The sequence below is a fragment of the Micromonospora sp. NPDC000089 genome (genome assembly GCF_042899365.1).
Classification (GTDB): Bacteria; Actinomycetota; Actinomycetes; order Mycobacteriales; family Micromonosporaceae; genus Micromonospora.
This window is the reverse complement of the sequence record NZ_JBIAZT010000019.1, coordinates 56,836-100,822: the sequence shown is the minus strand read 5'-3', so window position 1 is coordinate 100,822 and position 43,987 is coordinate 56,836. Positions and strand designations below refer to the sequence as shown.

45 protein-coding genes and 1 riboswitch (1 of these 46 cut by a window edge) are annotated in these 43,987 nt (G+C 73.6%); of the genes, 28 read left to right on the top strand and 17 right to left on the bottom strand.

Annotated features, from left to right (window positions below; all coding sequences use genetic code 11):
• Positions 1–118 precede the first annotated feature (118 nt).
• Positions 119–322 (bottom strand): PspC domain-containing protein, encoded by a 204-nt coding sequence (locus tag ACFY3U_RS25595; RefSeq protein WP_387206162.1) that lies wholly within the window; start codon positions 320–322, stop codon positions 119–121.
• Positions 323–619: 297 nt separating this feature from the next.
• On the opposite strand from ACFY3U_RS25595, the gene ACFY3U_RS25590 reads away from it, so the two are divergent.
• From ACFY3U_RS25590 to ACFY3U_RS25560, 7 genes are all read left to right on the top strand, one after another.
• On the top strand, positions 620–1,990 hold the full coding sequence (locus ACFY3U_RS25590) for an L-serine ammonia-lyase (RefSeq protein ID WP_387206160.1): 1,371 nt from the start codon (positions 620–622) through the stop codon (positions 1,988–1,990).
• A 74-nt stretch (positions 1,991–2,064) separates the two neighbouring features.
• On the top strand, positions 2,065–2,892 hold the full coding sequence (locus ACFY3U_RS25585) for an ABC transporter permease (RefSeq protein WP_387206158.1): 828 nt from the start codon (positions 2,065–2,067) through the stop codon (positions 2,890–2,892).
• A gap of 3 nt (positions 2,893–2,895) precedes the next feature.
• Positions 2,896–3,639, top strand: coding sequence for an ABC transporter ATP-binding protein (locus tag ACFY3U_RS25580; RefSeq protein ID WP_387206156.1), 744 nt, complete (start codon positions 2,896–2,898; stop codon positions 3,637–3,639).
• Positions 3,636–5,597: a DUF5941 domain-containing protein gene (locus ACFY3U_RS25575; protein WP_387206155.1), complete on the top strand. Its 1,962-nt coding sequence runs from the start codon at positions 3,636–3,638 to the stop codon at positions 5,595–5,597. The genes ACFY3U_RS25580 and ACFY3U_RS25575 overlap by 4 nt, the downstream gene beginning before the upstream one ends.
• 16 nt (positions 5,598–5,613) lie before the next feature.
• A complete protein-coding gene (locus ACFY3U_RS25570) occupies positions 5,614–7,800 on the top strand; it encodes a CDP-glycerol glycerophosphotransferase family protein (protein ID WP_387206172.1) in 2,187 nt (728 codons plus the stop codon).
• A 101-nt stretch (positions 7,801–7,901) separates the two neighbouring features.
• On the top strand, positions 7,902–9,200 hold the full coding sequence (locus tag ACFY3U_RS25565) for an ABC transporter ATP-binding protein (RefSeq protein WP_387206153.1): 1,299 nt from the start codon (positions 7,902–7,904) through the stop codon (positions 9,198–9,200).
• Positions 9,201–9,440: 240 nt separating this feature from the next.
• Positions 9,441–10,403 carry a peptidoglycan-binding protein gene (locus ACFY3U_RS25560; RefSeq protein ID WP_387206151.1) on the top strand — a complete coding sequence of 321 codons (963 nt, stop codon included), beginning with the start codon at positions 9,441–9,443 and terminating at the stop codon, positions 10,401–10,403.
• Between the two features lie 347 nt (positions 10,404–10,750).
• Here the strand turns inward: ACFY3U_RS25560 and ACFY3U_RS25555 are convergent, their stop codons facing one another.
• From ACFY3U_RS25555 to ACFY3U_RS25545, 3 genes are all read right to left on the bottom strand, one after another.
• Positions 10,751–11,164 (bottom strand): hypothetical protein, encoded by a 414-nt coding sequence (locus ACFY3U_RS25555; protein ID WP_387206149.1) that lies wholly within the window; start codon positions 11,162–11,164, stop codon positions 10,751–10,753.
• A complete protein-coding gene (locus ACFY3U_RS25550) occupies positions 11,127–11,777 on the bottom strand; it encodes a DUF433 domain-containing protein (RefSeq protein WP_387206147.1) in 651 nt (216 codons plus the stop codon). The genes ACFY3U_RS25555 and ACFY3U_RS25550 overlap by 38 nt, the downstream gene beginning before the upstream one ends.
• A gap of 120 nt (positions 11,778–11,897) precedes the next feature.
• The gene (locus ACFY3U_RS25545) at positions 11,898–12,227 is read right to left on the bottom strand and encodes a hypothetical protein (protein WP_387206145.1); all 330 of its coding nucleotides are present in this window, start codon (positions 12,225–12,227) and stop codon (positions 11,898–11,900) included.
• A 434-nt stretch (positions 12,228–12,661) separates the two neighbouring features.
• On the opposite strand from ACFY3U_RS25545, the gene ACFY3U_RS25540 reads away from it, so the two are divergent.
• Both ACFY3U_RS25540 and ACFY3U_RS25535 read left to right on the top strand, forming a co-directional pair.
• Positions 12,662–13,462: a Scr1 family TA system antitoxin-like transcriptional regulator gene (locus tag ACFY3U_RS25540; protein ID WP_387206143.1), complete on the top strand. Its 801-nt coding sequence runs from the start codon at positions 12,662–12,664 to the stop codon at positions 13,460–13,462.
• The gene (locus ACFY3U_RS25535; protein ID WP_387206141.1) at positions 13,453–13,641 is read left to right on the top strand and encodes a DUF397 domain-containing protein; all 189 of its coding nucleotides are present in this window, start codon (positions 13,453–13,455) and stop codon (positions 13,639–13,641) included. Before ACFY3U_RS25540 ends, ACFY3U_RS25535 begins: the two co-directional genes overlap by 10 nt.
• An 85-nt stretch (positions 13,642–13,726) precedes the next feature.
• Here the strand turns inward: ACFY3U_RS25535 and ACFY3U_RS25530 are convergent, their stop codons facing one another.
• Both ACFY3U_RS25530 and ACFY3U_RS25525 read right to left on the bottom strand, forming a co-directional pair.
• Positions 13,727–14,044: a helix-turn-helix domain-containing protein gene (locus tag ACFY3U_RS25530; RefSeq protein ID WP_387206139.1), complete on the bottom strand. Its 318-nt coding sequence runs from the start codon at positions 14,042–14,044 to the stop codon at positions 13,727–13,729.
• Positions 14,041–14,403, bottom strand: coding sequence for a type II toxin-antitoxin system RelE/ParE family toxin (locus ACFY3U_RS25525; protein WP_387206137.1), 363 nt, complete (start codon positions 14,401–14,403; stop codon positions 14,041–14,043). The genes ACFY3U_RS25530 and ACFY3U_RS25525 overlap by 4 nt, the downstream gene beginning before the upstream one ends.
• Positions 14,404–14,537: 134 nt before the next feature.
• Here ACFY3U_RS25525 and ACFY3U_RS25520 point away from each other — a divergent pair, with 134 nt between their 5' ends.
• The 3 genes from ACFY3U_RS25520 to ACFY3U_RS25510 are packed head-to-tail and all read left to right on the top strand — an operon-like array spanning position 14,538 to position 18,180.
• Positions 14,538–15,005, top strand: coding sequence for a DUF4442 domain-containing protein (locus ACFY3U_RS25520; protein ID WP_387206135.1), 468 nt, complete (start codon positions 14,538–14,540; stop codon positions 15,003–15,005).
• Positions 15,006–15,061: 56 nt separating this feature from the next.
• Entirely contained in the window at positions 15,062–15,811 is a 750-nt protein-coding gene (locus tag ACFY3U_RS25515) for an HAD family hydrolase (protein ID WP_387206133.1), read from the top strand.
• The gene (locus ACFY3U_RS25510) at positions 15,808–18,180 is read left to right on the top strand and encodes a glycoside hydrolase family 65 protein (protein ID WP_387206131.1); all 2,373 of its coding nucleotides are present in this window, start codon (positions 15,808–15,810) and stop codon (positions 18,178–18,180) included. Before ACFY3U_RS25515 ends, ACFY3U_RS25510 begins: the two co-directional genes overlap by 4 nt.
• Before the next feature lie 42 nt (positions 18,181–18,222).
• On the opposite strand, the gene ACFY3U_RS25505 is transcribed toward ACFY3U_RS25510, so the two are convergent.
• A complete protein-coding gene (locus tag ACFY3U_RS25505; RefSeq protein WP_387206129.1) occupies positions 18,223–18,402 on the bottom strand; it encodes a hypothetical protein in 180 nt (59 codons plus the stop codon).
• Between the two features lie 212 nt (positions 18,403–18,614).
• Here ACFY3U_RS25505 and ACFY3U_RS25500 point away from each other — a divergent pair, with 212 nt between their 5' ends.
• The gene (locus tag ACFY3U_RS25500) at positions 18,615–19,268 is read left to right on the top strand and encodes a dienelactone hydrolase family protein (RefSeq protein WP_387206127.1); all 654 of its coding nucleotides are present in this window, start codon (positions 18,615–18,617) and stop codon (positions 19,266–19,268) included.
• Between the two features lie 225 nt (positions 19,269–19,493).
• Here the strand turns inward: ACFY3U_RS25500 and ACFY3U_RS25495 are convergent, their stop codons facing one another.
• Positions 19,494–20,630, bottom strand: coding sequence for an AI-2E family transporter (locus ACFY3U_RS25495; RefSeq protein WP_387206125.1), 1,137 nt, complete (start codon positions 20,628–20,630; stop codon positions 19,494–19,496).
• Between the two features lie 93 nt (positions 20,631–20,723).
• Positions 20,724–22,181 (bottom strand): hypothetical protein, encoded by a 1,458-nt coding sequence (locus ACFY3U_RS25490; RefSeq protein ID WP_387206123.1) that lies wholly within the window; start codon positions 22,179–22,181, stop codon positions 20,724–20,726.
• A gap of 98 nt (positions 22,182–22,279) precedes the next feature.
• Between ACFY3U_RS25490 and ACFY3U_RS25485 the strand changes: the two genes are divergently transcribed.
• A complete protein-coding gene (locus ACFY3U_RS25485; RefSeq protein ID WP_387206121.1) occupies positions 22,280–22,462 on the top strand; it encodes an antitoxin in 183 nt (60 codons plus the stop codon).
• Positions 22,463–22,558: 96 nt separating this feature from the next.
• On the opposite strand, the gene ACFY3U_RS25480 is transcribed toward ACFY3U_RS25485, so the two are convergent.
• Positions 22,559–24,328: a SpoIIE family protein phosphatase gene (locus tag ACFY3U_RS25480; protein ID WP_387206119.1), complete on the bottom strand. Its 1,770-nt coding sequence runs from the start codon at positions 24,326–24,328 to the stop codon at positions 22,559–22,561.
• 226 nt (positions 24,329–24,554) lie between these two features.
• Between ACFY3U_RS25480 and ACFY3U_RS25475 the strand changes: the two genes are divergently transcribed.
• The 8 genes from ACFY3U_RS25475 (at position 24,555) to ACFY3U_RS25440 (ending at position 33,938) form a co-directional block, all read left to right on the top strand.
• On the top strand, positions 24,555–25,823 hold the full coding sequence (locus ACFY3U_RS25475) for an alkaline phosphatase (RefSeq protein ID WP_387206117.1): 1,269 nt from the start codon (positions 24,555–24,557) through the stop codon (positions 25,821–25,823).
• A gap of 119 nt (positions 25,824–25,942) precedes the next feature.
• Positions 25,943–27,205 carry a cyanophycinase gene (locus tag ACFY3U_RS25470; protein ID WP_387206115.1) on the top strand — a complete coding sequence of 421 codons (1,263 nt, stop codon included), beginning with the start codon at positions 25,943–25,945 and terminating at the stop codon, positions 27,203–27,205.
• Positions 27,206–27,603: 398 nt separating this feature from the next.
• On the top strand, positions 27,604–29,034 hold the full coding sequence (locus ACFY3U_RS25465; RefSeq protein WP_387206113.1) for a hypothetical protein: 1,431 nt from the start codon (positions 27,604–27,606) through the stop codon (positions 29,032–29,034).
• 64 nt (positions 29,035–29,098) lie between these two features.
• Complete coding sequence (locus ACFY3U_RS25460) at positions 29,099–29,980, top strand: MurR/RpiR family transcriptional regulator (protein WP_387206111.1); 882 nt, start codon at positions 29,099–29,101, stop codon at positions 29,978–29,980.
• A 93-nt stretch (positions 29,981–30,073) separates the two neighbouring features.
• Positions 30,074–31,015: a transporter substrate-binding domain-containing protein gene (locus tag ACFY3U_RS25455; protein WP_387206109.1), complete on the top strand. Its 942-nt coding sequence runs from the start codon at positions 30,074–30,076 to the stop codon at positions 31,013–31,015.
• A gap of 102 nt (positions 31,016–31,117) precedes the next feature.
• Entirely contained in the window at positions 31,118–31,972 is an 855-nt protein-coding gene (locus ACFY3U_RS25450) for an amino acid ABC transporter permease (RefSeq protein ID WP_387206107.1), read from the top strand.
• The gene (locus ACFY3U_RS25445; protein ID WP_387206105.1) at positions 31,969–32,778 is read left to right on the top strand and encodes an amino acid ABC transporter ATP-binding protein; all 810 of its coding nucleotides are present in this window, start codon (positions 31,969–31,971) and stop codon (positions 32,776–32,778) included. The genes ACFY3U_RS25450 and ACFY3U_RS25445 overlap by 4 nt, the downstream gene beginning before the upstream one ends.
• Positions 32,778–33,938, top strand: coding sequence for a M20 family metallopeptidase (locus ACFY3U_RS25440; protein ID WP_387206103.1), 1,161 nt, complete (start codon positions 32,778–32,780; stop codon positions 33,936–33,938). Before ACFY3U_RS25445 ends, ACFY3U_RS25440 begins: the two co-directional genes overlap by 1 nt.
• Before the next feature lie 146 nt (positions 33,939–34,084).
• On the opposite strand, the gene ACFY3U_RS25435 is transcribed toward ACFY3U_RS25440, so the two are convergent.
• The 5 genes from ACFY3U_RS25435 to ACFY3U_RS25415 all read right to left on the bottom strand — a co-directional run bounded on the left by ACFY3U_RS25435 (position 34,085) and on the right by ACFY3U_RS25415 (position 36,897).
• Entirely contained in the window at positions 34,085–34,504 is a 420-nt protein-coding gene (locus ACFY3U_RS25435) for a pyridoxamine 5'-phosphate oxidase family protein (protein ID WP_387206101.1), read from the bottom strand.
• A gap of 46 nt (positions 34,505–34,550) precedes the next feature.
• Positions 34,551–34,886: a DUF1232 domain-containing protein gene (locus tag ACFY3U_RS25430; protein WP_387206099.1), complete on the bottom strand. Its 336-nt coding sequence runs from the start codon at positions 34,884–34,886 to the stop codon at positions 34,551–34,553.
• A gap of 80 nt (positions 34,887–34,966) precedes the next feature.
• The gene (locus ACFY3U_RS25425; RefSeq protein ID WP_387206097.1) at positions 34,967–35,758 is read right to left on the bottom strand and encodes a hypothetical protein; all 792 of its coding nucleotides are present in this window, start codon (positions 35,756–35,758) and stop codon (positions 34,967–34,969) included.
• A gap of 122 nt (positions 35,759–35,880) precedes the next feature.
• Complete coding sequence (locus tag ACFY3U_RS25420; RefSeq protein WP_387206095.1) at positions 35,881–36,417, bottom strand: hypothetical protein; 537 nt, start codon at positions 36,415–36,417, stop codon at positions 35,881–35,883.
• A gap of 147 nt (positions 36,418–36,564) precedes the next feature.
• On the bottom strand, positions 36,565–36,897 hold the full coding sequence (locus ACFY3U_RS25415; RefSeq protein ID WP_387206093.1) for a helix-turn-helix transcriptional regulator: 333 nt from the start codon (positions 36,895–36,897) through the stop codon (positions 36,565–36,567).
• 201 nt (positions 36,898–37,098) lie between these two features.
• Here ACFY3U_RS25415 and ACFY3U_RS25410 point away from each other — a divergent pair, with 201 nt between their 5' ends.
• Positions 37,099–37,746 carry a carbonic anhydrase gene (locus ACFY3U_RS25410; RefSeq protein ID WP_387206091.1) on the top strand — a complete coding sequence of 216 codons (648 nt, stop codon included), beginning with the start codon at positions 37,099–37,101 and terminating at the stop codon, positions 37,744–37,746.
• 63 nt (positions 37,747–37,809) lie between these two features.
• Here ACFY3U_RS25410 and ACFY3U_RS25405 read toward each other — a convergent pair whose 3' ends face one another.
• Complete coding sequence (locus ACFY3U_RS25405; RefSeq protein ID WP_387206089.1) at positions 37,810–38,829, bottom strand: coiled-coil domain-containing protein; 1,020 nt, start codon at positions 38,827–38,829, stop codon at positions 37,810–37,812.
• A gap of 4 nt (positions 38,830–38,833) precedes the next feature.
• Positions 38,834–38,964: riboswitch (cyclic di-AMP (ydaO/yuaA leader) on the bottom strand.
• Positions 38,965–39,288: 324 nt separating this feature from the next.
• On the bottom strand, positions 39,289–39,588 hold the full coding sequence (locus tag ACFY3U_RS25400; protein ID WP_387206087.1) for a metal-sensitive transcriptional regulator: 300 nt from the start codon (positions 39,586–39,588) through the stop codon (positions 39,289–39,291).
• A 91-nt stretch (positions 39,589–39,679) separates the two neighbouring features.
• Here ACFY3U_RS25400 and ACFY3U_RS25395 point away from each other — a divergent pair, with 91 nt between their 5' ends.
• From ACFY3U_RS25395 to ACFY3U_RS25375, 5 genes are all read left to right on the top strand, one after another.
• Positions 39,680–39,889 carry a heavy-metal-associated domain-containing protein gene (locus ACFY3U_RS25395; RefSeq protein ID WP_387206085.1) on the top strand — a complete coding sequence of 70 codons (210 nt, stop codon included), beginning with the start codon at positions 39,680–39,682 and terminating at the stop codon, positions 39,887–39,889.
• A gap of 31 nt (positions 39,890–39,920) precedes the next feature.
• Positions 39,921–40,913, top strand: a complete 993-nt coding sequence (locus ACFY3U_RS25390; protein WP_387206083.1) for a hypothetical protein — start codon at positions 39,921–39,923, stop codon at positions 40,911–40,913.
• 14 nt (positions 40,914–40,927) lie between these two features.
• Entirely contained in the window at positions 40,928–43,195 is a 2,268-nt protein-coding gene (locus ACFY3U_RS25385; protein WP_387206081.1) for a heavy metal translocating P-type ATPase, read from the top strand.
• Positions 43,196–43,279: 84 nt separating this feature from the next.
• The gene (locus ACFY3U_RS25380) at positions 43,280–43,453 is read left to right on the top strand and encodes a CsbD family protein (protein ID WP_387206079.1); all 174 of its coding nucleotides are present in this window, start codon (positions 43,280–43,282) and stop codon (positions 43,451–43,453) included.
• Between the two features lie 212 nt (positions 43,454–43,665).
• A protein-coding gene (locus ACFY3U_RS25375; RefSeq protein ID WP_387206077.1) for a hypothetical protein crosses the window boundary here: on the top strand, positions 43,666–43,987 show its 5' portion. The gene runs 233 nt beyond the window's last position; only the first 322 of its 555 coding nucleotides appear in the window; the start codon lies at positions 43,666–43,668; the stop codon falls past the right edge of the window.

The following is a 43,987-nucleotide window of genomic DNA, read 5'->3' as shown; positions in this document are numbered from 1 at the left end:
TTTGGGGGGGGGGGGGGGGCGCCCCCGCCCGCCCCCCCCCCCCCCCCCCACCCCCCCCCCCCCCCCGCCCCCGGGGGGGGGGGGGGCGCCCCCCCCCCCCCCCCCCCGGCGCCGCGGATCAGTGGCTGGTGGCGTACCGGTCCTCGTTCGGCATCAGGACCCACAGCACCAGGTAGACGATCACCTGGGTGCCGGGCAGCAGCAGCGACAGCAGGAACAGCAGCCGGATCAACCCGGCCGAGGTGTTGAACCGGCGGGCCAGGCCGGCGCAGACACCGGCGAGCATGCGCCCCTCGCGGGGCCGGACCAGTTTGCGACTCATCGTCGTACTCCCACTCTGCGGCGATCCCGCCGCGCTGTACTCCACGGTAGGAAGGGGTGGCCACCTCGCCCTCCGTCCGGAGGATGACCCGGTGGCCCGGTACCCGTAGGTGGTTACCCCCGCGGCCCGTCGCTGACGCCCGACGTTCAACGGCACGACGCGGAGGCGGTCGAGCCGGCCGGGTAGGCTCGCCGGTCGGGCGCCCCCACCCCGGGTGTCCGCCAGCCGCCCCGACCGGGGGCGGCGAGACCGGGCCGGACCCCGCACCACCGGGGACGACGGCGAGGAAGTGCAGCCATGATCAGTGTTTTCGACCTCTTCAGCGTCGGCATCGGCCCGTCCAGCTCGCACACCGTGGGCCCGATGCGGGCGGCCCGTACGTTCGTCACCGGGCTCAAGGCCGACGGGCTGCTCAGCGGCGTCACCCGGGTGCAGGCGGAGCTGTTCGGCTCGCTCGGCGCCACCGGGCACGGCCACGGCAGCGACCGGGCGGTGCTGCTCGGGCTGGAGGGCGAGGCCCCGGAGACGGTCGACACCGACACGGTGGCGCCCCGGGTGGCCGCGATCCGCGCCGGCCGGCGACTGACCCTGCTCGGCGCCCACGAGATCGACTTCGACCCGGACCGGGACCTGACGCTGCACCGCCGCCGCTCCCTGCCGTACCACCCGAACGGGATGACGTTCGTGGCGTACGACGCGGCGGGCGGCCAGGTCCGGGCGCGCAGCTACTACTCCGTCGGCGGCGGGTTCGTGGTGGACGAGGAGGCCGCCGGGGCGGACCGGATCAAGCCGGACACCACCCGGGTGCGCCACCCGTTCTACACCGGCGCGCAGCTGCTCGACGTCACCGCGGCCACCGGGCTGTCGATCAGCGAGGTGATGCTCGCCAACGAGCTGTCCTGGCGCGGCGAGGCGGACGTCCGGGCCGGCCTGCTGGAGATCTGGCGGGTGATGCGGGAGTGCGTCGAGTCGGGCTGTGAGCGCGACGGGGTGCTGCCCGGCGGGCTGAAGGTGCGCCGCCGGGCGGCGGAGCTGCGTCGCAGCCTGGCCGCGGACACCGACTCCGCCGACCCGCTGCGCGCGATGGACTGGGTGACCCTGTTCGCGCTGGCGGTCAACGAGGAGAACGCGGCCGGCGGCCGGGTGGTCACCGCCCCGACCAACGGTGCGGCCGGGATCATCCCCGCGGTGCTGCACTACTACACCCGGTTCTCACCGGGCGCCTCGGACGACGGGGTGGTCCGGTTCCTGCTGGCCGCGGGCGCGATCGGGGTGCTGTTCAAGGAGAACGCGTCGATCTCCGGCGCGGAGGTGGGCTGCCAGGGCGAGGTCGGCTCGGCCTGCTCGATGGCGGCGGCCGGGCTGGCCGAGGCGCTGGGCGGCACCCCGGAGCAGGTGGAGAACGCCGCCGAGATCGGCATGGAGCACAACCTGGGGTTGACCTGCGACCCGGTCGGGGGGCTGGTGCAGATCCCGTGCATCGAGCGCAACGCGGTGGCTAGCATCAAGGCGATCACCGCGGCCCGGCTGGCGCTGCGCGGCGACGGTGTGCACCACGTCTCGTTGGACAAGGTCATCAAGACCATGCGGGAGACCGGCGCCGACATGAAGGTCAAGTACAAGGAGACGGCGCGGGGCGGCCTGGCCGTCAACGTGATCGAATGCTGAGTCCCGCCGCGGCGGGGCGCTCGTTCACCGACCGGTAACCTGTCGTCCGTTTCCTCTCCAGGCGGGAGGCGGCGGTGACCTCTGCGGTCGGGGCGTTGTGGTCGCACCGCAACTCGCTGCGGATCCTCGTCAAGCGGGACCTGGCGGTCAAGTACCAGCAGTCCGTGCTGGGTTACCTCTGGTCGCTGATCGAGCCGCTCGGCATGGGCGCGATCTACTTCTTCGTCTTCGGGGTGCTCTACTCCGGGGACACCTCCCGGCACCTCGGCGAGGCCGCCGGGTCGTACCCGCTGTTCCTGATCACCGGGATCTTCGCCTGGATGTGGACCAGCTCGGCGCTGAGCGAGGCGACCAACGCGCTGACCGGCCAGTCCCGGCTGATCACCACGATGAACGTGCCCCGGCAGGTGTTCCCGATCGGGCGGGTCACCGGCCGGTTCGCCGAGTACGTCGCCGGCCTGCCGATCCTGTTCGCCATCGCCGCCGGCTACGCCGCGCACGGGCGGATCCGCCTGGGCTGGTCGCTGCTGGCCCTGCCGCTGGCGGTGCTGGTGCAGGGCGTGCTGCTGGTCGGCCTGGCGCTGCTGCTGTCGGCGATCAACGTGCTGATGCGCGACGTCGAGCGGTTCATGCGGCTGATCATCCGGGTGCTCTTCTACGCCACCCCGATCATCTACCCGTTGAGCCTGGTCCGCGGCTCCCACCTGCCGGGCTGGGTGAAGACGCTCTACGAGCTGAACCCGCTGGTCGGCATCTTCCAGCTGCAGCACGCCATCTGGTATCCGGACGAGTTCCCGGACGCCCGGCTGCTGCTCACCACCGTCGCCGGCAGCCTGCTGGTGCTGGCCGCCGGCTGGTGGGCGTTCCGCCGGCTGGAGCCGGCCGTGCTGAAGGAGCTCTGACGGGTGGCCCCGATCATCGAGGCCGACCGGCTCGGCATCCGCTTCGTCCGTAACCGCCGCCGGCAGCTGCGGCTGCGGGAGCTGTTCATCCACCGTGGCGGGCGGGGGGCGCCGCCCGGCCAGTTCTGGCCGCTGCGGGACGTCTCGTTCACCGTGACGGCCGGTGACACGCTCGGCGTGATCGGGCGCAACGGCACCGGCAAGAGCACCCTGCTGCGGCTGATCGCCCGGGTGCTGATCCCGGACGAGGGGCGGATCACGGTGCGCGGCGACGTGGCGCCGCTGCTGGAGCTGTCCGCCGGGTTCTCCAACGAGCTGACCGGCCGGGAGAACCTGCACCTGGTCGGCGGCCTGCACGGGCTCTCCCCGGCGTACCTGAAGCGGCACTTCGACGACATCGTCTCGTTCGCCGGCGAGCAGGTGGAGCGGGCCATCGACACCTCCGTCCGGCACTACTCGTCCGGGATGAAGGTGCGGCTGGGCTTCGCGATCATCTCCCACCTGCCGCACCCGATCCTGCTGATGGACGAGGTGACGGCGGTGGGCGACGCGGAGTTCCGCGAGAAGTGCTACTCGACCATCGACCGACTGCTCGCGGAGGGGCGCACCCTGGTGCTGGTGTCACACAACGAGAAGGACCTGACCCGGTTCTGCCGGCGGGGGCTCTACCTCTCCGACGGGCGGCTGGTCGTCGACGGGACGGTCGCCGAGGCGTTGGAGGCGTACCACGCCGCGGTTCCGCGGTGACGCTGGCGATCGTGCTCGCCGCCGGCGCGCCGGCCGCGGGGCTGCCCACCGGCACCGGTGAGCCGCTGGTCGAGCGGCTGGCGCGGCAGTGCCGCGAGGCCGGGGCGGAGGAGGTCCGGCACGCCGCCGACCTGGGCGAGCTGGCCGACCTGGTGGCCGCCGCCACCGGGCCGGTGCTGGTGACCGGCGCCGACCTGGTCGCGCACGGCACCGTGCTGCGGCACCTGCTCACCAGCCCGGTCGGGCCGACCGTGGCGCTGGTGCTCACCGACCCGCCGGCCGCCGGCCGGGTGGCCGTCCGGGAGGAGCGCGGCCAGGTGGTCGAGGTCGGCGCGCGGCTGACGGACCCGACCGGGGTCTTCGGCGGGGCGCTGCGGGTGGGCGGGGCCGACCTGCCGCCCCTGGCCGCCGCCGCCCGGGCCGCCGCCGCGCCGCCGGACCGCGCCGCCGCACCGGCCGGGCCCGCCGTGGACCGGCTGTTCGCCGCGCTCGCCGCGCGCGGCACGCTGACCTTCGCCCACCGGGTACGCCTGCTCGTGGCGCACCGGGTCGCCGACCCGTACGAGCTGTCGGTGGCCGAGGCGGCGGTGGCCGGGGTGGACGAGGATCGGGCGAGCCTGCGGCTGGCGGTCAAGGAGCGGGACGACTTCTTCACGACGTTCTTCGTCAGCACCTGGTCGCCGTACCTGGTGAAGCTGGCCGCCCGGGTGCGGCTCGGGCCGACCGCGGTGACCTGGCTGTCGGTGCTGCTCGCCGCGGCAGCGGCGGTGCTGTTCGGGGCGGGTGGCCGGCTGGCACTGGTGACCGGGGCGGTGCTGCTCTACCTCGGCTTCGTGCTCGACTGCGTGGACGGGCAGCTGGCCCGCTACACCCGGCACTTCAGCGCCTGGGGCGGCTGGCTGGACACGATGGCCGACCGGCTGAAGGAGTACCTGGTCTACGCCGGCCTCGGCTACGGCGCGACCGCGGCCGGGTTCCGCCACGGCTGGGCGCTGGCGATCGCCGCGATGACCCTGCAGACCGTGCGGCACATGACCGACACCTGGTACGGCGTGCTGCACGACGAGGCGGCCCGCCGCCCCCGCCCGGCGGCCACCGTCGGCGGTGGCATCGGCGACCGGTTGAACGCCGCGTCCACCCGGGTGCAGGCGGACACCGGCTCGGTGTCGTACTGGCTGAAGCGGACGGTGGTCTTCCCGATCGGGGAGCGGTGGGCGCTGATCGCGGTCACCGCCGCGCTGTTCGGCCCGCTGGTCAGCCTGCTCGCCGTGCTGACCTGGGGCACGCTGGCGTTCGGGTACACCGGGGCGCTGCGTACCCTGCGGGCGCGCTGGATGCGGGTGCCGGTGCTGGACACGGTGGACGCGACGCTGCACCGGGACGACGGCCCGGCGGCCGCCCGACTGCCCGCGGTACGCCGGCCGGGGCCGCTGCCGTCGGCGGTGCTCGGCGCGCTCGGCCCGGCCGCGTTGCTGGTCGCCGAGGCGGTGCGGGTCGACCGGCCGTGGCCGTGGGTGCCGGTGGCGCTGCTGGTGCTGCTGGTCGGCGGGCTGGGCGCGGGCGCGCCGCACGACGGGCCGCTGGACTGGCTGGTGCCGGCGGCGCTGCGGGCCGGTGAGTACCTCTTCGCGATCGCCGTCGGGGTGGCCGGCGGCGCGCCGGCCTGGCTGATCTTCGGGTACGTCCTGGTGCTCACCCTGCACCACTACGACCTGACCGCCCGGCTGGAGAAGCGGCAGGCCGCCCCGCCGCTGCACGGCTGGACGCTCGGCTGGGAGGGCCGCTCGGTGCTGCTGGCACTCGCCGCGATCACCGGTACGACGGGTGCCGGGATGGCTACACTCGGCGCGTACCTTGTCGTGGTTTTCCTGGTGAGCGTGGCCCTGGCCTGGGTCGTCCCGCCCACCCGCGGCACCGGGGCGGCGACCGCGCCGGCCCGGAGCGGGACGCCGGGCTGACGGACGGGCGGTGCGGATGACCCTGATCAGCTTCGTCGTCCCCGCCTACCGGGTGCAGGGCTACCTGCGGGAGTGCCTGGACTCGCTGCTCGACCAGCCGTTCCGCGACATCGAGGTGATCGGCGTCGACGACGCCTCGCCGGACGCGGTCGGCGAGATCCTGACCGAGTACGCGGCCCGCGACCCCCGGGTCCGACCGCTGCTGCTGCCGGAGAACGTCGGCTTGGGCGCGGCCCGCAACGCCGGGCTGGACCGGGCCGTCGGCGAGTACGTCTGGTTCGTCGACGGCGACGACTGGCTGGAGCCGGACTGCCTGGCCGAGGTGGCCGAGCGGCTGGTCGCCACCCGCCCGGACGTGCTGGTGGTCGACCACGTCCGGCGGTACTGGGACGACACCGTGACGCCCAGCGCGCTGGTGGAGGTGTTCCCGGAGTCGCCCGGCGCGGCGACCTTCCGGCTGCGGGACCGGCCGGAGGCGGTCCGGCTGCTGCACACCGCCTGGAACCGGCTGGTCCGCCGGGAGTTCCTGGTCGAGCTGGGGCTGCGCTTCGCCGACGGCTGGTACGAGGACGTGTCGTTCAGCTACCCGGTGCTGCTGGCCGCCGAGCGGATCGGCGTGCTGGACCAGGTCTGCGTGAACTACCGACAGCGCCGTGCCGGCGCGATCACCCGCACCCGGGGTGAGCGGCACTTCGAGGTGTTCGGGCAGTGGCACCGGGTGTTCCGGCTGATGGACCGCTGGGGCGAGCCGGTGGCGCCGCTGCGGCCGGTGGTCTTCGAGCGGATGATCTGGCACTACCTGACCGTGCTGGGCAACGGCGAGCGGATCGCGCCGCAGCTGCGGCGGCCGTTCTTCGACCGGATCACCGCCGGTCACCGGCGCTTCCGGCCGCCGGGCGGCTACCCGGCGCCACCCGGGGTGGAGGGGCTCAAGCACCGGCTGGTGGCGGCGGGCCGCTGGCGTACCTTCAGCGCGCTGCGGGAGGCCAACCAGGCCCGGGTCGCGGTCCGCGCGGCCGGCCGGCGGGCCCGGCCGGTGGCCCGGCACACCGGCCGGCTGACCCGCGACGCGCTGCTGCGCGAGTACTACCGGGCCGAGCTGCGCCGGCCGATCGACCCGACCCTCGCCGTCTTCGCCGCGTACTGGTATCGGGGGTACGCCTGCAACCCGGCCGCGATCCACGCCGCCGCCCGCCGACTGGCCCCCCAGGTACGCGGGGTCTGGGTGGTCCGCCGGGACCGGGTCGACGCGCTGCCGCCCGGGATCGAGTACGTGGTGGCCGGCACCCCGGGCTACTACCGGGCGCTGGCCCGGGCCCGCTGGCTGGTCAACAACGTGAACTTCCCCGACTTCGTCCGCAAGCGACCCGGGTCGGTGCACGTGCAGACCCACCACGGCACCCCGGTCAAGGTGATGGGGCTCGACCAGCAGCGCTACCCGCTGGGCGCGGACGGGCTGGACTTCGCCGACCTGCTGCGCCGGGTGGACCGCTGGGACTACAGCGTCACCGCGAACAGCTTCTCCACCCAGATGTGGGAGCGGGCGTACCCGGCGCGGTACGTCACCCTGGAGGTCGGCTACCCGCGCAACGACCGGCTCGCGCTGGCCACCGCCGACGACGTACGCCAGGCCCGGGACCAGCTCGGCATCGGCGCGGACGAGCGGGTGGTGCTGTACGCCCCGACGCACCGCGAGCACCTGCCCCGGTACCGGCCGCCGTTCCCGGAGCAGCGGCTGCTGGAGGTGCTCGGGCCGGCCGGCCGGTTGCTGATCCGCAGCCACTACTTCCTCGACCGGGGCGACCGGACCGAGCGGCGCACCGGCGGCCGGATCCTCGACGTGACCGACCACGGCTGCGTGGAGGACCTCTACCTGGCCGCCGACGTGCTGGTCACCGACTACTCGTCGGCGATGTTCGACTACGCCGTGCTGGACCGCCCGATCGTGCTGTACGCCCCGGACTGGGACGCCTACCGCCTCGCCCGCGGGGTCTACCTGGACGTGCTGGCCGAGCCGCCCGGCGCGGTGACGCGCACCTTCGACGAGCTGTGCGCGGCGTTCCGGGACGGCACGGTGGACGGTGCCGAGGCGGGGCGGGCCCGGCGGCGGTTCCGGGAGCGGTTCTGCGCGCTGGAGGACGGGCACGCGGCGGAGCGGGTGGTCCGCCGGGTCTTCCTGGAAGAGCCCGACCGAACCGCGTAATGGCGGCGTAATTAATCGAACATGGCACGTTTACCCGATGTGCTAAGCCGGAGATGCTCGTCACAGTCAAGCGGGGTTTCACCGAGCTTGGGGAGGACACGGTGACGACCGTCGCGCTGAAGGATGTCACCAAGGTGTTCCAGGACGGGACGCTCGCGGTCGACGCGGTCAACCTCGACGTCAACGACGGCGAGTTCATGGTGCTGCTCGGGCCGTCCGGCTGCGGGAAGTCCACCGTGCTGCGGATGGTCGCCGGGCTGGAGGACCCGACCTCCGGCGCGGTGATGCTGGACGGCGAGCTGGCCAACGACCTGCCGCCCCGGGAGCGCCGGATCGCGATGGTCTTCCAGGACTTCGCGCTCTACCCGCACATGACGGTGGGCGACAACATCGGCTTCCCGCTGAAGCTCTCCGGCGTCGAGCCGACCCCGCGCGGCGAGCGGGTGCAGGACGTCGCCAGCGCGCTGGGCATCGGCGACGTGCTGGCCCGCCGGCCGAGCCAGCTCTCCGGCGGGCAGCGGCAGCGGGTGGCGATGGGTCGGGCCATAGTGCGCCGGCCCGGCCTGTTCCTGATGGACGAGCCGCTGTCCAACCTGGACAGCGGCCTGCGCGCCGAGCTGCGCGCGGAGATCTCCGGCCTGACCCGCGAGCTGGGCGTCACCACCCTGTACGTCACCCACGACCAGGCCGAGGCGCTGACCATGGCCGACCGCGTGGCGATCATGCGCAAGGGCGTCCTGCAGGACGTCGGCAGCCCCACCCAGGTGTACGGCCGGCCGGCCACCCTCTACGTCGCCGCGTTCCTGGGCAGCCCACGGATGAACCTGCTGGAGGCGTCCGTCTACGTGCACCTCGACCGGTACGTCACCCTGACCCTCGGCGAGCAGGCGCTCTACCTGCCGTGGGACGACATCCGGTCCCGCGCGGTGGCGCACTACCACGGCGAACGGATCGTGGTCGGCATGCGCGCCGAGGCGCTCACCCCGGTCGCCCCGGACACCCCCGGCGACGTTCTCCAGGGCCGGATCCGCTACCTGGAGCACCACGGCCACGAATCGCTGGCCTTCCTCGACATCGGCGCCACCGCGATCGTGGTGGACGAGATGGGCGCCCCGCTGGAGGGCGCCGGCACCGGGCAGCGCGGGCTGCGCCGCTTCGGCCAGGTGATGCAGCGGCTCACCGGCCGCGTCGGCGAGGAGGCCGAGCCGGTCTCCGGCGCCGGCCGCACCAGCGTGCTCAACGACCCGGGCCGGCACCACCGCCGGCCGGCCGAGTTGGCGGTACGCCTCGCGCCGTACCCGGCGATCTCCGCCGGGCACCCGATGTCGGTGGCGGTACGGATGGACGCGCTGCACTTCTTCGACGAGCGCGGCGACCGGATCGACGTCGGCTGGCGCTGAGGGGTGCGCCGGGCCGGCTGCACAACCGGGCGTTACGGCTGGTCGTCCGGCTCGGGGCCGACCGGCCGGCTTCGGTGGCGAGCACGACCGGCAGGTTCGGATGGGAATCCCTGATCGGCGACGCGGTGCCCATCGAAGCTCTTGCATCGAAACTGGCCGATCGATATTCTCCGTGCGCTGACTGGCGGCCCAACAAAAGCGGCTGCCGGGCGCGCCCTCTCCCCGATCGTTTGGAGCACTGTGAAGAAGTTCCTCGTAGGCTTTGCCGGCAGCGTGGCCGCAGCCGTCCTCCTGCTCGCGGCGCCGCAACCGGCCCAAGCCGCACCGGCCTGGCCCACACTGGGCGACGGCGCGAACGGCGCGAACGTGGTCACCGCACAATTCCTCCTCCGGCACCACGGACTGTCACTCACCGTGGACGGTGCGTACGGTAGTGGCACCCGCGCCGCAGTTGTCTCCTTCCAGGCCGGCCGCGGCCTTACCGCAGACGGAAACATCGGCAGCAGCACGTGGACCGCGCTGGCCGCCCAAGTCGCCCCCGGAGACAACAACAACGCGGTCCGTGCGTTGCAGACGGCACTCAACAAGTACGGATACGGGCTCGGCGTCGACGGTGCCTTCGGAACCAGCACGACCAACGCCGTCAACGACTTCAAAGCCCGCAATGCCCTTACCGGCGGCGGTGTCGTCGGCACCACCACATGGCAGTTCCTGGTCGCCGGCGGGGCCGGCGGCGGCGGCGCCTACCGGCTACCCATCGACCATTCCCTGCTGCCGCGAAGCGAATTCGACGATCCACACCACGACTACCCCGCCATCGACCTGCCGCTCAGCACCGGGGTCACCACCTACGCGATGGCCGCCGGCACGGTGGTCTATGCCGGTGGCGGCTGCGGCCTCGGCGTCGGGATCAACGCCGACGACGGGGCCTACTACCAGTTCTGTCACTTCTCGTCTCGGTCGGTGTCGCCGGGCCAGCGAGTCGTCCCCGGCCAGGTGATCGGCGCGGTCGGCAGCACTGGTAACAGCAGCGGCCCCCACCTGCACATCGAAATCCGGGTCGACGGCGGCAATCGCTGCCCGCAGCCCATGCTGCTGGCCCTCTACGACGGTGCCTCGGTGCCGTCGCCGCAATCCCTGCCGTCGAGCGGCTGTTACTCCGCTTCACTGGCCCGCGCCACCGCATCGGACTGGATCCGCTGAGACCGCGACCCCGTGCGGACCCGGCGACCGCCAGGTCCGCACGCGGTCCGTCAGATGCGGTACGGCTGTTCGGCAACGGCTACGTCTGGTCCTCCGGGTCGCTGCGCGCGGCGGATTCGGCGGCAAGAGCGTCTCCAGGGTGCTGTCGAAGCTGAACCTGCGCTCCCGGGTCCAGGCCGCAATTCTCGTGCAGGAGATGTAATCGGCCGGCCTCGTCGACCGGTAGACAGCAAGGATCGGCGCCATGGGCGCTCAGTGGAACCGATAGGTGGTGGCGGGGACCGCGCCCTGCTGCCGCAAGTGCGTAGCCACGCCGCGCAGCAGCACGCCGACGTGGGGCCATGGCCTCATCGCTTGCGTCGGGGTGGCCCCTTCTCGTGGATGACGAAGAAGCCGTTACGGCGGTCCAGCACCGACTGGTGGATGGGGCCGCGTTGATTGTCGAAGCGATCCGCCCGTACCTGCACCGCCAGCTCGGAGCTGTCCAGGCAGTGGTTGCACGCCTTGAACCGGCGGAGCAGAGCACGCACCTCGACCTGGGGCGAGATGCGCAGATCCTGGGTGAGCAGTGCCCAGCCTCGGCTCAGCCCGTACTCGATCCAGTTCGGGTCGCTGACGTGCTGCGCATCGTCCGGGAAGTGATCACCGATGACGTGGATGAGCCAGCCTCTGCTGATCAGGAGACGTGGTGCGCCCTTGCCCAGACAACGATCGGCGAAGAACTCAGGCGGCGACCCGGACGAGCGCTTCGACCTGGTCAACGGTCAGGCCGTATTCGTCGGCGACGACATCGAGGGGTTCTCCAGCTCTCCACATACCCAGCACGGCGGAAACGGGGACCTTCGCGGTTTCGATGATCGGTGCGCCCCAGGCGAAGCGCGGATCGATCACCACCTCTGCGATGGCGGGATCGTACCGACGGAGGGTGAGCCTGGTGGGGAACTCGTCGTCGTCGGTCCAGGCGATGTAGCGGAGGTAGTCGTTGATGACCTGGCGCAGGGGCATCTGCCGATCACCGGCGCGGGCCAGCTCGTCGGTGTCCAGGTAGTGGATGAAGACGTCGACGCCGTCCGTCGCGATCCGCCGGCTCGCCAGCCCGTACTCGGTGTCGAACTGCCGTCGGATGTCGGTCGCGGCGGCGCGGATCTTGTCCGTGGGGAGGCCGAGCTTGCGCAGTGAGCGCAGCACGTAGGCCTCGACCAGCGCCACGAACGGCACCGAGGGTTGGCCTCGACGTTGCGGCTTGATGCTGTGCACCAGGGGGTGCCCGGCCGCGTTCTCGCTCAGCCAGCGGTGCATGGTGCGCTCCGGCACCTGGAGGTGCTCGGACGCCTCCAGGGGAGTCAGCAGCGGTACGGTGAAACGGTCGATCATGCCCCTCACCTCCTCCCGTTCGAGGATCCCACACAGCGCACCGGACCCGCGGCCCCGTCAGGCTAAACCTCGCCACCGCGCGGCGTCGTGCTCGACGCCGGAGTGGCGAACACGGGTGCGTCAGGGTGGGGGTCGGCGGCGGTACGGGCCCCAGGCGACGAAGCGGTCGAACAGCTCGGTCGGGGACGGGCCGTCGTCGGGGTGGAGCCGGTATAGATCGCGTGCCGCCTCGTAGAGCAGCCCGCACAGGTAGAGCGACAGCCCGATCGGGTTGTCCGCGTACTCGGTCTTGAGCAGCAGGCGGGCCCGGCCGCAGGGCCAGGGTTGGCCGCAGGCCCGGCAGCACCACATCGGGCGCAGCGGGGTGTGCGGGGTGGCCTGCGGCGGGTACGGGCGGGGGCGGTCGCCGGCCGGTCCCTTGCCCGGCTCGGGAAGCAGGTGGCTGATCACGACGGGTTCAGTGGGCGGCGTGGCGCGGGGCAGCGACCGCCGTTCGCCCGGAACTGTTGCGCGGGGGTGAGGCTGCCGGCCTGGCCCGGGCCGTTCATGGGCAGCGGTCGGGTCGGTTGCCGCATCCACTCGGGCAGGTTGTCCCCGCGTATCCGCTGGGGGAGCGTCGGGGTGGTCGTGCCTCGGCAGCGGAACCAGCGCAGCCTCATCGGCGGTCTCCGTTCGTCGGTGTGGTCGTGGCGGGCCGCCCCGGCCGGGGGGGGACCGGGCGGGGCGGGCCGGGCAGAAGCCACCCCGTCCTCAGTGGATGGGAGCGGCTCCGCTGCGTGACAGTCTGGTCACCGTGCCGCTAGGGTCGGAAGGCTTCGCGCCTCCACCCCGCCGGCCGTGCGTGCGGCCGTTTCCCGTGTACAGAGACGTGCAGAGGTGTGCAGATGAGTCGGTTGCCGATGCTGGAGCTGTTCGCCGGTGAGCTGCGCCGGCTGCGCTCCGATGCCGGGCTGTCCCAGGAGACGCTGGGCGAGCGGGTCAGCTACTCGGCGTCGCTGGTGGCCGCGGTGGAGCAGTGCCGGCGGCCACCCCGGGAGGAGTTCGCGCACCGCTGCGACGACGTGCTGGGGGCGGGTGGCCTGCTGGTGCGCATCCGGGAGGCGATCCTGCGGGAGAGCCTGATGCCCTGGTTCCGCGAGTGGGTCACCATCGAGCAGGAAGCCACCACACTGCGGAGCTTCCAGCCCCTGGTGGTGCCGGGCCTGCTGCAGACCGAGGGGTACGCCAGAGCGCTGTACGAGGGTGCGGCCCAGCTCGCCGGTGAAGAGATCGAGCAGCCGCTCGCCGCCCGGCTGGCCCGGCAGGCGGTGTTGACCCGGCCGGGCCCGCCGCAATTCGTGGCGGTCCTGGATTACACGGTGCTGGAACGCCCTGTCGGTGGCCCGGAGGTGATGCGGGAGCAGTTGCGGCACCTGCACGAGGTGGGCTCCCGCCCCCGGGTGCACCTGCATCTGGTGCCTTGTGGCACGGGCGCCTACCCAGGTCTCAACGGTGCCTTCGTGTTGGCCACCCCTCCCGACGGCGACGATCTCGGCTATCTGGACAACCAGCTGCAGGGCACGATCGTCGAGCGAACCGGGGACGTAAACTCGCTGCGGCAGATCTGGGAGTCCGTGCGGGCGGAGGCGTTGCCACACGGCGCGACCATGGCGGCGATCTCGAAGGCGGCGGAGCGATGGACCTGACTGGCGCGATCTGGCGCAAGAGCACCCGCAGCAGCGGCAATCAGGGCGACTGCGTCGAGGTGGCGGACAATCTGGCCGGCGTGGTCGGCGTACGGGACAGCAAGGACCGGGGCGGGCCGGTGCTGACCTTCACCCCGGGTGACTGGGCGGCGTTCGTGGAGTTCGCCAAGCGGAGCTGACCAGCTCTGCCGGGGGCATTACGAGGCGCGCCTGAGCTCATCGACCACCTGCCTTCCGTGGTCGGCGGCCTCGCGGCAGGGCGGGCTATGCGATGGCGGCGATGTCGCCGTCGTCGAAGTAGATGGCTTGGTGGAGGCGTCCGCCGAGGGCGGTGGCGTACCGGGCGACGATGTCTTGGCCGGAGATCTTGCCTTGTTCGATCTGAGAGATTCGGCCTTTGGTGACGCCCATGCGGTCGGCGACCTGTTGTTGGGTCAGGCCGCGGGCGCGGCGTACCTCGGCGAGACGGTGCCCGACGACGGCGGCGAGTAGTTCCTGCTTGCCGGCTTCGACGGCCTCTTCGCCGCCGGCGCGCTCGACGTGGGCGGCGCGGATGTCGCGCCAGCGTGCGTAGCTGCTCATGGCTGTCGGCCCTCCTCCGCGCGTTCCTTCAGGTAGATCTCGTAGCGTTGCTCGGCCAGGGGGATCGCTTCTGTGTACCACTGCTGCCAGCGTCCGGCCTTGTCTCCGGCGACGAGCAGGATGCTGGAGCGCCACGGGTCGAAGGCGAACAGAATGCGCACGGTGCCGGGGCGCAGCTCTTTCAAGTTGGCGATCGACGATCCGTGGATCGTGTCGACCAGCGGCCGGCCGAGCCCTGGACCGGCTTCGGCGAGTAGGTCGATGGCTTGCACGACGCGGGCGTGGGTGAGTGGATCGAGGCTGTCGATCCACTCCTGTACCTCGTTGACGAGGTAGATCTCCCACTCGTCGGTAGCCACCCGCGGAGTATAGCGGATGCTATACCTAGGGCGTCGACGCTTTCACGCCGCGCGACTGGGCGGTGTTCGTGGCGTTCGCCAAGCGGAGCTGACCACCTCTTGCCCGGAAAGTTACCGGGAAGTAACGTCGGGGCATGACCATCGACTCTCGCCAGGTGGCGGCCGGAATGCTCCAGGCCGTCCCGTTCGCCCGTACCCTCGGTTTCGAGTTCGTGGAGGTCGCGCCCGAGGCCGACGGCGGCGTCCGGGCGGTCGTCCGGCTGCCCGACACCCCGGCCACCCACAACCACGTGGGCGGCCCGCACGCCGGGGCGATGTTCACCCTCGGCGAGACGGCCTCCGGCACGGTGGTGATGGCGGCCTTCGGTCACGTGCTCGACCGCGCGGTGCCGCTCGCGGTGCGCGCCGACATCGCGTACCGGAAGCTGGCCATGGGGTCGGTGCGGGCCACCGCCCGGCTCGGCCGCACCCCGGCGGACGTGCTCGCCGAGCTGGACGCCGGCCAGCGGCCGGAGTTCCCGGTCGAGGTGGAGATCGGCACCGAGGACGGCACCGTCACCGCGACCATGACGGTGGTCTGGACGCTGCGCCCGAATCGCTGACACGCGCCACACCCGAATGCGGTTTGCCCCGGCGGCCGGGTGGAAAGATTCCACCCGTGCTGGGTCTCCCCGATCATGTGACCGCGTGTCTCTTCGATCTGGACGGTGTGCTGACGCAGACCGCCAAGGTGCACAACGCCGCCTGGAAACAGACCTTCGACGACTTCCTGCGCCGCCACGCGGCGGAGACCGGTGAGCCGTTCCGGCCGTTCGACCCCGGGCTGGACTACAACCGGTACGTCGACGGCCGACCCCGGGCGGACGGGGTGCGCACCTTCCTCGCCTCGCGCGGCATCACCCTGCCCGAGGGTCAACCCGACGACCCGCCGGAGGCGGACACCGTCAACGGGGTCGGCAACCGTAAGAACGTCGTCCTGCTCGACACCATCCACCGGCAGGGCGTCGACGTCTATCCCGGCTCGGTGACCTACCTGCGCGCGGCGGTCGCCGCCGGGCTGCGCCGGGCGGTCGTCTCCGCCAGCGCCAACTGCCAGGACGTGGTGGCCGCCGCCGGGCTGGAGCCGCTGCTCGAGGCGCGGGTCGACGGGGTGGTCGCCCGGGCCGAGGGGCTGCGCGGCAAGCCGCACCCGGACACCTTCCTGGCCGGGGCGAAGCTGCTCGGCGTCGAGCCGGCCAACGCCGTCGTCTTCGAGGACGCCCTCGCCGGGGTCGAGGCCGGGAAGGCCGGCGGCTTCGGCTACGTGGTCGGCGTCGACCGGGTCGGTCAGGCCGACGAGCTGCGCGCGCACGGCGCCGACATCGTGGTCACCGACCTCGCCGACCTGCTGAAGGGGGCGGCGGCATGATCCGCGAACGCGCCTATCCGGTCGAGCCGTGGCACGTCCGGGAGACCCGGCTGGACATGGACGTGCTGGCCCAGTCCGAGTCGGTCTTCGCCCTCTCCAACGGGCACATCGGGCTGCGCGGCAACCTCGACGAGGGGGAGCCGCACGGCCTGCCCGGGACGTACCTCAACTCGTTCTACGAGCTGCGGCCGCTGCCGTACGCGGAGGCGGGTTTCGGGTTTCCCGAGTCCGGCCAGACGATCGTCAACGTCACCAACGGCAAGCTGATCCGGCTGCTGGTCGACGACGAGCCGCTGGACCTCCGGTACGGCGAGCTGATCTCTCATGAACGCACTCTCGACCTGCGCGCCGGCACCCTGCAGCGGGAGATGCACTGGCGCTCGCCGGCCGGTCGGGAGATCAAGGTACGCAGCACCCGGCTGGTCTCCTTCACCCAGCGCTCGGTCGCCGCGATCCACTACGAGGTGGAGGCGGTCGACGGCCCGCTCCGGCTGATCCTGCAGTCCGAGCTGGTGGCCAACGAGACCCTGCCCCCGCAGAGCCGGGACCCGCGGGTGGCCGCGGTGCTGGAGTCGCCACTGCAGGCGGAGGAGGAGCTGACCACCGACGACGGCGGGCTGCTCATCCACCGCACCAAGGTCAGCGGGCTGCGGGTGGCGGCCATCATGGGCCACGACGTGCACGCGCCCGGCAAGGTCGACGTCGAGTCCGAGGGGTACGAGGACTGGGTCCGTACCACCGTGGGGTGCGTGCTCAAGCCGGGCGAGACGCTGCGGGTGGTCAAGTACCTCACGTACGGCTGGTCCAGCCGCCGGTCGCTGCCGGCGCTGCGCGACCAGGTCGGCGCGGCGCTCGCCGCGGCCCGGCTGGCCGGCTGGGAGGGGCTGCACCGCGAGCAGCGGGAGTATCTGGACACCTTCTGGGACGCCGCCGACGTGCGGGTCGAGGGCGACCCGGAGGTGCAGCAGGCCGTCCGGTTCGGGCTGTTCCACGTGCTGCAGGCCGGCGCCCGCGCGGAGCGCCGGCCGATCTCGGCGAAGGGCCTGACCGGTCCCGGGTACGACGGGCACGCGTTCTGGGACACCGAGATGTTCGTGCTGCCGGTGCTGACCTACACCCAGCCGACGGCGGTGCGGGACGCGCTGCACTGGCGGTACTCCACATTGGAGCAGGCGCAGGAGCGGGCCCGGACGTTGAACCTCCAGGGTGCCGCGTTCCCGTGGCGCACCATCGAGGGCCCCGAGTCGTCCGCGTACTGGCCGGCCGGCACGGCGGCGTTCCACATCGCCGCCGACATCGCCGACGCGCTGCGCCGGTACGTGCTGGTCACCGGGGACGAGCAGCTGGAACGGGAGATCGGCCTGGAGCTGCTGGTGGAGACCGCCCGGCTGTGGCGCTCTCTGGGGCACCACGACCGGTGGGGCCGGTTCCACATCGACGGCGTGACCGGCCCGGACGAGTACACCGCGGTGAAGAACGACAACGTCTACACCAACCTGATGGCCCAGCGGAACCTGCTCACCGCCGCGGACTGCGCGATGCGCTACCGCGACGAGGCGATCAACCTCGGGGTGACCGAGGAGGAGGCCGCGGCCTGGCGGGACGCGGCGAACGACATGCACGTCCCGTACGACGCGGGGCTGGACGTCCACGAGCAGGTGGAGGGCTTCACCCGGTTGCAGGAGTGGGACTTCGAGCACACCCCGGCCGAGAAGTACCCGCTGCTGCTGCACTACCCGTACTTCGACCTGTACCGCAAGCAGGTGGTCAAGCAGGCCGACCTGGTGCTCGCCATGCACTGGCGGGGCGACGCGTTCAGCCCCGGCGAGAAGGTGCGCAACTTCCTCTACTACGAGCGGCGCACCGTCCGGGACTCCTCGCTGTCGGCCTGCACCCAGGCGGTGATGGCGGCCGAGGTGGGCCACCCGGAGCTGGCGCACAGCTACCTGCGCGAGGCCGCGCTGATGGACCTGCACGACCTCAACGACAACACCCGCGACGGCGTGCACATGGCCTCGCTGGCCGGGTCCTGGATCGCGCTGGTGGCCGGCTTCGGCGGGCTGCGCGACCACGACGGGACGCTGTCGTTCGCGCCGCGGCTCTCCAGCCGGTTGAGCCGGTTGGAGTTCTCCCTGCAGTGGCGCGGGATGCGGCTGCGGGTGGACGTCCGGCCGCACCAGACGACGTACTCGCTGCGCAACGGCGGGCCGGACACGGAGATCGAGGTGCAGCACCACGACGAGCGGATCAAGGTGACCAGCGCCGCGCCGGTCACCGTCCCGGTGCCGCCCGCGCAGCCGTCCGGCCCCGCCCCGCAGCAGGCCCCGGGCCGCGCTCCGCTGCTGCGGCTGCCCGAGTCGCGCACCTGATCCGCCGCCGCGCGGGACCACGGTCCCGCGCGGCGGACCGGCTCAGAACTGCGGGCCGTTGGAGGGTCGGCCGCCCGCGTCGCGCGGGCTGACCGCGCGCGGGTCCTCGGGCGTACGCGCCCGCGCCGCCGCGTCCGCCCAGTCCCGATCGCGTTCCGCGTCCTGATCGCGACGTTCCTGGTCGGCGGGCTGCAGCTGTTCGGACGTCTTCCGCTTGGCCATGACGATCCTCGCGATCTGCCGGGGCGCGGCTGCGCCGACTGCTGAGGTCACGGGTCGCCTTCCCGGTCACCCCGGAGGCAAACGACGTCATTCCTCAAGGTGCCGCGGGACGCTCGGCGGCGGCCGCGGGCCGACGACCGAGCGCCCCCTCGCCGGGTGAGGGCCGCCGCCCGGCGGGTACCCGAGAGCGGACGACGAGGTGAGGAGACCGCATGGGTACGCGCGAGGTGATCGTCCCGGTCGGGGCCGTCCGGCTGCCGGCCGACGTGGACGGGCCGGACGACCCGACCGGGGTGGTGCTCTTCGCGCACGGCAGCGGCAGCTCCCGGCACAGCCCGCGCAACGTGGCGGTGGCCGAGGTGCTCCAGCGCGCCGGGCACGCCACCGTGCTGGTCGACCTGCTCACCGCCGAGGAGGACGCCGTCGACGCGGTCACCGCCGAGCTGCGCTTCGACATCGGGCTGCTCGCCGAGCGGCTGGCCGGGATCGTCGACTGGTTGGGCACCGACCCCGCCCTGGGCCGGCTGCCCGTCGGCCTGTTCGGGGCGAGCACCGGCGCGGCGGCGGCGCTGGTCGCGGCCGCCGACCGGCCGGAGCGGGTGGCGGCCGTGGTGTCCCGGGGCGGCCGGCCCGACCTGGCCGGGGCCGCGCTCGGCGGGGTGCGCGCGCCGACCCTGCTGCTGGTGGGCGGGAACGACGAAGAGGTGATCACGCTGAACGAGCGGGCCGCCGCCCGGCTGCACGCCCCGTACGAGCTGCGGATCGTGCCCGGCGCGACACACCTGTTCGAGGAGCCGGGCGCGCTCGACCAGGTGGCCGACGCCGCGGCCGGCTGGTTCGCCACCCACCTGCGCGTCCCCGCCTGACCTCGTCCGCGCGGACCGCCCGGGGGTGGTGGGAGTTCGCTACGAACTTGATGACGTGCGCGAATCAGCGGTGGCTACGGTGATCCGCCGACGCCATCAAGTTCGTAGCGAGTACGGAGGGTACGGGCGTCGGCGCGCGGGCGATCAGCCCGCGCGCCGCAGCGAACCGTCAGGCTGGCCGCGCACGCGGCGAACCGTCGGGCTGGTCGGGCGTGGGCGGCGCGGTCAGGCCGGCTCGGTCGGCGGCGGCGAGGCCCGAGGTGGAGCCGCCGTCCGTTCCCGGTGCTGCTGGACGGTGTCCACCACCCGGTAGACGACCGCGGCGATCGGCACCGAGACGAACGCGCCGGCCACCCCGGCGATCAGCGTGCCGGCGGTGACCACCACCAGGATCACCGCCGGGTGCAGCTGCACCTGCCGCTTCATGATCAGCGGCTCCAGCAGGTTGCCCTCGATCTGCTGCACGGCGATCACCGCGGCCAGTACCAGCAGGGCCGTGGTCGGGCCCTTGGCCGCCAAGCCGACCAGCACGGCGACCGCGCCGGCCACGGTGGCCCCGATGATCGGCACGAAGCCGCCGAGGAAGGTGATCAGCGCCAGCGGCAGGGCCAGCGGCACCCCGAGCAGCACCAGGGCCAGCCCGATGCCGATCGCGTCGATCGCCGCGATGATCATCGTGCCCCGGCTGTACGCGCCCAGCGTCCGCCAGCCGACCCGGCCGGCCTCGGCGGTGACCTCGCGGTTCGGGCCGGTCAGCCGGCGTACCGTCCAGTGCCACATCGAGCGGCCGTCCTTGAGCAGGAAGAACAGCAGCACCAGGGCGAGCAGGGCGGAGCCGGCCACCTCGGCGGCCGTCCGGGCCCCGCCGACCGGGTCGAAGCCGCCCGCACCCGAGCGGATCTGCTCGACCAGCTTGTCCAGCTGGGCGTCGCTGACCGGCAGGGTGTCGGTGACGAAGTCCCGGCTGCGCTGCAGGCCCTGGTCGAGCTGCTGGCTCAGCTCACCGAACTGCGCCGCCGTCAGGTTCCACACCAGCGCGCCCACGCCGCACAGGATGCCGAGCAGCAGCAGGATGGTCAGCAGCGCGGCCGGCGCCGCCGGCACCTTCAGCCGGCGCAGCCGGACCAGCACCGGGTCGAGCAGCGCGGTGAGGAAGAGGGTGACCGCCAGCGCGATCGCCAGCGGGGCGAGCAGCACCGCCAGCTTGCCCAGCTGGTAGAGCCCGAACACCACCACGATCAGGCAGGCGCTCCACACCACCGCCGTGCGGACCAGCCAGGGCAGTGCCGCCCAGGCCTGCCGCGGCCCCGGGCGGGCGCCCGCCGCCGACACCTCGGGCGTACGCCCGCTCCCATCGACCACGTCGACCCTCCTCGTCTCGGCGGGCTCGATACCCGACCGGCCGCGCCGCGACACCCGCTGAGATCAACGCGTGCCCCACGGCAAGGGTTCCGATCAGGGGAGCGCCGGCCACGCCGCCAGGTAACCGCCGCCCTCGCCCGCCTGCGCCGGCTCGTGCCGGTGGAAGGGCCGCCGGTCCACCCGGGCCGCCGCCACCGCCACCCCCGCCCCGGCGGCCAACCCGCGGACCTCGCCGGCGCCGCCGTCGGTGAGGACCGTCCAGGTGGTACGCCGCCGCAGGTCGGCGGAGAGCACCAGCACCCAGGCGTCACCCCCGGCGTACGGGGCGAGCCGCCGGCCGTTGAGCGTGAGCCGGTCCCGGTCGGCGATCTGGTACGCCGACACCCCGCCGGCGTAGATCCGGCCCCGCTCGTCGGCGGTCACCGCGTACGGCGTGATGGTGTTGCCCTTGCCGCCGCCCAGCCGGGCGAGCAGCAGCTGACCGGCCAACTGCCGCCCGGACGCCGGGTCGAACCGGGCCAGGTAGGTCTGCTTGGCGCCGCCGGTGTTCGACGACTCGGTGAACTCGTCGATCACCACGTTCGGCGCCGGCCGGTCCAGGTCGGCGGCCGAACGGGCGAAGACGCTGTTCCCGCCGTCGGTCACCCCGGCCAGGTAGAGCCTGCCGTCGCGGCCCACCGCCACCCGCTCCACCCGGCTGTCCGCGCACCGGTCGCCGAGCCGGTCGGCCGGGTGGTCGTACGCCCGCCAGCGCAGCACGCCCCGCCGGTCGTAGGCGTGCAGCCAGGGGATCTGTACCGGGACGCAGCGGCCGGCCGAGGCCTGCCGGTAGCCGCCGACGATGACCAGGCCGCTGCGGTCGTCGACGGCCACGTCGGCGATGGACCGCCCGGTCGGCCGGATCGCGGTCAGCGGGGCGCCGTCCCGGCCGTACACCCGGACGGTGCCGTCCACGACGGCGGCGACCGTCCCGGCGGACCCGACCGCGACCCGGTCGGCGGCGGCCGGGCGCCGCCACCGGACGGCGGTGCCGGTCGGGTCGAGCAGCAGCAGGTCACGGTCGGTGGCGACGGCGATGTCCCCGCCGTCCCGGCGCACCTCCAGGTCCCGCACGACGCCGGAGAGTCGGGTGACGCCGCGCAACCGGCGGCCGTCGCCGTCCAGCCGCAGCACCGCGCCGGCCCCCGACCCGAGGGTGGTGGTCGGCGCGCCCCGCACCCCGGTGAACCGGCCGCCGACCACGATCTCGCAGGTCGGCGCGATGTCCACCGCGTTCGCCTGGTCCCGGTCGTCGCGGCCCAGGTAGCCGGCGGAGAGCGGGTCGAGGGCGCGGGACGAGCGCGGGGTGGCGGTCGGGCGCGGGCAGCCGGCCGGGACGGCGGCGGCGGTGGGGGAGGCGGCGGTGGCGCGCGGTGTGGCCGGTGCGGCCTCGCCGGTGGCCGCGGTCCGGTCCGGCGCGTTCCAGCGGGCCGGCTCGGGGCCGCGGTCGGCGCCGCAGCCGGCGACCAGGGTCAGGGCGAGGACGGTGGCGATGAGGCGCGGGCGTCGCACGGGGAAGGTGCCTTTCGCGGGGGTCGCGGCGATCCTACGGGTGTTTGCCGCCGACAACCGGGGGAACCCAGATCTCGACGGATCAGGAGGGAGCCCGGATGAGTGACTTCATGGACAAGGCGAAGGATTTCGCCGACAAGCACGACAAGCAGGTCGACCAGGGCCTCGAGAAGGCCGGCGACTACGCCGACCAGCGCACCGGCGGCAAGTACGACGAGCAGATCGACAAGGGCGTCGACATGGCGCAGCAGCGCACCGGCGAGGGCGACCAGGTTCGCTGACCGTCCGGATGTTGCCGGGTCACCCGATGCGGGTGACCCGGCATCATCGTGTCCACCCGCCGGCGTGGCCCGGCAGCTCGGGGCCCTGGGCGCCCGTCAGCCGCCGACCCGGTCCATCGCCGAGGGACTGTCCGCTGTGGACGCGGGTGGCGCGGGCGCCGCCGCGGCGCCCAGCAGCGGGAAGCACAGCAACGCGATGTCGTCCGCGGCCGGTCGCCGCCCGCGCGCTGTGGTGATCAACCGTTCCGTCCAGTCGTCGTCCTTGGCGCCGTCCGCGGCCACCGCCTCGGCCAGCCGGTCGATGCCCGCGTCGATCACCTCGTCGCGCACCTCGACCAGACCGTCGGTGTAGAGCACCACCATCGCGCCGGCCGGTGCGGGTCGCTCCTGGTCCGGCCGGGCGCCCCGGCCCACGCCGAGCGGCCGGCCGGTGGCGGCGAGCCGCTGCACGGTGCCGTCGGGCAGGCGCAGCAGCGGCGGCGGGTGCCCGGCCGAGGCGTACCGGAGGGTGCCGGCGGCCGGGTCGGTGAGCACGCAGGCGGCCGTCGCGAAGACCACGTCGGGCAGCGCCTCGACGAAACTGTCCAGCTCGGTCAGTAGCGCGCCCGGGCCGGCGACCCGGCCGGCCAGCGCCCGCGCCGCCGTCCGCAACTGCCCCATCGCCAGCGCCGCCCGTACCCCGTGGCCCACCACGTCGCCGACCAGCAGCGCGTGCCGCCCCTCGCCGAGCGGGATCACGTCGTACCAGTCGCCGCCCGCGTTGAGCACCGACGGCGCCGGAAGGTACCGCCCGACCGCGCCCGCCGGCAGGTCCTCGGTGAGCAGCCAGCGTTGCAGGTCGACCACGGCGTCGTGCTCGTCCTGGTGCACCTGGTCGCGCTCGGCGGTCAGCCGGTCGATCCGACGGCCGGCCAGCCAACCGCTGACCAGCGCCAGGGTGACCAGCAGCAGGACGCCGCCCAGCCAGGCGGCCAGCTGCCGGTCCGGCCCGCGCATCGCGTCCGCGGTCGGGCGTTCCAGCGCCACGTACTCCCCGAACCGGCCGATCCTGGTCCAGCCGACGATCTGGTCGGGCCGGCCGCTGAGCCCGACCCGTTCGGCCTGGGCGCCGCTGGCGAAGGTCTCGCCGCTGCCCCGCAACCGGCGGTACGCGGTGGTGCCGGAGATGTCCCGGGTGCGCTCGGCGGCGCCCGGGCCGACGACGAGCTGCCCGGCGCGGTCCACCACCAGCAGGTCGGTGTCGGGCCCGTAGAACTCGGCGCCGATCTGGGTCGCCTGCTGGCCGGCCACGGCCCGGATCCAGGGGATGCCCCAGCCGCCGGCCAGCACGCCGTTCAACCGGCCGCCGGCGTCGGTGGTCGGCACCGCGAAGACCATCACCTCGCCGCTGAACACCGGCGAGGTGAGCGCCGGGCTGGTGGTCCACTCCGCCCGGTCGACCGCGATGTCGCGCCACCAGTCCGCGGCCACCCGGGTGCCGACGGTGGCCCGGGTGGCCGCGCGCACCGTCCCGGTGAGGTCGAGCCAGGTCAGGCCGCCGACGAAGCCCACCTCGTCGCCCCGGACCGTGCGGAGCCGCTCCTGGGCCAGCGCCGGGTCGCCCCCGGTGAACGCCCGGCCGGACGCCACCGTCTGGAGCAGTCGGACCAGGGAGATCCGGCCGCCGTACACGTTGGCGGCGACGGTCTGGCTGCGCAGTCCCACCTCGCTGACCGCGGCGGCCCGCTCCGTGCGCCAGGTTGCCACCGCGATCAGCGCGCCGGCAGAGCCGAGCGCGAGGGTCACCACGAGGACCGCGGCGAAGAGTCGACGGCCCGCCCCGAGGCTGGTCGCCGGGCGCCGGCCGGGGGCCGCTGGTCCGGTCACGATCCCCACGATGGCAGCCCGTGGCCTGGACCGGTAGTGGCCGGACCGGTACGACCCGCGCCCCACCCGGCGGCCGGGCCAGCGGCTGGGCGGGCGATTCTCAAGATCGTTGCCCGAGGCGACAAAAGTTGGTCGATGGTCGGCGCCTGTTCAACTCCCGGCCAGCTCCCGGGCCGGTACTGGTTGTTGCGTAGAAGGTGCCAATGCCCATTCGCTAGGAGGACTAGTGACTCTCCGCTCCAGCCGCTGGCTGCTCGCTCCCGTCGTCGCGGGGGCAGTCGCCGCCGCCGGACTGAGCTTCGCCAACCCGATCACGGCCGCCGACGCCGGCTCGGGTCACGGCAAGGCTCGCAACGTCATCTTCATCAACGGCGACGGCATGTCCGCCGCGCAGCGCGAGGCGGCCCGCCTCTACCTGGCCGGCCTCGAGGGCCAGCTGACCATGGACAAGCTGCCCTACTCCGGGCAGCTCACCACCAGCCCGCGCGACCCGAAGTCGCCGATCACCGACTCCGCCGCCGCGGCCACCGCGTGGTCCACGGGCGAGAAGACCTACAACGGCGCGATCAGCGTCGACACCGACGGCAACCCGCTGCCGACCCTGGGCGCCCAGGCCAAGGCCGCCGGCAAGGCCACCGGCCTGGTCACCACCGCCCAGGTCACCGACGCCAGCCCGGCCGCGTTCTTCGCCAACACCGCCAACCGCTCGGCGCAGGACGAGATTGCCCGGCAGTACATCGAGGTCACCAAGCCGGACGTCATCCTCGGCGGCGGCGAGGACTGGTGGCTGCCCGCCGACAAGGCCGGCGCGTACCCGGACCACCCGGCCGAGGACCCGAGCGAGGCCAGCAAGGGCACCAAGGGCGACCTGATCGCCAAGGCCCGCAAGGCCGGCTACCAGTACGTCTCCACCGCCGACCAGCTGGCCAAGGCCAAGGTGCGCAACGGCAAGCTGCTCGGCCTGTTCGGCAACGAGGAGCTGTTCCAGCAGCGGCCGGAGGGCGAGGGCGACCTCTACAACCCGCCGGCCAGCCTGGCCACGATGACCACCAAGGCGCTGGACACCCTCTCGAAGAACAAGAAGGGCTTCTTCCTCTTCGTCGAGGAGGAGGGCATCGACGAGTTCGCCCACGAGAACAACGGCGGCAAGATGCTCCAGGCCCTCGGCGAGCTGGAGAAGGCCGTGGCGGTCGCCCGCAACTACGCGGCGACCCACCGGGACACCCTGGTCGTGGTGACCGGTGACCACGAGTGCGGCGGCCTGACCGTCGAGGACACCGGCACCGCCGACGAGTCCGGCGACGGCATCTCCCGCGAGGACGGGCCGTTCCCGATCAAGGGCAGCAGCCTGAGCTTCAACCTGGACTGGACCACCAGCGGCCACACCGGCGTCGACGTGCCGGTCACCGCGTACGGCCCGCTGGCGGAGCAGTTCACCGGCAAGCACCCGAACACCCACGTGCACGACGTGCTCGAGCAGATCCTCACCCGCTGAGCCCGCGCGGTCGTGCCCTCCCGTCCCCGTGACGGGAGGGCACGACCCGTTGTGGGCCGGCTCACCCTGCCGTACGCTTCCACTCGGCCCGCCCTCACGGTCTCCAGTGAGGAGCAGTCATGCCCTTGAACCGCCTGCTGACCCTGGGGGTCAGCGCGGGAGCCGCGGTCGTGCTGAGCGTGCCGGCCTTCGCCGCGCCCGCCTCGGCCGGCCCGTCCCACCACCAGCACTCCGGCGGCAGCCTGGTGCTGGTCGGCGGCGCCCTGGCCGACGACAACGCGGCCGTCTACGACGACATCGTCCGGCTGGCCGGTGGTCGCGGAAAGGCCCGGATCGGCATCGTCACCGCGGGCGCCCCGGTGCCGTCCGAGGACCCGGACGCGAACACCCCGGACTGCAACAACAGCGTCTGCAACGGCGACTACTACACCAAGCTGTTCAAGACCTACGGCGTCGCGGACGCGCAGTGGATCCCGATCGACCTGGACCACCCGGGGGCCGCCGAGGACCCGGCCGTGGTCAAGCAGATCAACTCGATGACCGGCTTCTTCTTCGGCGGTGGCGACCAGTACCGGTACGTCACCACGATGACCCGGGGCACGGCCCAGCGGGACACCGCCGCGCTGGCCGCCGTCCGGCGCAAGCTGCGCTCCGGCGCGGTGGTCTCGGGCACCAGCGCCGGCGCGCAGATCATGGCCGGCAAGGACATGATGACCGGTGGCTCCACCGAGCCGGGCCTGCGCGACGGCGCGAAGCCGGGCTACTTCGACGACGCGGACGTGCTCGGCTACCTGCCCAAGGGTGGCTTCGGCTTCTTCACCGACGGGCTGCTGGACACGCACTTCTCCCGGCGGGGCCGGGAGGCGCGCTCGATTCGGCTCGCCTCGGACACCGGCAACGACCGGGTGTTCGGGCTGGACGAGAACACCGCGCTGGAGGTCACCGGTGTCGGTGCCGGGCACCGGTCGCTGCGGGTGATCGGCCAGCGCGGCGTCAGCGTGCTCGACCTGCGCCGGGCCCGGGTGACCAGCACCGGCGGGGTGTGGGGCATCGAGGGTGTGCGGTGGAGCCGGCTGACCGACGGTGACCGGTACCGGGCCGAGCGCTGGCAGCCGGTGATCGCCGCCGGCAAGCAGCGGGTCACCCCGGCCGCCGGCCCGTGCACCGTGCCGGCCTCGGACGACGTGTTCTACAACTACGTGCTGGTGGGGCTCGCCGAGGGGCTGGTCGACCAGGCCGGGTGCGCCTCGACCTCCGGCACCTCGTACGAGAAGGACCCGCAGTTCGCCGCCGAGGTGACCCGCGGCCGCGGCTTCGCCGGCTACCGCGCCGGGTCGACCACCTCGTTCGTGGACGCGGTGATCGGCATCCGCCCGGTCTGACGGGCTGCCTGGCCCGCGGCCCTGCCGCAGCGAGCTGGCCTGCTCGGCGGGTCGGCCTGCGCGGGTGGGGTCGGTCTGCGCGGGTGGGGTTGGCCTGCGCGGGCAGGCTGGCCTGGGCGGGTGGATCGAACAACGAGCGGTATGACTCTGCGTCATAGATATGACGCAGAGTCATACCGCTCCGTCCGCACATTGCCCCCCGGCCGGGCGCGGGTGGGGCACCGGCGGTTCAGGGCGGCGGCGGCCTGAGCGGGGTGGGCAGGCCGGTGAGGGAGGTGATCACCGAACGGCCGGCCCGACGGAACCGTCATCGAGCTGTAACAGAAGTTACGTATTGAGCAGTGACCGTAATGGATGTAACTTCTGTTTCATCGATCCGTGGCCCCTCGGAGGTGCCCATGTTCCCCGCCCGCAACCCCCGCCGACTGTCCCTGGTGGCCGCCGCGGCCGCCCTGCTCACCCTCGCCCCGATCGGGGTGACCGCCGCACAGGCCCAGGTCAGCCGGGTCCGCCAGGGCAGCACCAGCGACGTCAGCCGGACCGCCTGGTCCGGCCCGGCGTACACCATGAACGGCTCGGGCGGGATCGTCACCGCCACCATGACCCAGGCGATCAACGCCATCCGCGGCGGCACGGGCAGCATCGACGTGGTGGTGATCGCCGGTTCCGGCAACACCACCCCGGAGTGCGACGCGATCACCCCGCTGGCCGGGGTCAACTCCTGCACCACGCTCACCCTGACCGCCGCCGCCGACGGCAACGACAGCCAGGTCAACAGCGACATCCGCAACGCCGAGTTCGTCTACTTCGCCGGCGGCGACCAGTGCCGGTACGTGGCCTGGAAGGGCACCGCGCTGGAGGCGTCCGTCGAGTCCGTGGTGGCCAAGGGTGGCGGCGTCGGCGGCGGCAGCGCCGGGCTGCACGTCAACAGCGACGTGGTGTACGACGCCTGCACCGCCAGCACCACCTCGGCGATCGCCCTCGGCAACCCGTACGACTCGTCGTTGACCTTCACCACCGGGATGTTCCGCTGGCCCAATTACGCCAACACGATCAACGACTCGCACTTCGTCACCCGGGACCGGATGGGGCGCACCTTCGCCTTCGTCGCCCGGGCGCTCAAGGACGGCCTGGTCGGCGGCGGCAAGGCGTACGGGGTGGGGATCGAGGAGGGCGCCTCGATCTACATCGACAAGGCCGGGCTGGGCACGCTCAGCGGGCCGAGCGCGTACGTCGTGCTCGGTGACCACCAGCCGGAGGTGGCCGCCTCCGGGCAGCCGCTCACCTACTCCAACTTCAAGATCTGGAAGCTGGCCAGCGGCCAGACCTACAACTTCGCCAACCGGCCGACCTGCGGGTACTACCTGAAGAGCGTGACCGCCGGCGTGCCGAGCGCCAGCCTCTACAGCGGCACCCCGGTCACCGACTGCTCGACCCCGCCACCGCCGCCGTCGGGTGGGTCGGGCTACGCCGAGGTGGAGCCGAACGACTCCCGGACGGCGGCCAACGACGTCTCCGCCCAGTCCTACCCGCTCACCCTGACCGGTGACATGAAGAGCACCACCGACCGCGACTACTTCGCACTAACCCTCGGCAGTGGACAGACGCTCACCGCGAACTGCGACGTCCCGACCGCGTACGACGCCGACCTCTACCTGCTCGGCTCCACCGGGAGCACGCTGACCCGGTCGGTGAACAACGGCGCCGGCGCCGACGAGTCGGTCACCCTCACCCGGACCGCCGCCGGGTCGGCGACCTACTACCTCGACCTGGAGGCGTACGCCGGCTCCGGCACCGCCGACTACACCTGCACGGTGTCCAGGTCCTGATCGCCGCCCCGGGCCGGGCGCGGAGTGGGCGGGACCCCACTCCGCGCCCGGTTGCGCTCAGCGCGTGTCGAACCCCGAAGTGGAAGAACCGCACGCCGTCGGCGTGGCCGCGCTGATCCGGCAGCGGCTCGGCGAGTGCAGCCCGGCCGAGCGTCGGGTGGCCCGGTCGCTGCTCGCCTCGTACCCGGCCGCCGGGCTGGGCACGGTCGCCGCGCTGGCCGAGCGGGCCGAGGTGAGCGCCCCGACCGTGCTGCGGTTCCTGTCCCGGCTGGGCTTCGGCGGGTACCCGGAATTCCAGCGGGCGCTGCGCGACGAGCTGGCCGAGCGGGAGACCTCGCCGCTGTCGGCGTACCGGGCGGCGGAGCGCACCGGGTCGCCGCCGCAGGGCGCGCTGCCCCGGGCCGCGGCGACCCTGCCGGACGCGGTCGCCGGCACCCTCGCCGAGCTGCCCCAGGGCGAGCTGGACGCCGCGGTGCGCCTCTTCGCCGACCAGCAGCTGCGGGTCACCGCCGCCGGCGGCCGGTTCTCCGGGCTGCTCGCCCACTACCTGGTGCTGCACCTGATGCAGGTGCGCGGCAACAGCCGGCTGCTGCCGCGTACCCCGGTCGAGCGCACCGACATGCTGGTCGACGTCGGCCGCCGGGACCTGGTCGCGCTCTTCGACTTCCGCCGGTACGAGGAGCCGACCCTGGCGCTGGCCCGGGAGGTGACCTCCCGGGGCGCCAAGGTGGTGCTCTTCACCGACCGGTGGCTCTCGCCGGTGGCCGGCCTGGCCGAGGTGGTGCTGCCCAGCCGGGTCGAGTCGCCGTCGGCGTACGACAGCTTCGTGCCGGCGTTGGCACTGGTCGAGACGCTGGTCGCGGCCCTGATCGACCGGCTCGGGCCGGTCGCCGGGAGCCGGCTGCGGGCGATGGAGGCGGCGCAGCAGACGTTCGGCAGCGACTGAACGGCACGTTACAGAAAATCGTAACCCCATCGAAATCGTAACGTGCGTTACAGTCCGAGGGCTGGTTCGTTCTGGCCCCCGGAAGGACACCTCATGCGCATCCGTTCCCTGGCCCTGGTCGGCGCGACCACGGCCCTCCTCGCCGCCACCGCCGCCTGTGGTGGCACCGACGCCGCCGGCTCCGGCGGCGAGGTCAAGCAGGTCTCGGTCACCGTCGACGGCGTCGGCGAGGTCAAGACCGACACCGCCCTGGCCGGAAAGGTCCCGTCCGACGTGCGCGGCCGCGGCACCGTCACCGTCGCCACCAACGCCCCCTACCAGCCGTTCATCGACTTCAAGGTCGAGGGCAAGAACGACGAGTTCAAGGGCCTCGACTACGACCTGTTCCAGGCCGCCTCGGCCCGGCTCGGGCTGAAGGCCAGCTTCACCCAGCAGCCGTTCGACGGCCTCGTCCCCGGCCTCCAGGCCGCCAAGTACGACGCCATCGCCGGCGGCATCACCGACAAGAAGGAGCGCCAGCAGGTCGCCACCTTCGTCGACTACTCCGCCTCCGGCACCGGCTTCCTGGTCAAGACCGGCAACCCGCTCGCGGTGAAGACCGTGGCCGACCTCTGCGGGCGCAAGGTCGCCGTGCAGAAGGCCAGCAACCAGGCGAAGAACCTGGCGACCTACTCCAAGGACAGCTGCGCCGGCAAGGCGATCGAGGTCAAGGAGTACCCGGAGAACCCGCAGGCCGTGCAGGCCATGCTCGCCGGCAACGTGGAGATCGTCGCGGCCACCAAGGTGAACCTGGTCGACACCGCCGGCTCGCTCACCGGCAAGGCCGAGCTGGTCGACGACCAGTCCGCCCCGAACGGCTGGCTGGCCAGCCCCAACGGCTTCGGCTTCCTGAAGGCCAACAAGGAGCTGGCCCAGGCGTACCAGGCCGCCGTGCAGTCCCTGATCGACGACGGCACCTACGGCAAGATCCTCGCCCAGTGGAAGCAGGACCCGATCGCGGTCAAGCAGGCCACCATCGACCAGGCCATCGACTGACCCGGCGGACCACCACCCCCTAGGACCGCGGTCGCCGGGCGCCCTCCGAATCCGTGAGGGCGGGCCCGGAGGCGCCCGGCGACCGCCGCAGGAGGCTCCAACATGACGAGCGACACCGAGACCGTACGGGTCGTCCCCGTACGCCACTACGGACGCTGGGCGACCGCGCTGCTCGTGGTCGGCCTGGCGGCCCTGTTCCTCCGGGCCCTGTTCGACAGCCCCAACCTCGAACCCGGCACCATCGGCAGCTACCTGTTCAAGGACTACGTCCTCAAGGGCGTGGTCACCACGCTCTGGCTCACCCTGCTGGCGATGGTGCTCGGCACCGTCGGCGGCGTCCTGCTGGCGGTGATGCGGCTGTCGGAGAACCCGGTGCTGCGCGGCGTCTCCTGGGCGTTCATCTGGGTCTTCCGCGGCACCCCACTGCTGGTGCAGATCATCTTCTTCGGCTTCCTCGGCGCGCTCTTCCCGCGGATCAGCCTCACCGTGCCGTTCACCGGCACGATCCTGTTCGACAAGCCGACCAGCGTGGTGGTGACCGGGACGGTCGCGGCCGTGCTCGCCCTGTCGCTCAACGAGATGGCCTACGCCGCCGAGGTGATCCGCGGTGGCATCCTCGCCGTCGACCAGGGCCAGACCGAGGCCGCCGCCGCGCTCGGCATGAGCCCCACGCTCACCCTGCGCCGGGTGGTGCTGCCGCAGGCGATGCGGGTGATCATCCCGCCGATGGGCAACGAGACCATCACCATGCTCAAGTCGACCGCGCTGGTGTCGGTGATCGCCGGGCGGGACCTGATGACCGCCGTGCAGACCGTCTACCAGGCCAACTACAAGGTGATCCCGCTGCTGCTGGTGGCGGCGATCTGGTACCTCGCCCTGGTCAGCCTGCTCTCGGCCGGCCAGTGGCTGATCGAGCGGCGGTTCGGCCGCGGCTTCTCCCGGGGAGGCGTCCGATGAGCGTGACCGACCAGACCGCGACCGAGCGGAGCACCGCGACGGAGACCCGGCCGATGGTGCGGGCCGAGGGCGTGACCAAGCGGTTCGGCCCGGTCGAGGTGCTCAAGGGCATCGACATGACCGTCGCGCCCGGCGAGGTGAGCTGCCTGCTCGGGCCGTCCGGCTCCGGCAAGTCCACCTTCCTGCGCTGCATCAACCACCTGGAGCGGATCGACGGCGGCCAGCTCTGGGTGGACGGCGACCTGGTCGGCTACCGCCGCCAGGGTGACAAGCTGCACGAGCTCAAGCCGCGCGAGGTGGCCCGCCGCCGGCGGGACATCGGCATGGTGTTCCAGCGGTTCAACCTCTTCCCGCACCTCACCGCGCTCGGCAACGTGATCGAGGCGCCGGTGCGGGTGCTCGGCACCCCGCGCGACAAGGCCCGCGCCGAGGCGCTGCGGCTGCTGGAGCGGGTCGGGCTCGGGGAAAAGGCCGACGCCTACCCCGGTCAGCTCTCCGGCGGCCAGCAGCAGCGGGTGGCGATCGCCCGGGCGCTGGCCATGCACCCCAAGCTGATGCTCTTCGACGAGCCCACCTCGGCGCTCGACCCGGAGCTGGTCGGCGACGTGCTGGACGTGATGAAGGGGCTGGCCGCGGACGGTATGACCATGGTGGTGGTCACCCACGAGATGGGCTTCGCCCGCGAGGTCGCCGACAGCGTCGCGTTCCTCGATGGAGGCGTGGTGGTCGAGTCCGGCACCCCGGCCGAGGTGCTCGGCAACCCCCGCCACGAGCGCACCCGCGCCTTCCTCGACAAGGTGCTCTGATGGATCCGCTGCTCACCGCCGCCGGGGACCGGCTCGGGGCGTACCACGAGCGGTTGGCCCGGCTGGTCGCGGTCGACTCCGGCTCCGGCCAGGTCGACGGCCTGCGCGCGGCCGCCGACCTGGTGCACACCTGGTGCCTGGCGGCCGGGCTGGCGGTCGAGCGGGAGCCGGTCGCCGACCCGTCCGGCGTACCGCTGGGGGACGTGCTGGTCGCCCGGCGGCGCGGTCGCGGCCGACGGCGGATTCTGCTTGCCGGTCACCTCGACACGGTCTTCCCGCCCGGCACCGCGGCCACCCGGCCGTTCCGGGTGCACGACGGGCGGGCGTACGGGCCGGGGGTCAGCGACGACAAGGGCGGCCTGCTGGCCGGGCTCGCGGCGGTCGAGGCGCTGGTCGCGCTGGGCCGCGAGGAGTACGGCGAGCTGGTGCTGGTCTGCACACCGGACGAGGAGATCGGTTCGCCGGGCAGCCGGCCGATGCTGCGTACCCTCGGGGCGGAGGCCGACGTGGCGCTCTGCCTGGAGTGCGCCCGCGACAACGGTGACCTGGTGTCCGCCCGCAAGGGCGTGGCCGACCTGGAGATCCAGCTGCGCGGGCGGGCGGCGCACGCCGGCATCGAGCCGGAGCGCGGGGTCAACGCGCTGCTCGCCGCCGCCCGGCTGACCGTCGCGCTGGACGCGCTCAACGGGCGGTGGCCCGGGGTGACCGTCAACGTCGGGGTGCTGGAGTCCGGCGGCCGGCCCAACGTGGTGGCCGACCGGGCCCGGATGCTGGTCGACCTGCGGGCCTGGCGGACCGGCGAGTACGCCGCCGCGCTCGCCGAGATCCGCCGGCTGGTCGCCGCGCCGGCCGTCGCCGGGGTACGCGCCGAGCTGACCGTGCACGCCCCCACCCCGCCCTGGGAGCCGGGGCCGGAGCAGGGCTGGCTGACCGAGCTGGCCGCCAAGGTCGGCGCGGGACTGGGCCTACCGGTCTCGCACACCGCGACCGGCGGCTGCGCGGACGCGAACCTGCTGGCCGAGGCGGGCGCGACGGTGCTGGACGGGCTCGGCCCGATCGGCGGCGACGACCACAGCCCCGCCGAGTGGCTGGATCTCGACTCGGTGGTGCCCCGGGTCGCGCTGCTGGCCGGCCTGGTCGACGAGGTCGCCCGCCGCTGACCGCCCCGCCCCACCCCGCCCCACTGACCGCCCCCGCGCCCGATGATCGCCCTCTTGCACGGAAATAGTGGCCTCCGGCGGCCAGGAGGCCACTATTTCCGTGAAATTGCGGCTCGGCTCGGGCGGGCGCGGGGGCGGGGGCGGGGTCAGGCCTCGAGCGGGGGGAGGCTGCCGAGGAGGCGGGTGACCGCGATCTCGATGACCACGCGTTCCGGGTTGGGGCGGGGCTGGCGGTAGCGCTCGGCGTACCGGCGCTCGGCGTCGGCCACCGACTCCGGATCGGTGCGCAGCACCGCCCGCCCCTCCACGGTCAGCCACCAGCGGCCGTCGACGGAGCAGACCGCCACCGGGGTGCCCGCCTCGCCGGCCGCGGCCACGTGCCGGGCCTTCGCGGAACCGCCCGAGGTGATCACCCGGGCCAGCCCGGCGGCCGGATCGACGGTGACGCCGACCGGCACCACGTGCGGGGTGCCGTCGGCGCGCAGGGTGGTCAGCGTCGCGAGGTGCCGCTCGCGGCAGAAGGTGAGGACCCGCTCGTCACGCGGGTCCAGGGTGTGGCTGGCCATGTCCGTCCTCCGTCCGGGGCCGGTGGGGCTCCCGGTCCGGTTCCGATCATGGCACGCGTACCCGGCCCTGGTCTCCGGGAGTGTCGGGCTGGCCGGGCAGCCGCTGGGCGGCCAGCCGGCGCTGGTGGACCAGCCGGGTCAGCACGAACAGCGCCCCGGCCAGCACGCCCATGTCGTCCAGGTAGATCGGGTCGGGGAGCAGGTCGATCGGGAGCACGGTGTAGATCAGCGCGCCGTAGAACGCCCACTTGCCGCCGACCCCGAGGGCGCCGAGCATCCGGCGGGTGCGCACCACCCGGATCGCCAGCAGCACCGCGCCGACCAGCGTGGCCAGCGCCAGGATGCCGCCGACCACCACGAGGACCCACGCATCCCGGGACATGCCGTCACGCTAGCCCACCCCGCGCCGGTCCGCTCGGTGCGCGGGGGGCTGCGGCCGCCGGGTCAGTACGCGGCGGCGAGTCAGTACGCGGCGACCGCGGCTCGGCCGCGGGCCGGCGGGGTGGCCTCGCGGGCCGGCTCGGGCCGTCGCATGTCCGGCATCGGCAGCACGGACGGCACCGGCTCCGACTTCCGGCTCGGGGCGGCGAACACCTCGTCCCGCAGGCTGCGGGCGGCCGCGGTGGCCAGCTCGGCGTCCCGCCAGGCGGCCTGCTCCCGCACCGCCGCGGCGAAGTGCTGCTTCGCCCGGTTGTCCCGCACCGCGCGGTACAGCATCAGCTCCTGCTCCACCGGGTGCCGCCGCGGGTCCCACCCGTCGCGGTGGGCCAGGGCGTCGGCCAGCTGCTCGGCCGACAGGTCTCCGCGCTCGTGGGCCGCCTCGGCCGCCCGGTGCAGGTACCGCTCGCGGTCGGCGTACTCGGCGGGGGTGCGGACCGTCCGCGGTGACGGCACGGCGGCGGCCGCGGCGAGCCGGCGGACGTCCGCCTCGGCGGCCTGGTACGCCTCCCAGGCCGCCTCCACCTCCTCCTGGACGGCCAGCCAGGCGGCCCGCCGACGCGCGGCGGTCGCCGCCGCGCGGTCGGCCGCCACCGTCACCTCCTGCACGTACCGGCTGCGTTCCCGTTGCTCGGCGGCCCGGTCGGGATCGCCGGGGAAGGCGGCCTCCTGGAACCGGCCGGCCAGGGCGAGCCGGAACAGGTCCGGTCGGACCACCAGGCCGGCCACCGCCACGGCGGCCACGGCCAGCAGGGCCAGCCAGATCAGGGCGGCGGCGGGGACGTCGGGCAGGACTGCGGAGAAGACGGTCTGCATCACCAGCACCTCACGGTGGGAACGATGTGGACGGACGAGCGGAGCGGCCGGCGTACCCCGTCGGGGTGGGGCGCGGCACGACCGCCGTGGGTCGCGGCTGCGCCGGGACGGGGTGGCCCGGCTCAGCGCCGGGGCGGACCTCGCCGGCCGGTGGCCTCGCGGACCGGGTCCGTCGTCGCGGTGACCTCGCCCCCGACGGGCAGGCGGTCGGTCGAGGCGGCCGTGAGCCGCGGGGAAGGCAGTGGGACGGCGGCCGGGGCCGGCCCGGCGGTGGTCGAGCCCGCACCACCGGTCGGCTGGACGACGCCCGCGTCCGCCGGACGATCGACGGGCCCGCGGTCGACGACGGTGGCCGGAAGGCCGGCGATCCCGAAGGCCGGCGCGTGCGCCGTGACGTGATCCTGCGTGGCGGCCGGGAGGCCGGTGACCGCGCGGGCCGTCCCGGGTGCCGGGAGGTGCGCGGTGGTCGCCGGGTCGGCGGCGGTCGGTCCGGCGGCGGAAGCGTTCACCGGGTGCGGCCCGGCTGCGGCGGCGGGGGTGGCGACCGCGGCGCCGAGGCCGCCGGCCAGCACCAGGGCGGTCAGCGCGAGCCGGACCAGGTCGCGCATGGCGCGTGGCGTGGCCGCCCAGAATGGACGGGAGTACGCCGCAGCCAACATCCCACCAACCTAGCCGGTGCCGACGTACCCCGCAGGGCCGGTGGTCGGCGTCGAGGGGTGACCCGGACCACTCGCTCCCTCCTGGACGGCGGCCGGGGCGGGTCGCGCCGCGGGAGTTAGCCGCGGGTCAGCGGCCGCCGGCGGCGGTCAGGAGTCGGCGTCCGCGGGTGCGTCGGTGAAGAGCGCGAGCAGGGCGCCGACCTGCTGATCCGCCTCCGCCGGGTGCCGGAAGTGGCCGCCGGGGTTGATCGTGTACTCGTTGCGCCGGCCGACCCTGGTCCGGTGCAGGTAGCCGTCGGCCTCCAGGTCGGCGACGATCGCCTGGGCGGCCCGTTCGGTCACCCCGACCTCGTCGGCCACGTCCCGCAGCCGGGCGGTGGGGTTCCGGGCGATGGCGAGCAGCACGTGCCCGTGGTTGGTGAGGAACGTCCAGTTCCTCCCGCTCCCCTTGTCGTTCGCTGTCGTCGCCATGCCCGACATGGTATGGCGCTCGGCTCGGGATTTCCGGGTCGGCCTCCGCCGCCTGTCCGTTTTCGCCGATTCTCTGGGGAACGAGGCCCGAAGCGTGAAATGTGTATCACGTAAAGCTTGACGTATCTTGGGTGCGGTGTGACCGTGGAGCGGCGGCCGCCTCCGTCGCCGGCCGGGACTAGCTGGCCGATCACAGACCGAGGTGAGGCAATGGCCCCGACCACTCCCGCCCAGGCGCTCGCCGAGCTGCACGAGGGCAACCGGCGCTTCGTCACCGGCGCACCGCGCCACCCGAACCAGGACGCCGGCCACCGGGCCGCGGTGGCCGACGGGCAGCACCCCTTCGCGGTGATCGTCGGCTGCTCCGACTCCCGGCTCGCCGCCGAGATCATCTTCGACCGCGGCCTCGGCGACCTCTTCGTGGTCCGCACCGCCGGGCACACCGCCGGCCCCGAGGTGCTCGGCAGCGTCGAGTACGCGGTGACCGTCCTCGGCACGCCGCTGGTGGTGGTGCTCGGGCACGACTCGTGCGGCGCGGTGCAGGCCGCCCGGGACGCCGCCCGCACCGGCACCGCGCCGGCCGGCCACCTCCGGGCCGTGGTCGACGCGGTGGCGCCCAGCCTGCGGCGGGCCACCGAGCAGGGCGTCGACGACATCGACGGGATCGTGGACATCCACATCGCGCAGACCGTGGAGACCCTGCTGCGCGACTCCACCGCGCTCGCCACCGAGGTGGCCGCCGGGCGGTGCGCGGTCGTCGGCATGTCGTACCGGCTCACCGCCGGTGAGGTGCGGACGGTGGCCGCGGCCCCCGCCGATCTGCCCACCCAGCGCGGCGCCGCCGCGGTCGCCGGCTGACCGACCCGGGTACGCGACGAGGGCCGCCCCGCGGTCGGCGGGACGGCCCTCGGTCGGCGGGCGTCAGAGCAGTGACATGTGCACGTGGTCGGTGTGGTTCGACGGCCCGTGGTACGACTTCCATCCGGTCGCCGGGAACCAGATCTGCCGGTTCCAGATGACGTAGTAGATGCCCAGCCGGTCCGCGTTGCGGATCAGGAACGCGGCGAGGTTGTTGCCGTACATCCGGGTGTCGTCGTTGTGCCACGGTGAGAAGCCGCTGCGCTGCAACGACCAGTCGCAGGCCCGACCCTTGGGGTGCTCCCACGGGCCACCCGGGCGGAAGCAGCCGGCGAACCGGTTGAAGCCGGCCCGCCGCACCTCCTGGTAGGCGTGCAGCGTGCGCGGGGTGATCGTGCCGGAGGTGGTCGGGTCGTCCACGCTGCGCGACTGGGGTGGCCAGCTGCCGTCGGACGACCGCCCCGGTGCGGGCCGGGCCACCGGTGAGGTGGCGTCGACCAGGCCACCGGTGAAGCCCTCGCCGCCGACGAGCTGGAGTGCCTTCTCCGCCTCGCGGCTCTCCCGGGCCATGTCGTTGGTGAGCTTCTGCTGCTCGCGCACCTCGGCGTCGAGGGCCAGCTTGGCGCCCTCGGCGCGGTTCTTCGCCTCGGTGACCTTGGCGAGCTTCTGCTCGTTGACCATGTTCAGCTCGTCCAGCGCCGAGGCGCGCTTGACGAACGAGTCCGGAGCGTTGCTCTCCAGCAGCATCGCGGCGGCGCCGATCCGGCCGGTGCGGTACGACTGCGCGGCGATCTGGTTGACCAGCGGCTTCAGCTCGTCCAGCTCCGCCTGGGCCCGGCGCACCTCGAGGGCGAGCTGCGACTGGCGCTTCTTCGACGTGGCCAGCTGCGCCTTGGCCTTGGTGTACTCGCGGTTGCGCAGCTCGATGACGTCGGTGAGCAGCTTGGGGTCGTCGTCCTCCTCGTGCCCGGACGGCGCCGGGGGCGAGGGCGCCGCGATCACGGGGGTCGGCCCGACCAGGACAGTCAGCGCGGCCAGCACGGCCACCGCCGGTGTCCACCAGCGGCGCAGGGGTGCCGTCACAGTTTTCCCTTCCCTCGACCGCCGACCGGGTTAGCTGACGGGTTCGGGACGGAAGTGGTCCCTACCGCTGGCGCGGATTCACCCCGGAAACCTGGTTCCCCGGTTCGCCGTGCGGCGATTGGGCGGTGGCCCCGCAGACGCCGGTGCGCGCCTTCGGCGGTGACCGGCAGCGACGTTACCCGAGAAGAGGACTGCGGATCTACGCCCAGAACCCGACCAAAAGCGTTATTTCGCAATGGCGTTGTGTGACCAGTGACGCCATCGTCGGGCGCGCGGCGGTCGACGGTCACGCAGCGGAGTCTCATCATCCGGTGTGCGTGCTCCTTTCCCGGCTCGGGCCGTCGCGCGGGCGGCGGCGAACGCGTCGGGACTGGGTACGGTCGCGCCGGCCGGCCGGTTCACCGCGGATGGGCGGCGCGACGCCGGGTGTCCACCCGGCCACCCGGTGCGAGCGGGCGGTCAGCCGCGCTTCATCAGCCGGCCGACGGCGGCCATCATCTCGGCGGCCATCTCGTCCGCGCGCCCCTCGGCCGCGCCCTCCCGCATGCAGTGCCGGGCGTGCCCGTCGAGCAGGCCGAGCGCGACCTTGTCCAGGGCGGCCTGGATCGCGGAGATCTGGGTGAGCACGTCGATGCAGTACCGGTCGTCGTCGACCATCTTCTCGATGCCGCGGACCTGACCCTCCACCCGACGCAGCCGCGCGAGCAGCTGCTCCTTGCTGGCCGTGTAGCCCCGGATCGGGGTGCTCGGTGTGGTCATGCCGACCAGGATAGCGTACCCCCTGGGGGTATGTTACCGTCGCTGGTGACCTACCCCTGGGGGGTATGATCGACGGTGAGGGAGAGTTGCCATGGCCACCGGTAGTTACCAGGTGCGGGGGATGACCTGCGGGCACTGCGTCGACGCGGTGCGCGCCGAGATCGGCGCGATCCCCGGGGTCACCGACGTGCGGGTCGAGCTGGCCACCGGCCGGGTCGACGTGACCAGCGAGCGCCCGCTCGACGACGAGGCCGTGCGCGCCGCGGTCGACGAGGCCGGCTACGACCTCGTGGCGGCGTGACCGGCGACGACCGGAAATCCGAGGGGTGACGATGAACGCGGCGACCAGGCTGGGCGGCTTCGCCCTCGGCCTCGTGGCGGTGTTCGGCGCGGCGTTCGGGGTCGGTCGGCTGGGCGACCCCGTCACCCCGGCCGCCGAGACCCGGCACGAGGCCACCGAGGCGCACGGCGCGGACGACCCGCACGGCGGCGCCGACCCGCACGGCGGCCACGACGCGGGCGCCGCCGCGCAGCTGCCCGGCGGTCTGCTCGTCTCCGACCGCGGCTACACCCTGCAACCGGTGACCGCCGCGGCCGGGGAGTTCGCCTTCCGGATCACCGGCCTCGACGGCGCCCCGGTCACCCGCTTCGACGTCGCGCACGACAAGCGGATGCACCTGATCGTCGCCCGCCGCGACCTGTCCGGCTTCCGGCACGTCCACCCCGAGCTGGGCGCCGACGGCACCTGGCGGGTGGCCTCGCCGCTGGCCGGGCCCGGGGTCTGGCGCGCCTTCGCCGACTTCACCCCGTCGGGTGGGGAGCCGCTGACCCTCGGGGTCGACGTCACCGTCCCCGGGCCGGTTGAGAACCGGCCGCTGCCCCCGCCCGCCACCAGCACCACCGTCGACGGCTACACGGTCACCCTCACCGGCACCCCGCAGCCGGGGCGCACCAGCCCGCTCGCCCTGACCGTGAGCCGGGGCGGCCGACCGGTCACCGACCTGCAGCCCTACCTCGGAGCGTACGGTCACCTGGTGGCGCTGCGCCACGGCGACCTGGCGTACCTGCACGTGCACCCGGAGGGCACGCCCGGCGACGGGCGCACCCCGGCCGGGCCGGCGGTGACCTTCTCCGCGGAGGTGCCGTCCGCCGGGGCGTACCGGCTGTACCTGGACTTCCGGCACGGCGGGACGGTCCGCACGGCCGAGTTCACCGTGCTGGCCGGCGACGCCACCCCGGCGACCACCGCCACCCCGGCGACCACCCCGACCGCCGTCCCGACCCCGAGCGCCGGACACGGCATCCCGGGCCACGGACACAGCTGACCGGAGGTGCGGTGATGACCACCACCGAGCGACCCCGCCCCGTCGCGCCGAACGTGATCGAGCTGACGATCGGCGGCATGACCTGCGCGTCCTGCGCCGCCCGGATCGAGAAGAAGCTCAACCGGATGGACGGCGTCGAGGCGGGCGTCAACTACGCCACCGAGAAGGCCACCGTCCGGTACGCCGACCGGGTCACCCCGGCCGAGCTGATCGCCACCGTGGAGAAGACCGGCTACACCGCGGCGGTGGCGCCCCCGCCGGTGGCGGCCCGCGCCGAGCCGGCCGCCGCGCCGGTGGACGAGCTGCGGGTGGCGCGTACCCGGTTGTGGGTCTCGGCGGTGCTCGCCGTGCCGGTGATCGTGCTGGCGATGGTGCCGGCCTGGCAGTTCGACTACTGGCAGTGGCTGTCGCTGACCCTGGCCGCCCCGGTGGTGGTGTACGGGGGCCTGCCGTTCCACCGGGCCGCGCTGGTCAACCTGCGGCACGGCGCCGCGACGATGGACACCCTGGTGTCGATCGGCACGCTGGCCGCGTTCGGCTGGTCGCTCTGGGCGCTCTTCCTCGGCGACGCCGGGATGCCGGGGATGACCCACCCGTTCCGGCTGGACATCACCCGCACCGACGGCGCTGGCGCGATCTACCTGGAGGCGGCCGCCGGGGTGACCGTCTTCATCCTGGCCGGCCGGTACTTCGAGGCCCGCGCCAAGCGCACGGCCGGCGCCGCCCTGCGCGCGCTGCTGGAGCTCGGCGCCCGGGACGTGGCGGTGCTGCGCGGCGGCGCCGAGACCCGGGTGCCGGTCGACCAGCTGGCGGTCGGGGACCGGTTCGTGGTCCGCCCCGGCGAGAAGATCGCCACCGACGGCGTGGTCGACGAGGGCGTCTCGGCGGTGGACGCCAGCATGCTCACCGGGGAGTCGGTGCCGGTCGAGGTGCGCCCGGGCGACCCGGTGGTCGGCGCCACGGTCAACGCCGGCGGCCGGCTGGTGGTCACCGCCACCCGGGTCGGCGCGGACACCCAGCTGGCCCAGATGGCCCGGCTGGTCGAGGAGGCGCAGACCGGCAAGGCCGCCGTGCAGCGGCTGGCCGACCGGATCTCCGCGGTCTTCGTGCCGATCGTGATCGCGCTGGCCGTCGGCACCCTCGGCTGGTGGCTCGGCGCCGGGGCGGAACCGACCGCGGCGTTCACCGCGGCGGTGGCCGTGCTGATCATCGCCTGCCCGTGCGCGCTCGGCCTGGCCACCCCGACCGCGCTGCTGGTCGGCACCGGCCGGGGCGCCCAGCTGGGCATCCTGATCAAGGGGCCGGAGGCGTTGGAGTCCACCCGTCGGGTGGACACCGTGGTGCTGGACAAGACCGGCACCCTGACCACCGGCCGGATGGCCCTGGTCGACGTGCTCCCGGCCGCCGGCGAGGACCGGGCCACGCTGCTGCGGCTGGCCGGCGCGGTGGAGGCCGGCTCCGAGCACCCGATCGCCCGGGCGCTCGCCGCGGGCGCGGCGGAGGCCGGCGCGCTGCCGCCGGTCACCGGGTTCGCCAACGCCGAGGGGCGGGGCGTGACCGGCGTCGTGGACGGCCGGGAGGTCGTGGTCGGCCGGGCCGAGCTGCTGCGGGAGCGGGGTCTGGACGTACCCGGGGAGGTGGCCCGCGCGGTGAGCGACGCGGAGGCCGCCGGTCGGACGGCCGTGCTGGCCGGCTGGGACGGGCGGGCCCGCGGTGTCCTCGCGGTCGCCGACCTGCCCCGGCCGACCAGCCGGGCGGCGGTCGACGGGCTGCGCCGGCTGGGCCTGACGCCGGTGCTGCTCACCGGGGACAACGCCACGGTCGCCCGGGCGGTGGCCGCCGAGGTGGGTATCGACCAGGTGATCGCCGGGGTGCTGCCGGCCGGCAAGGTGGACGTGGTCAGGCAGCTCCAGGCGCAGGGGCGTTCGGTGGCGATGGTCGGCGACGGCGTCAACGACGCGGCCGCCCTCGCCCAGGCCGACCTCGGGCTGGCCATGGGTACCGGCACCGACGTGGCGATCGAGGCGTCCGATCTCACCCTGGTCCGCGACGACCTGACCGCCGCGGTGGACGCGATCCGGCTGGCCCGGCGCACCATCGGGATCATCCGCGGCAACCTGTTCTGGGCCTTCGGCTACAACGTGGCGGCGCTTCCGCTGGCCGCGGCGGGCCTGCTCAACCCGATGATCGCCGGGGCCACGATGGCCTTCTCGTCGGTCTTCGTGGTCGCCAACAGCCTGCGACTGCGCGGCTTCCGGTCGACGGTCGATCACCCAAGGTGAGCACGATCGGGTGACCCTGGTTTCCGCGATCGGGCACCGGGGTACATCCGGGGCGTCGGAGGAAGCAGCTTCCAGGAGGATCGCATGGGTATCGACGACAAGATCGACAACGCGTCCGAGAACACCGCCGGCAAGATCAAGGAAGGCGTCGGCCGCGCCACGGACAACGAGAGCCTCGAGGCCGAGGGTCGCAACGACCAGGCCAAGTCCAACATCAAGCAGGCCGGCGAGAAGATCAAGGACGCCTTCAAGAGCTGAGCACGGCTTTTCCGCGCGCCGGGCCGACCCAGGTCGGCCCGGCGCGCTGTGCGCGGTGGGGACACCGCTGTCCGTCCCGCGTAACCGGCGCCGGTGCCCGGGGCGCCGTGACCCGGGATCGTCCGGCGTCGTTGGCTGATCGACGTCCCCCCGCGCCACACCGACGTACCGCCGTCCCGGCCGGACGGCGCAGAGCCGAAACGGGGTAGCCGATGTTCCGCAGCTCCGCCGCCGTCGTCGCGCTGGCGGCCGTCGCCGCCGTCACGACCGGTTGCCAGCGGTCGGGAGACGAACCGCCGTCGAGCGCCCCCACCGGCGCGACCGGCGGGCCGACCATCAGCGCCGGGCCCACCGCCGGTGACCCGCCCACCTCCGCGGCCGGCCCCACCGCCACGCCCGCCGGCTCGGCGATCCCCACCGCAAGCCCGTCGCTGCTCCTGCACGCCGCGAACACCGCCGTCGTCTGCCAGGCCGTCGACACGTTGATCGTCGACGGCAGCCGGCGGATCACCCGGGACTCGGCCGAGGCCACCC

Bases quoted from the DNA above. Each gene is read 5' to 3' on its own strand.
- ACFY3U_RS25410 (WP_387206091.1), top strand. From the start codon at position 37,099: ATGGCCCCGACCACTCCCGCCCAGGCGCTCGCCGAGCTGCACGAGGGC.
- ACFY3U_RS25500 (WP_387206127.1), top strand. From the start codon at position 18,615: ATGGGTACGCGCGAGGTGATCGTCCCGGTCGGGGCCGTCCGGCTGCCG.
- ACFY3U_RS25505 (WP_387206129.1), bottom strand. From the start codon at position 18,402: ATGGCCAAGCGGAAGACGTCCGAACAGCTGCAGCCCGCCGACCAGGAA.
- ACFY3U_RS25445 (WP_387206105.1), top strand. From the start codon at position 31,969: ATGAGCGTGACCGACCAGACCGCGACCGAGCGGAGCACCGCGACGGAG.
- ACFY3U_RS25390 (WP_387206083.1), top strand. From the start codon at position 39,921: ATGAACGCGGCGACCAGGCTGGGCGGCTTCGCCCTCGGCCTCGTGGCG.
- ACFY3U_RS25485 (WP_387206121.1), top strand. From the start codon at position 22,280: ATGAGTGACTTCATGGACAAGGCGAAGGATTTCGCCGACAAGCACGAC.
- ACFY3U_RS25430 (WP_387206099.1), bottom strand. From the start codon at position 34,886: ATGTCCCGGGATGCGTGGGTCCTCGTGGTGGTCGGCGGCATCCTGGCG.
- ACFY3U_RS25415 (WP_387206093.1), bottom strand. From the start codon at position 36,897: ATGTCGGGCATGGCGACGACAGCGAACGACAAGGGGAGCGGGAGGAAC.
- ACFY3U_RS25510 (WP_387206131.1), top strand. From the start codon at position 15,808: ATGATCCGCGAACGCGCCTATCCGGTCGAGCCGTGGCACGTCCGGGAG.
- ACFY3U_RS25450 (WP_387206107.1), top strand. From the start codon at position 31,118: ATGACGAGCGACACCGAGACCGTACGGGTCGTCCCCGTACGCCACTAC.
- ACFY3U_RS25550 (WP_387206147.1), bottom strand. From the start codon at position 11,777: ATGATCGACCGTTTCACCGTACCGCTGCTGACTCCCCTGGAGGCGTCC.
- ACFY3U_RS25385 (WP_387206081.1), top strand. From the start codon at position 40,928: ATGACCACCACCGAGCGACCCCGCCCCGTCGCGCCGAACGTGATCGAG.
- ACFY3U_RS25420 (WP_387206095.1), bottom strand. From the start codon at position 36,417: ATGTTGGCTGCGGCGTACTCCCGTCCATTCTGGGCGGCCACGCCACGC.
- ACFY3U_RS25590 (WP_387206160.1), top strand. From the start codon at position 620: ATGATCAGTGTTTTCGACCTCTTCAGCGTCGGCATCGGCCCGTCCAGC.
- ACFY3U_RS25465 (WP_387206113.1), top strand. From the start codon at position 27,604: ATGTTCCCCGCCCGCAACCCCCGCCGACTGTCCCTGGTGGCCGCCGCG.
- ACFY3U_RS25470 (WP_387206115.1), top strand. From the start codon at position 25,943: ATGCCCTTGAACCGCCTGCTGACCCTGGGGGTCAGCGCGGGAGCCGCG.
- ACFY3U_RS25380 (WP_387206079.1), top strand. From the start codon at position 43,280: ATGGGTATCGACGACAAGATCGACAACGCGTCCGAGAACACCGCCGGC.
- ACFY3U_RS25435 (WP_387206101.1), bottom strand. From the start codon at position 34,504: ATGGCCAGCCACACCCTGGACCCGCGTGACGAGCGGGTCCTCACCTTC.
- ACFY3U_RS25400 (WP_387206087.1), bottom strand. From the start codon at position 39,588: ATGACCACACCGAGCACCCCGATCCGGGGCTACACGGCCAGCAAGGAG.
- ACFY3U_RS25520 (WP_387206135.1), top strand. From the start codon at position 14,538: ATGACCATCGACTCTCGCCAGGTGGCGGCCGGAATGCTCCAGGCCGTC.
- ACFY3U_RS25535 (WP_387206141.1), top strand. From the start codon at position 13,453: ATGGACCTGACTGGCGCGATCTGGCGCAAGAGCACCCGCAGCAGCGGC.
- ACFY3U_RS25530 (WP_387206139.1), bottom strand. From the start codon at position 14,044: ATGAGCAGCTACGCACGCTGGCGCGACATCCGCGCCGCCCACGTCGAG.
- ACFY3U_RS25540 (WP_387206143.1), top strand. From the start codon at position 12,662: ATGAGTCGGTTGCCGATGCTGGAGCTGTTCGCCGGTGAGCTGCGCCGG.
- ACFY3U_RS25570 (WP_387206172.1), top strand. From the start codon at position 5,614: ATGACCCTGATCAGCTTCGTCGTCCCCGCCTACCGGGTGCAGGGCTAC.
- ACFY3U_RS25455 (WP_387206109.1), top strand. From the start codon at position 30,074: ATGCGCATCCGTTCCCTGGCCCTGGTCGGCGCGACCACGGCCCTCCTC.
- ACFY3U_RS25440 (WP_387206103.1), top strand. From the start codon at position 32,778: ATGGATCCGCTGCTCACCGCCGCCGGGGACCGGCTCGGGGCGTACCAC.
- ACFY3U_RS25395 (WP_387206085.1), top strand. From the start codon at position 39,680: ATGGCCACCGGTAGTTACCAGGTGCGGGGGATGACCTGCGGGCACTGC.
- ACFY3U_RS25425 (WP_387206097.1), bottom strand. From the start codon at position 35,758: ATGCAGACCGTCTTCTCCGCAGTCCTGCCCGACGTCCCCGCCGCCGCC.
- ACFY3U_RS25595 (WP_387206162.1), bottom strand. From the start codon at position 322: ATGAGTCGCAAACTGGTCCGGCCCCGCGAGGGGCGCATGCTCGCCGGT.